This is a genomic window from Nonomuraea basaltis (assembly GCF_005893125.1).
GTDB classification, from domain to species: domain Bacteria; phylum Actinomycetota; class Actinomycetes; order Streptosporangiales; family Streptosporangiaceae; genus Nonomuraea; species Nonomuraea basaltis.
Genome location: NZ_VCJS01000053.1, coordinates 1 through 56904, shown reverse-complemented (window position 1 = coordinate 56904; position 56904 = coordinate 1). Strand labels below are relative to the sequence as shown.

Below are 56904 nucleotides of genomic sequence, written 5' to 3'. Positions count from 1 at the left end.
CGGGTGGCCAGATCCCCGCCGGTCACGGCAGGAGCCTGTTGTGCTGCATGGTGGAGATCAGCGCGAGGGTCGATTCGGCGCCCTGGTTGAGGTTGGGGCCGTGTTCGGTCAGGCCGTCGTAGCCTCCGCCGGTCGCCGGGTCCCACATCGCGGCGCCGGCGTCGTTGGCGCCCTGGAACCACGCCACCGACCGTCGTACCCGCTCCTGCCACGCGTCGTCGCCGGTCACGTGGGCGGCGGTGGCGCAGGCGTCGGCGAGCGCGGCCACCTCGATCGGCTGCTGGTCGTAGCGGGATCGCGGCTCCTCCCGCCGCCAACCTGCGATCGGCACGACCGAGAGCCGGCCGTCTCTCGTCTGGATGTCGCACAGCCAGGTGAGCATGTTCAGGCCGCTGGTGAGCAGCTGCTGGTCGTCACTGAGATCCCCGGCGGCGATGACCACCTCGGCGAGTGCGGCGTTGGCGTAGGTCAGGTACGGCTGCGGCCACGGCCAGGTGGGGTCCTCCGCGGGGGTGCCGACGGCCTCCGCGGCGTCCGTCAGCAGGGCGGCGGCCGTGCTGCTGTCCGGGACGACGCGCAGGACCTCGGCGGCGCCGAGCCCGGCGAAGGCCATGGCGCGCGGATGTGGGGAGCGCTGCTCTGCGCCGAGGGCGAAGGCGCGCAAGGCTTCATTCCGGATCCAGGGGGTGGAGTTGCGGGCCGCGGCGGTGCCCAGGCCCCACATCGCCCGTCCCCACGAGTCGCCGATGCCTGGCCGGTCGCTCCAGCGCCGGTCGAAGGTGAGCCTGTTGTGGAACGCGCCGGAGCGGTCCTGGGCGTGTGTGAGGAAGGCCAGGTAGCACTCGGCGAGCCGGGTCAGCCGGTGGGCCGGGCTCGGTTCGCGGGTGACGATGACGAGGCCGCGGGCGACGTCGTCGGTGCAGTACCCGTGACGGCGCAGGACGACGGCGTGCCGGGCATGCTCGAACAGGCCGGTGTCGTCGCTCAGCCGCAGCAGGTGTTTGAAACCGGGCGTGGCGGCGCTCATGGCAGCATCCCGGCCGCCACAGCCGGCCGCTCGGCGAGGAGCGACCGGGCGAGGCGGTCGTATCGGGCCGCACCTCTGGTGAACTGGGCGGCCAGGGCCGAGTCGAAGGTCGCAAGTCCGCACTGAGTGGGCGGATGCGTGCTGAGAAAGCCGTATGTGCGGGCCAACTGTCATGCCTTCCAGAATTGGCCGCACCAGAATGGACGCCGATGCAGCGCGCGGTGAAGACGGCCAAGAAACCCGAGCCTCTCACCGGGGGCCCGCCCTCATACGGGGGCCCGGCTGTCGCGACCCCTCAGCCAATGGCGGGGTCTGCGCCAGAATGACACTATCAGGCGGTAAATTTTCCTAACATTTCACGATATATGTGCATGTACCTTGACACCATTTGATCTACACCAAAGGCCGAACGATCAGTCCTCCCCCGCCCTCTGTGCCCGGCAGTATCGGCGAAGGCCGGCGGCACCACGACCAGCCGATGATCAAGGTCTCGTACCGGCGCGTCATCGGTGTAGCGGAAGCGCTGGCGCAGTACGTAGATCAGAAGCGCAGCCGACCCCGCCGGTCCTCGACGGGCAGCGCACTCTGCGGACTGCCCGCGTGCCACGTCTCCGGTTCGGCGTCATCCATACGTGGTCACGCCAGTTCCTCCTCCGCGCGCACGGTCATCGACTCCAGCAGCGGCGCGCCGAAGGTCGTGACCATGGCCACGTCGGACGCGTCCCGTCCATGTCCGATGAGGATGCGGCCCTTGCGCCGGCGGTTGTTGCGCGGATCGAAGGTCCACCACCGATCGCCCAGCCAGACCTCCATCCAGGCGGCGAAGTCCATGGGCGCCGGGTCCGGCGGCACGTCCATGGCGGGCAGGTAGCCGAAGACATAGCGAGCCGGGATGTTCAGTGCCCGGCAGAACGAGATCGCCAAGTGAGTGAAGTCGCGGCATACGCCGAACCCGGAGGTGTTGACGTCGACCGCCGTCGACGACGGACCGCTGCTGCCGTAGCTGAACGTCAGGTGGCGGTGGACGTAGTCGCAGATCGCCTGTACCCGGGAGAAGCCGGGAGGGATGGCGCCGAAGCGCGACCAGGCCTCGTCACCGAGCATGTCAGGCAGGCAATAGCGGCTGGGCAGCGTGTAGATGAGGACCTCGTCGGGCAATGCCTCCGGTGACAGTTCCTGCGCCTGTTCATCGGCGTCCTCGGTCGCATCGGGCACGAGCACCACGGCCTCATAGCGCAACGTGGAGCGGCCGGCGGGGAGTACCACCCGCACACACGGGTTGCCGTACAAGTCGGTGTAGCGACGGATGCGCCGCTGCGGCTCCATGGACCACGCGTGGTGCGCGAGACTGACCGGCGCCGCGTCCTGGAGTCCCACCTGAAAGACGGTCGGGGTGTCAACGGCGGCGACGTGCACGAACTCGCACCCCACCCGCACCCGTCTCACGTCCACGGCCCCATCGTGCGGCCGCGATGTTTCCATCACATTTCCCATCGATACCCGATCCCAAGCACTCGAGGAATTCCTTCGGTGCCCGGTAGTGCGGCACGATGGTGGCGATCTCAACCTACTCGTCCGAGGCCCTGACGGCGACAGGGGCCGAGGCTGTCCGCCCCTGAGGACATTGCCGCCCAGTGCGCGATTACTGGATGGACCGGAAGAGGAACGGCGCGACCAGGCCGATCAGGGCCAGGGCCTCAGTGAGCACGAAGCCGAGGAGCATGTTCTGACGGATCAGTCCATAGGCTTCGGGTTGACGCGCGATGGCCTGCACACCCTGACCGAAGATGATGCCGACGCCAATGCCGGGGCCGATGGCAGCGAGGCCGTAGCCAATGGCAGTGATGTTGCCGGAGACCTGAGCGAGAACATCCATTGCGTTGCCTTTCTCGATGTCCGGCGAAGCGGAGAATCGCCGGTTTATAGGCATTTCCACATATGGACGTTCTTGAAGAAATGGTTGATTGCTCCAAGTTGAGCGGAAATTGCTCGTCAATCGATGCACTAGACAAATTGCCCATCCAGAGCGGCACTCACCCGAGAACGATTCTGTAGCCGTCCCTTCGCAGTGCGTCCAGCGCTTCCCCGCAGTGCTCCGGACCTCTCGTTTCGAGCTGCAACTGCACCTCGACCTCGTCCACGTGCAGCCTCGACCCGAACCGTTCGTGCACGATGTCCAGCACGTTCACCCGGAGGGCGGCAAGATCCGCCAGCAACCCCGCCAACGCCCCTGGACGGTCCGGCAGTCGCACCCGCAAGGCCATGTAGCGCCCCGCGGCCGCCAGGCCGTGACGGAGCACCCGGGCCAGCAGCATGGGGTCGATATTGCCGCCGGACAAAACCGCGACCACCGGCGCTTCGAACGCCTGCGGATGGGACGCCAGTGCGGCGACTCCCACGGCACCGGCGGGCTCGACGACCTGCTTGGCACGTTCGAGGCACAGCACGAGCGCCCGGGAGATCTGCTCCTCGCTCACCGTGACCACCCGGTCGAGCAGATAGTGGATCAACTCGAAGGGCAACTCCCCCGGGCGTCCCACCGCGATGCCGTCGGCCATCGTCGCAAACGGCTCGACCATCACCGGATGTCCCGCGGCCAGAGAAGCGGGATAGGCCGCGGCCCGCTCAGCCTGAACCCCCACGATCCTGACCCCAGGTCGCACCGTCTTGGCCGCCAGAGCCAGCCCGGCCGCCAGACCTCCACCGCCCATCGGCACCACGATCGTGCCGGTGGCCGGCAGCTGTTCCAGGATCTCCAGCCCGATCGTGCCCTGCCCCGCGATCACGTCCGGATGGTCAAAGGGATGGATGATCACCGCACCGGTCTGCTGCGCGTGCTCCCTGGCCGCGGCAAGCGCCTCGTCCACGGTGTGCCCGGCGAAGATCACCTCAGCGCCGTAACCACGGGTGGCCTCCACCTTGGGCAGCGCCGCGCCTTCGGGCATGTAGACCGTCGCCTTGGCTCCGACCAACCGCGCGCTCAGCGCCACCCCCTGAGCGTGATTGCCGGCACTGGCCGCGACCACTCCCCTTTCCCGCTCCTCCTCGGCCAGCCGGGCGATCCTGACGTAGGCCCCGCGAACCTTGAACGAGCCGGACCTCTGCAGGTTCTCGCACTTGAGATGGACCGGCCCGCCCACCACGTCGGAAAGCACCCGCGACTCGACCACGGGCGTACGGACCACCACATCGGTGAGGAGTTCTCGCGCGGCGACGACATCGTCGTAGGTCACCTGAGGAGAGCTCATCGCAAGAGTCTCCCACTCCGGCCACCCAGAAGGCCGAAGCAGGTCGCCCAATCGATGTCGGGCGCAACGCGGCTGTGTGACCATCGTCCACCTGGCGTGATGCGATGGCCATCAGAGCTTTCGCCACGAGATGACCCTCGTAGTCCCAAAACAGCGCCAGGAGAGTGTGGCCACCGAACACGTGGGCAGGCGGACTGTTTCCAAAGGAGCGATAAGGACACTACACGTGCGATGGGAGGAAACCGGCATGGCTTCGACGGGTGCCGGTGTCGTCGATCGGGAGCGGGCCGGCGCGGCGCCGATCATCGACGGGCGTAAACCGGTCGCGGCAGTGGTCGCGTTGTGGGTGTTCGTGCTGGTGCCCTTCGCGGCGCTGGCCGCCGCCGTGCCGGTGGCCTGGGGGTGGGGGCTGAGCTGGGCCGACGTGGCGATCGCGGCCGGTGCCTACGTCCTGACCGGGCTCGGCGTCACGGTGGGCTTCCACCGCTATCTCACCCACGGCGCGTTCAAGTCGGGCCGGTGGCTGCGGATCGGCCTGGCCGTGGCCGGGTCCCTGGCCGTGCAGGGCTCGGTCATCCAGTGGGTGGCCGACCACCGGCGTCATCACGCCTTCGCCGACCGCGACGGCGACCCGCACTCGCCCTGGCGCTACGGGCACAGTGTGCGTGGCCTGGCCAAGGGGCTGCTCTTCGCGCATGTCGGCTGGATGTTCAAACGTGACATCACCAACCGGCGGCGCTTCGCCAAGGACCTGCTCGCCGACGCCGACATCGGCCGGGTGGACCGGCTGTTCTTGCCACTCGTCGCGGCCTCCCTGCTGCTGCCACCCGCCATCGGCCTGCTGGCCACCGGCACCTGGTACGGCGCGCTGACCGCGTTCTTCTGGGGCGCCCTGGTACGGATCGCGATGCTGCACCACATCACCTGGTCGATCAACTCCGTCTGCCACGTGTTCGGCGAGCGGCCGCTGAAGACCCGCGCCGGGGACCGGGCCGCGAACTTCTGGCCGCTGGCGATCCTGTCGTTCGGCGAGAGCTGGCACAACGGCCACCACGCCGACCCCACCTGCGCCCGCCACGGCGTGCTGCCCGGCCAGATCGACATCTCCGCCCGGCTGATCCGGCTGCTGGAAGGGCTCGGCTGGGCCCACGACGTACGCTGGCCGACCCCGGCACGCCTGGCAGCACGACGCCGCACCGGGTCCTGAGGGGTCCGGCCAACTCTGGCGGGTAGGCCTGCGAGCCACCTCGAGGTGCTCGAAGCCTTGTCGACGCTGCATTCGCGGAACTGCTCGAAAGCGCTCCAGCGCTGGCGGGAGCGTCACTTTGCGCGACGCTCCCGCCGGTGGTCTCGGCGCGGATCAGCCGTCGGGCGGCCGTACCGAAGAGTGGTGGTTGACGATCAGCCACGTACCGCCGCGCTTCTCGTACAGGTAGGTGTAGCGCGCGTCGAACGACCGCCTCTTGCCGCCCTTCCCCATGAGGGTGAAGCGGTACACGCCGGCGTCGATCGCTGAATTGCAATCCAGAACCTGGACGATGGTTTGGATCTTCTTGCCTGCCGGCTCCTTCCGCAGGAAGTGCTCGAAATAGTCCAGAATCTGCACGTGACTGGTGCGGATCCTGGACGACGTGGTGGGAAGAAGAACGGCATCCGGCGCGTACAGGGCGGCGACCCTTCGGGGGTCGCCGGTGGCGAGAGCGGCGTTCCACTTGTCGAAGATGGCCGCGATCTGGGCCCCGGACGGCGCGAACTCGCCGGCGGGCTGGACCGGCTTGGCCGCGGGCGCTGGGCGGGCATTGGCCACAGCCTGGCCGCCCGTGGCTGTGATGAGGAGCGCGACTCCTGCGGCGAAGGTAGCGCAGGCAGAATCCTGATGCTTCATCATGATCTTCCGTGCTCTGGTGCGGATGGGGGGACGTTGGCCTTCACCATGGCGAGAAGCGGGATGGGGCCGGCCCGGCGCTGATCAAGCGCAGCGGAGGCGGAAGGGTAAATCACTAAGAGTGGCATGGTGCTCACGCTACGCAGGACTCGCCGGATGACAAGTGCCCGCGGCGGGATCGGCCCGGGGGCCGTCGAAGCCGGCCTGACCCTCAGGACGCACCCAGGATCCGCTTGGTCCGCATTGTTCGAGAATGATCAGTTCCTTGGAAAACACATCCGATGTATGCGGGGAACCGCGCCCTGTTTCAGCCATGTGTCGTTCCCATGCGAAAGCGGGTTGACAGCTCTGGCGTTCCATGGGATCACAGTCAAAAGATCCTATCTTTGCTGACGTGAGCGCTCACGGACGTAGTGGAGTGGCGATGGACCGATCACGAGGAGATCCGCTCTTTCGCAGACCACCTCGTCCCTTGTCGCCGGCCCAGCGCCCGAGAGGGACAGGGCCCGGTGAAGGTATCTGGTCACCGCACTACTCGACTCCGAGGAGCACCATGCGTCAGGAGCCTGCCAACCCGAGTCGCCGAACGCTCATTGGCCGCGCGGCGGCGGCCGTCGCCGCGCCCGCGCTCGTGAGCGGAGCCGCCGCGGTGGTCGCCGCACCAGCCCGCGCGATGACCGAGGGGACGCACGGCCGCCCCCTGAGCACCGTCACGACGAGCAGGCCCCCGGACGAGTCGGCCGCCCTGCTGGACCAGTGGGCGCAGACGCCCGGATCCCACCCGCTGATCCCCGACATATCCCGCGCGGGTTACCGCCTCGGCGCCAGGCTGCCGCGACCGCGCGTGGTGGCCCGCGTGACCGACCACGGCGCCCGCGCGGACGGCACGACGGACTGCGCCCCGGCGTTCAACGCGGCCCTGCGCGCCGCCGGGGAACGGGGCGGCGGCGTGGTGCTGGTGCCCCGCGGCACCTACCTGCTGCTGTCGCCGGTCTTCATGCACTGGTCCAACGTCGTCCTGCGCGGCGCCGGGCGCGACGCCACCGTGCTGCACTTCGGCCGGACGCTGGACGACGGTTACCGGCCGGCCCGGCAGTCCAACGGGAACAGCCGCTGGTCGTGGACCGGCGGGCAGATCTGGTTCATGGCGGCCGAGCGCCGGGCCCGGTCGGAGGCCGAGGACTTCGCCGGCACCGAGGGCTGGCTGCTGGGAGACACCCTCGCGCACGTCGGCGCCGCCTCCCGCGGCCAGCGGACGCTCCTGGTCTCCGATACCAGCGGGCTGCGCGCGGGCGACATGGTGATGCTCGAGTGCGACAACCCGCCGGACGCGAGCCTGCTGACGCATCTGGCCGGGGACGTTCCCGGCGCCCGGTCCTACGACTGGCCACGCCGGGCACCGCAGCTCGTCACCGGCTCCGGCGGCCAGTACGTCCAGTACGCCTCCCTTCAGTGGCCCGTCCGAGTCGAGGCGATCCTCGGCGACCGGCTGGTCGCCCTGGCCCAGCCGCTCAAGTACGACCTCCGTCCCGGCTGGCCGGCGCGGCTGCGCGCGATCGGGCCGACCGTCCACGACAGCGGCGTCGAGCAGCTGACCATCCGCAACGAGCCGGTCGCGATGACCGCGCACAACAAACACCCGGGCTCGAACGGGGTGTGCTTCCAGGCCGTGCACGACTGCTGGGCGAGCGAGGTGCGCGTGGAGAACTGCGACCTCGGCTTCGGCTTCACGTACGCCAAGTCGATCACCCTGTCCCGGGTCGCCGTCGGCGGGCGGGCCGCGCACCACAGCTTCGCCTGCCGGATGCAGTCGCACGACAACCTCGTCGACGACTTCGAGATCGAGGCGTTCACCGTCCCGGTGCCCTCCGGCGCGGTCCACCACGGCCTCAACCTGGAGGGCCTGTCGTCGGGCAACGTCTGGCGGCGCGGCCGGATGGCCGAGGGCACCTTCGACACCCACCGGGCGCTGCCGTTCGAGAACGCCCGGACCAACATCACCCTGGTCAACAACGGTCGCGTCGGCGGCTCGGCCGCGTCCGGCCCGCTGTTCGGGGCACGGATCGCGCACTGGAACGTCCGGATCACCGGCGGCAGCGCGTACGCCGTGACGGTCGCGGACGTCGCGCCCCGCAGCGTGACCGTCGCCGTCCAGGGCGCCGCCGGCACCTCCAGCGAGCTCCCCCCGGATTTCACCGGCGACCTGGAGAGCCTCCTCGTCCAGCATGGCTCGCCTCCCCGCGTCACCGACCTGTACGCCGCCCAACGCGACCGCACGGAATGACCGGCGCAGACACGCCGGTACGGGATGCCCTGCAGAGCCACAGGCGAGCCGTGCGGCGGCGGTAGGCGGGGCGGGCGATGTCGTTCGCGAAGAGCGGTGACGCGGGCGGACTTGCGCGGTAAGGGGGTGATCGGCCCGAAGGCGTTCGCCTCGTGGGCGCACTGGTACCGGGGCGGCTTCGAAGAGATCATCGAGGCCGTGGCAGACCCGGAGGCGAGCGAGCAGGTCATGGAGGTGTTCCTGGCGCTGCTGCGGACCGGGGCGATCCGGTTCCAGACCCTCGACGTCCTCGCCCGGCTGGCCGCCGCCGTACCCGGCGAGGCCCTGCGGACGCCGGCGCGGGCACGCGTGGCCGCCATCACCGAGAACCTGGCCGCGCTCCGGGACCGGCCGATCCTCGCGGCCCTGACGGCCGACCGGGCCGTCTCGGAGCTGTTCACCGACTACGGCAGGCGGCCGACGATGCCGCCCGCGGGTGCGCTGCCCGCGGCTCGGCGCCTGGCGGATCGTGGCGACCTGGCCGGGGCCCTGTTCGCACTCTCGCTCACCCAGATGAGCGGAGGCCGCACTGACTGGGCGGACCCGTGGCGGGAGATCCTCCGTGACCTGCGCGGCTCCCCGCACCTGGAGGTGTCCCAGGCAGCCTGGGACACCTCCGTGGACTGAGCCCCTGGAAGTACCCGCCCGCGTGACCGTGCGGTTCGCGGGCGGGCCTGTCGTACGCGAGCTCAGGGCTGTACGCAGGCGCCCACGGCGGGCCGGTTGTAGGCGTAGGCGAGGAAGTCCTTCAAATTGGCCTGCCAGTCGTCCCACTCGTGCCCGCCGGTGCCGTAGCAGTAGCGGTGGACGATGCCCTGCGCGGTCAGCTTCTTGTCGAGTACGTCGACGTAGGCGCCGAGCATCGGCTCGCCCTCGACCTCCTTCTGCGGGTCGCCCGGCTCGGTGGCGTCGATGTCGTAGCCGCACGCGGGGTCGGCGGGCGTGGTGCCGGTCGGCGCCGTCGCGAGCTCCTCGCAACCTCCGGCGTACAGGGCGAGCTGCTGGTTGTAGGGGGCGTACCTGCCCTGTTCGGCCAGGCGCATGGGGTTGGCCTGCGGCCAGTCGTAGATGGTCTCCATGGTTCCGTTGGGCGGGACCACGACGTGCGGGCCGAAGATCTGGTCGAGCCGGTAGAGCAGTTGCTCGTCCTGGTCGAGGACGAGGACGCCGTTCTCGTCATACTTATTGATCTTGAACTTGCCGTTGGCGGCGTCCAGGTAGGTGATCGCGGCGCCCGAGGCCCAGGAGCCGTTGGAGATGATGCCCTGCGCCGCACGCTTGCGCAGCTCCGTGCCCGGCGAGAGCGCGCCGGCCGTGCCGAACACGCCGGGGTGGGCGGCGGCGTACTTCAGCGCGCCCAAGCCGCCCATCGAGATGCCCGCGATCGCCCGGCCGTCCCGTGTCTTGACCGTGTTGTAGTTGGCGTCGACCCATGGGATCAGCTGGTTGATGTGGAAGGTCTCCCACTTGGGCGCGAAGAACCCGTCGGCCCGCCCGGGCCAGTCGGAGTACCAGCCGGTCATCCCACCGGTGGGCATGACCGCGATCACCTGGTAAGGATCCTGACCGTTCTTGAGGATGGAGACGATGTCGCCCTTGACGGTGTAGGAATCGAAGTTGTCGCCGCCGCCGTTCAATAAATACAGCGACTTGTACGGCGCCGCCGTCGCGCTGTACTGATCGGGCAGATAGATCCGGATCGTGAACGACCTGATGACCGGGGAGATCTCCGGTGTACCCCCGGCGGGCTGGTAGATCGCCGTCGATGTCATGGCGACATCCCGCAGGTTCGGCTGGAACGGGGGTGTCGTCACGCTCTGACATGTGATCCCGAACCCGGCCGGAACCGCCAGCGACTCACACCCCGTCGCCGCCTGAGCCTGCGACGGCAGGCCCAGCGCACCCGCGATGAGCACCGCAGCCGCCGCCACTCCAGTTGAGCGCATGAATGACCTCCGATTTGAACAAACGCTTGGTGCAATGATCATGCCTGGTGGCCGCGCCCTTGAACCAGTGGGTTGTTTAAGGAAACCGACCTGGCTATGGTCGGTTGCATCAAACAACCCACTAGGGGGCTGCGGTGGAGTCACGCTGGCTGGTCCTGATCGTCACTTCCGTAGCCGCGTTCATGGCGTTGCTGGACGTCACGATCGTCAACATCGCCTTTCCCGCCATCAGCCGCTCGTTCGCCGGCGGCTCCCTGTCGGACCTGTCGTGGGTGCTGAACGCCTACAACGTGCTGTTCGCCGCGGCCCTGGTGCCCGCCGGGCGGCTGGCGGACCGGATCGGCAGGCGGCGGATGTTCCTGGCCGGGGTGGTGCTGTTCGTGGCGGCGTCGATCGTCTGCGGGCTGGCCGTCTCGCCGGGCATGCTCATCGCCGGGCGCGCGGTGCAGGCGCTCGGCGCCGCTCTGCTGATGCCCTCGTCCCTGGCGCTCATCCTGCCGGAGTTCGCCCAGGGACAACGGGCCATGGCGACGGCCATCTGGACGGCGACGGGAGCGCTGGCCGCCGCGGCCGGCCCGTCGCTCGGCGGGGTGCTCGTCGAATGGCAGGGCTGGCGGTCGGTGTTCCTGATCAACCTCGTCATCGGGGCGGCCATCCTGCTGCCCGCCACCCGCGTGTTACGCGAGCACAAGGACGAGCGGGCCGCGTCCTGGCCGGACGCGGTGGGCGCGCTCCTGCTCGCCGGCGGGGTGGGAGCGCTGGCCCTGGCCATCGTCAAGGGACCCGACTGGGGCTGGCTCTCCGCGGGCACGTTGACGTCCATGGTCACCGCGGTCATCCTGCTCCCGTGGTTCGCGGTCCGCTCCGCCCGTCACCCGTCGCCGATGATCGAGATGAGCCTGTTCCGCATCAGATCGTTCTCGCTGGCGAGCGCGGGGACGCTGGCGTTCGGCATGGGCTTCTTCGCGCTGCTCCTGTGTAACGTGCTCTTCCTCACGAGCGCGTGGCACTACTCGGTCGTACGCGCCGGGCTGTCGCTCACCCCCGGCCCGCTCATGGTCGCGCTCGTCGCGCCGATCGCCGGGCGGCTCGTCTCCCGGTACGGCGCTCGCGCGGTGGCCGTGCCGGGAAACCTGCTGTTCGCCGCCGGTTCCCTGATCTTGTTCCTCAGAACGGGAAGCGAGCCCGACTACCTGCGCGACCTGCTCCCCGGACTGCTGGTCGGCGGGGTCGGGATCGGGCTTTCGCTGCCCTCGCTCGTCACCGCCGCCGTCACCGGGCTGCCCCACGAGCGCTTCGCCACCGGCTCGGCCATCGTCACCTGCTTCCGTCAGCTCGGAGCCGTCCTCGGCATCGCCGTCCTCGTGGCGCTGCTCGGCGACGACCAGGTGTCCGTCGCCGCCTTCCACCGCGTATGGCTCGGCATCGCCATCTCCGGCCTGGCCGCCGCCGCCATCAGCACAGCACTCGGCGGCAGCCGTACCGGCTCATCACTGGAGAGGACCGCCGTATGACCCACGATCCCGAACTCGAAGCGCTCACCGAAGCCGTGCAGTGGCCGGGCGCGGACTCGCGCTCTACCGTCTGATCGAGCGGTACCAGCAGCTGGCCCCGTTCCAGTTCATCGTCTACACGGAACTGGCCGGACTCGAAGTGCCGGCCGCTCAGTAAGTTGGAGATGTGCTCAACCGTCATTACCAAGGCCAGATCTGCTCGGTCGCCCGAACCCTGGAGGTGGTGGGCGACCGGTGGACGCTGCTGGTGATCCGCGACGCGCTGCGCGGCACCCGGCGGTTCGACGACTTCCAGGCCGGCCTGGGAGTCGCCCGCAACGTCCTCACCGACCGGCTGACCAGGCTCTGCGAGCACGGCCTGCTGGAAAAGCAGCTCTACCAGACCAGGCCCGCGCGGCACGAGTACGTGCCCACCCGCAAGGGGCTGGACCTCTGGCCAACGATCATGTCGTTGATCATGTGGGGGGACCGCCATCTCGCGCCCGACGGCCCGCCCCTGCTCACCCGCCACCGGGGCTGCGGCGGCGCTCTGACCCCCGCGCTCACGTGCGACCGGTGCGGGGCCTCGCTGGGCCCGGCCGATGTCGAGCTGCTACCGGGACCAGGTGCGGGCCACGCGCAGGCGGAAGATCCGCCGGCGTGACCGTGCGGGCGGGATCACGGGGCGCCTCCTGACCCGCGGGCGATGTCGGCGAGGGTGATCTGGTCGGCGAGCCGTCGGGTCAGGTGCTCACCTGGTGCAGACCCCAGCGGCGGCGCAGCGCTTGGTCCGCGGCGCCGAAGACGCGGTCCACCACGATGCCGATGACCAGGATGACGGTCATCGTGGCGAGCAGGCCCGCGGAGTCGGCCAGCTCGCGCGCGTAGTGCCGCTGCTCGCCGAGTGAGGCGTGGTTGGCGATGATGACCAGCAGCTCGCCGGCCATCAGCGACCGCCACGCGAAGGCCCAGCCCTGCTTGAGCCCGGCCAGGAAGGACGGCAGCGAGGTGGCAGGATGAGCACTGGTACGGCAGAGGGTCACCGGTTCATATCCCAGTACCGTCGTCAGCCGGCCGCCACGGTTTGCGGCTGCCACGAGAAGACGGCGGGTGACATGGGATCGGCGGTGACACGGAGCCAGTGGGCGGCCGTGTCGCCGTACGTTTCCAGGCGGGTCAGGTTGGACACCCCGGCGTAGCCGGGCTCCACCTCGTAGACGTGCTCGTCGCCGTGCGCGAGCACGACCGGCTTGCCGTACGCCCGCGCCCGCTCCACGATGCGGGCTCTGATCTCGGCGAATCCCGGTGTGGTCAGGGGCTCGGCCTGCATCAGCAGCAGGACGCCTGGCGCCTGCGTCCGCCGGGCGACGGAGAAGGTGTGGTCGATCCAGTCCAGCGCGGCGGCCTTGCGCGCCTCGAACTCGGCCAGGCGCTCCTCAGGCCGGTCGCCGCCGGGCAGCTGGCTCCACGGGGCCAGGTCGTTCTCGCTGCCGACCACGTGGACCGCGGCGAAGACCACGCGGGCCCGGGTGAAGAGCACGTTCTCGCGGTAGTCACGGTGGCGAGGATCGCGAGCCTGGGTACGCACGCCCATCGGGTGCTCGCCGAGGGTACGTCCCGCGACGGGATAGAAGACGCGGCGGACCGCCTCTAGCCGCTCGGTGGGGAGGTAGCCGCCGGCGGCGGTGCGGTGGCAGTCGGTCCACTCGTTGTCGCCGGGAGTCAGCACGAACGGGTCGTCGAACGTGCCGAACAGCCCTGCCAACGTCTCGAAGCGGGCGTCGTCACAGGTGGAGGAGCCGTTCTTGACGTCGCCTGCGTGCAGGACGAAGCGCACGTCGGCATCCGCGTCGATGGACTCGACCAGGCTCGGGAACGCGGCCTGCTGGGCGTCGCCGTACGGGGTGTCGCCGATCAGGGCGAACGTGACGGCGGGCCCGGAGTCGGCGTGCGCCGGGCCGGACGGCACGGCCAGCGACGCGGTGATGAGGGCGGCCAGAAACAGAGATTTGCGCATGGGCGAATCTCTAGCAGCCGCCGGACACCGCCCGATGACGCCGAGCCGACGCCCCGGCGAACGCCGACGGACGAGCGCCTCCGGCAAACCCGTTCAACAAGGGCGCCCGCGGCCTACGCAGGCAACTCCCAGAAAGGCCCGTCAGGCTCGCCAAGCCACACCGATTGCCTCTCGGGCGTTACGGTCAGCCGAAGCCGGATTGGTGCGGCCGTCCGGCTTCCTGCCATGTCTCGATGGCTTTCTCCACCGCATCCCACAGGCGAATCGGCCCGTGCTGGTGCACTGTCCACCCGCCTGCGGGGTCCGGCCGTGTATCGGCTCGCGAGCCGGTGCCGACATCGACCAGGAACGTGGCGTCTTCGCCCCAGGAAACCTGCGCTTGTGGAACGGCGAGCTGGGCGACCCGAGCTGGGCGACCCGAGGTGAGCGAACGCGGTCTCGCCCATCCATCCGGACATGGGGGTGGTGATGGTCCCCCCTGCGCGGACCTGTTGCAGCCATGCCGGGGGGATAGTGCGAACGGAGCATGTCGCGATGAGCCGATCGTACTCGGCGTTCTCCGCGTACCCGTACAGGCCATCTCCCACCGCCAGCGTGGGGGCGTAGCCCGCCCCGGTGATCGCGCCGCTGGACGGCTCCGGCGGCGCCGAACCCGCCGCGCATACCGCGACCGCTCCAGCGATGCCGGTCCCCAGCCGGGCCGCCATCCTGGAGGTGGCTCGGCAGGCGATCGAACGGAACCTCACTCGATCATGACAGCCGCCGGCGGCGGCTCGGCAGCCGCCAGGCGCTGCGGGGCTGTAACCGCGCATGTAGGGGTGTAGAGGGCAAACCAGCGACTGTGCTGACCGGCGAGGTGGTGTCAATGTCCTCGCAGCATCTCTGACGATATCTTGTGTAATAGGATATCCTGGATGGGTGAACATTACTGAGCCCATGTTCCTGGCAATGACCGCGCTGGTGGACGAGCCCCGGCACGGCTATGGGATCGTTCAGGAGGTCGATCGGCTGTCCGTGGGACACGTTCAACTCAAGATCGGCACCCTTTACGGCGTGCTCGACCGGCTCTCGGCCACCGGCCTGGTCGAACTCGACCGGGAGGAGGCCCAGCAAGGGCGGCTGCGGCGCTACTACCGGCTGACCGATGATGGCGCCAAGGCGCTCAGGGAAGAGGCCGCCAGGATGGCCGCCGCCGCCGAGACCGCCACCGCCCGCCTGCGGGCCAGGACGGCCGGAGGCGCCGCATGAGCCTGCTCGAACAGCGCTACCGCTCCGTCCTGCGCCTGTTGCCGGCCTATTACCGCGCCGAGCGCGAGGAGGAGATGGTGGACGCGTTCATGGAGCTGTCGGGCGAGGTGCCCGACGAGGCGAACCCGCAGCCCCGGTGGGGCGAGATCGCCAGCGTGCTGTCTCTATCCTTGCGGGTGCGCCTCGGCGGCGCGGGAGCTTCTCCGCGCTTCGTCGCCTGGGGCGAGGCCGTCCGGCTCGTGGCGCTGCTCGGACTGGGCTATCAGGCCGTGGGCAGCGTCAACCAGCTCCTGCACTGGGGTTACGCGCTGGCGTTCGGCACGGACGTCGCGTTGACGGGCCTGCCAGGCTCCGTCGAACGGCTGGTGTCGATCGTCGTCTCCGCGGCGGGCCTCTGCTCGGTCGTCGCATTCGTGGCGATCATGCGCGGCCATGTCAGGACGGCGAAGGTCACGGCCATGATCGGCGTGTCACCCACACTGATCTACACGCTGATCCCGATGATCCTGGCCGGGCCCCTGACCGACCGGCCGCTGTCGGAACCCGCGACCCTGGTGTTCACGGCGGCGCCGGTGATCGCGCTCCTGATGGGCTTCCACAGCGATATCACGCCGCGACGCCGGTCGTGGGCGGCCACCCTGTCACCGGCGGCCGCCGGCCTGGCGGTGCTGGGCGGCACCTGGCTGGTCGTCGCCCTGCGACCGTACAACCTGGACTGGCTCTACCTGTGGCTGGGCTTCGGCACGACGATCCTCGTGTGGGCCGCGGGCGCCGTGGTTGTACTCGCCCGCCGGAGCTCCCCGTCATGGGCGCTGGCCATGACGGCCACCGGGCTGCTCCTGCTGACGGTGCGGCTGCCGCTGCTCGGCAACCTTCCCGAGGGCGCCTCGTGGACGATGGTCTGCGCCCAGTGCGCGGTGCTCTGGGCGCTGTCCACCGCGCTCGCCTGGACGGGTGCACGGGGCCTGCCGGGCGCGTCCGGGACCGCAGCCCTGACTTCCAAGGTCGGGGAAAGAGCGGAGTAGCCCGCCCACCAGGAGGCCCGCTCGGGCTTCTGACCAGGGGCCGGCGCGGGGGCTGTCCGGGCGGGCCGGCGGCGGGCGGGTTCGCGGCCGGCCTGCCGGCGCTACCGCTCGCCGCCGGACGGCGGGCTACTTGGGGCAGCTCGTCACTGCCCGGCGAGGCCGGTGTGGGCGACGCCGCGGACGATCTGCCGCTGGAACATGACGAAGACCACGAGCAGCGGCAGGCCGGCCAGGACGACGGAGGCCATGATCTGGGCGTACCGCAGGCCGAAGGTGCCCTGGACGACGTTCGCCAGGCCCACCGGCAGCGTCATCGTGTTCGGGTCGGTGGAGACGAGGAACGGCCAGAGGAAGTTGTTCCACGTCGTGATGAACGTGAAGATCGACACCGCGGCCAGCACGGGCCGCGACAGCGGCAGCACGATCGTGAAGAACACCCGCCAGCGCCCCGCCCCGTCCACGAACGCGGCCTGCTCCAGCTCGGGCGGCACGTCCTGGAAGAACTTGTACAGGATGAAGACGATCAGGGGCGCGGCCACCTGCGGCAGGATGATCGCCCACCAGGTGTCGACCGGTCCGAGCGCGACCATCTCCGCGAACAGCGGCGCGATCAGGACGTGCGGCGGCACCATGATGCCGGCCAGGATGACAGCGAGCAGCACCCGCTGGCCGCGGAACTGCGTGCGCGCGAACCCGTACGCCGCCATCGCCGAGAACAGCACGGTCAGGAACGTGACGATCACCGCGGTGACCGTCGAGTTGATCGCCCACTTGACGATGCCGCCGGTCTCCAGGACCAGCGCGTAGGAGTCGAAGGTGATCTCGCTGCCGATCCACTGCAGCGGGATGATCGTGGTCTCGTCCTCGGGTTTGAGCGAGGTGGCCACCGCCCAGGCGATGGGCGCGAGCCAGATCGCCGCCAGCACCAGCGCCACGATCAGCAGGATGAGCTGGCTGAAGCTGAACCGCTTGGTCATGACGAGCCCTCCGCGCGCTTGCGGAACAGCCGGAGCTGTGCCAGGGAGACGATGACGATGATGGCGAACAGGACCCGGCCGTGCCGCAGATGTCGGTGTTGTAGTACTGCACCATCGGGTGGGCGTCGAACGGGATCGCGTACAGGACGCCGTCGAGGTGGGCGCGCTCCCAGATCGGCGGGCTGAAGTCGGCGGCGCGCAGGCCGGTCTCCTCCAGGAGTTTCACGTCGATGGGGTCGAGGATCGCGCCGGCGCCGATCCCGGCGAGCCGGGCCAGGTGGAAGGTGGCCAGGTCGGGCGAGCGGCCGCCGGAGCCGGCCATCGCGATCTTCGTGTAGTACGGCTCGCCCCAGGCGAGCACGTTCTCCTCGACGAAGATGCCGGGGTTGTCCTTGGCGAACGCCTTGACCATCTGGTTCATGATGATGCCGTCGCTCGCACCGAGGAAGTGCCAGTACTGGACGCGGGTCTGGGACGAGCCGAGCCCCACCGGGATGGCGCAGCCCGTGGCGGCGGCGCCGACGAGTGCCAGACTGCCACCGAGGAGATTCCGGCGGGTGATGTGAGGGGGACCTTGCACAGTGGCCTCTTCCTTCACCGAGCTATCGGTTGGCCGTGTTCTCGCGAGTTGTCACGTGTTCTCGTTAACAAAGAGACGGTCCAGGGCAGCCATGAACGGGCCTCCGGGCGACGGGCGCCGGGAGGCGGGGCGAGCCTCCCGGGTAGCGGCGGTCGCCGTACGGGACCCCGTGTTTCGTTGGGGTTACCCGAGTGTTAGCGGTAACACCAAGTGTGTCAAGACCCGTGGTCAAGCGCTCGCTTGTGGCCTGTGGAGCCCGCACGCCCCTTGACCTGATCCGCTGATAACGCTAACAATCTGGAACGACGTAACGCCCGCGAAACAGGAGTCACCTTCGTGCATCAGGCCAAACTCACGATCGATCCCGCGTTCAAGGTCGCTCCGGTACGCCGGCGCACCTTCGGCACGTTCGTCGAACACCTCGGGCGATGCGTTTACACCGGAATCTACGAGCCCGGCCACGACTCGGCCGACGAGGACGGCTTCCGCCGCGACGTGCTGGACCTGACGAGGGAACTGGGCGTGTCCACGGCCCGTTACCCCGGCGGCAACTTCGTCTCCGGCTACCGCTGGGAAGACGGCGTCGGGCCCAAGTCCGAGCGGCCGCGCCGGCTGGACCTGGCCTGGCACAGCACCGAGACGAACGAGGTCGGCGTCGACGAGTTCATGCGCTGGTGCCGCAAGGCCGACGTGGAGCCGATGATGGCGATCAACCTCGGCACCCGCGGCATCGAGGCGGCCCTCGACCTGCTGGAGTACTGCAACCACCCGTCCGGCACCACGCTGTCCGACCTGCGCGTCGCGGGCGGCGCCAAGGAGCCGCACGGGATCAGGATGTGGTGCCTGGGCAACGAGATGGACGGCCCCTGGCAGACCGGCCACAAGACGGCCCACGAGTACGGCCGGCTCGCCGCCGAGACCGCCCGCGCCATGCGCATGGTGGACCCCGGGCTGGAGCTGGTCGCCTGCGGCAGCTCGGGCTCCGGCATGCCGACCTTCGGCGCGTGGGAGGCCACGGTGCTGGAGGAGGCGTACGACGTGGTGGACTACATCTCCTGCCACGCCTACTACGAGGAGAAGGACGGCGACCTCGGCAGCTTTCTGGCCTGCTCGACCGACATGGAGTACTTCATCTCCTCGGTCGTGGCCACCGCCGACCACGTCGGGGCCCGGCTCAAGTCGCGCAAGAAGATCGACATCTCCTTCGACGAGTGGAACATCTGGTACCTGTCACGCTTCCAGAACGCCGAGCCCCGCACGGACTGGCCGGTCGCGCCGCCGCTGCTGGAGGACCACTACCACCTGGCCGACGCGGTCGCCTTCGGCGGCCTGCTGATCACGCTGCTGCGCAACAGCGACCGGGTGACCGCCGCCTCCCTGGCCCAACTGGTGAACGTGATCGCGCCGATCATGACCGAGCCCGGCGGGCGGGCGTGGAAGCAGACCACGTTCCATCCGTTCGCGCAGGCGTCCAGGCACGCGGCGGGCGACGTGCTGCGGATCGAGCCGGTCTCACCGTCGTACGAGACGGCCGAGTACGGCGAGGTGCCGCTGCTGCACGCGGTGGCCACGCACTCCGAGGAGGGCACGACCCTGTTCGCGGTGAACCGCTCGGCCGACCGGCCGCTCTCCCTGGAGATCGACGCCCGGGCGCTCGGCGGCCGAGCTCCGGCCCGCATCGTCGAGGCCACGACGCTGACGGACCCGGACGTCTACGCCCGCAACACGGCCGACGACCCCGACCGGATCGCGCCCCGGCCGAACGCGGACGTCGAGCACGACCCGATGCGGGTCCTGCTGCCGCCGGTGTCGTGGAACGTGATCAGGCTCGCCTGATCCTCATGAGCTGATCTCGGGCACGGCGCCGATGCCGTCCCCGCCAAGGGTTCTCGGGCACGGCGCCGATGCCGTCCCTGCGAAGCGGGTCTCGGGCGCAGCGCCGATGCCGTCCCTACGAAGCGGGCTTGGGGGCGGCGCCGGTGCTCTCCCGGACGACGAGCTCCGGCTCCACCAGGCGCCGCGCGCCCGGCTCGGCGCCCGCCATCCGGTCCAGCAGCATGTGGAACGCGTACCTGCCGACCTCCCCGAAGTCCTGCCGCACCGTCGTCAGCGGCGGCCAGAAGTAGGCGGCCTCGGGGATGTCGTCGAACCCGGCCACGCTCACGTCCTCGGGGACGCGCCGCCCCGCCTCGCGCAGCGCCCGCAGCACGCCGAGCGCCATCTGGTCGTTGGCCGCGAACACGGCGGTGACCTCGGGATCCTCGGCGAGGCTGCGGCCGAGCCGATAGCCGGAGCGCGAGCTCCAGTCGCCGCGCAAGACCTCGGGCACCGGCCGCCCGGCGGACTCCAGCACCTCGCGCCAGCCCTCGATGCGGTCGTTGGCGTCGAGCCAGTCGGCCGGCCCTGCCACGTGCCAGACGGTCTCGTGGCCGAGGCTGAGCAGGTGCCTGGTCGCTCGGACGGCGCCGGCCCGCTGGTGGACCTTGGCCACGGGCACGGGGATGTCGTCGCCCGCGTCCACCGCGACCACCGGCATCTCGGGCGGCAGGTGGCGCAGGCCGTCGGCCGCCGACTCGTGCGGGGCGACGATGATCACGCCGTCGACGGCCTGGGCGCGCAACCGCTGCAGGCCCTCCTCCATCGACCGGCGGTTGAGCGAGCTGAGGCTGGCGATGCTGACGTTGTAGCCGGCGTGCCTGGCGGCCTGCTCGATGCAGTAGAGCGTGGAGGCCGGGCCGTAGAGCGTGGTGTCGATGCTGACCACGCCGAGCACGCCCGAGCGGCCGGTGACGAGCTGGCGGGCGGCCTGGTTGGGCCGGTAGTCGAGCTCCTTTACGGCGGCCAGCACGCGGGCCCTGGTCTCGGCCCGGACCCGTTCGGGCGCGTTGAGCACCCGCGAGACGGTCATCGTGGAGACGCCGGCGAGGACGGCGACGTCCGTCAGCACCGCAGGCCTGCCGTCCCTGGATTTCACCCCGGCTCACCCCCCTTGGCGGTAACGCTAACAGGCCAAGGGGGTGAGCGCGCGATCAGTTTTCCCTGTGGACGCGGGGCCGGCGTTGCTCCACCTCATACCGGCCGCAGTGACCACTGCTGGCAGTTGTTGTTCAGCTTCCTTGCTTCCGTGGGATTCCGCGATTGTTAACGCTCACGTGAAGGGTGTCAATCGACGCTGAAACTTTCACCGCCTGTGTTCACCCGGTCTCGTCGTGGACCAGCAGCATGAACGTGCGGGCGTAGGACACGCCGTTCGCGGGGCGCGGCCAGTCGAGGTCGGCCAGCGCTCGCGACCCCGCCTCGTGGTAGTCGCCGTTGACCCGGATCTCGGCGGTCTCGCTGCCCTCGCCGCCGCCGAAGAACGCCTTGACGCCGTTCAGGCGGGCGCGGCCGAACGTGCCCTTCAGCGCGGGCGCCAGGTGCGGGAGCAGCACGTGCCGCACGGCCCACCGCTGGACGGCGTCGTGGTCGTCGCCGGTGCCCCAGCCGGTGATGCCGCCGTGGACGGCGTGCCATCCGGGGAAGCCGTCCGGGTCGGCGGGGCCGAAGTGCCCGGCGAACGAGCCGTCCTGGGTGAGGAGCTCGAGGACCGCGCTGGCGGTGGTGTCCAGCCATACCTGTACGGCGCGGTCGACGGCCTCCTCGGTGGTGGCGCCGTACCCGACCACGCAGTCGGTGATCGTGGTGTCCTCGGGGCGGTCGACGTCGAGCACGAAGTCGAGGTCGAGATGGGCGGGGCCGCCCGCGTGGTCGTCGCGCAGCACCACGCCGACCGTGCCGGGGCCCTTGGCCAGGCCGTCCCGGATCTGCCAGGGCCTGCCCGTCGCGGCCGACAGCCGACCGGCCACCATGCCGAGGACCGTCTCGCCCGGCAGGCGTGCCTCGTCCACGCCGATCTCCCCTCGCCTCAGCCGCGTACGCGCACCTCCACCGCGCGGCCGTCCGGGTCGCGCAGCACGCGCCGTCCCGGCGGGTGGTCCGGGAGGGCGGCCACCTCGAACCCGAGCCGCAGCGCCCCGGTCTCCCCGCAGCCGGTGGCCGGGTAGAACTCCACGACGAGCCCGTCGCCCAGCGTGGCCGCGTAGTGCGTCGGGCCGTCGCGGTGCTGCTCAGCGCGGAAGTCCAGGCCGAGGGAGGCGTAGAACGCCCGGCACTCCTCGATCCTAGCGGTGTAGATCACCAGAAGATTCGCCCGGGCCATGGGATCAAGACTACCCGTTTGGATCATGGGCCACCCCTATGCCCACCCTCGGGCGCCAGGTCCAATTCGCCGGGCGTGTCCGGCGCGGCGGCAGCCCGATCCGCGGCGTCCGGCCGGCGCACCCGATCCTGGCGCGGAAACACCCCGCCAGCGGCCGCAACCTGAATGCGCGTCTCGTATCGTTGCCAGCGAATTACCAGGAACGGACGGTAGTCTGCCTCGGCATGAACTGGCAGCGTAAGGTGAACAAAGCGCTGGTCAGGTTCACCGGATTCCAGATCGAACGGATAGGGAAAGAGCCGTCTCCCCCGCCCGTTCCCGAGATCAGACCGCCCGCGGATCCGCTAACCGACCGGCTGCTCGAAGCCCCTGTGTTCCTCCTGTCCCCCGTCCGGTCCGGCTCGACGCTTCTGCGCTCGATACTGAACGCCCACTCGGCCCTGCACGCTCCCCATGAGCTGCACGTACGGCGTCTTCGGGTGCAGTTCGACACGAATCTGGCCTCGAAGGCGATGGCAGCGCTCGGGCACAACCAAGCCGATCTGGAGCATCTGCTGTGGGACCGCGTCCTGCATCGGGAGCTGGTTCGCAGCGGGAAGCGGTACATCGTGGACAAGACGCCTGCGAACGCCTTCGCCTACCAGCGCATCGCCACGTGCTGGCCGGACGCGCGCTTCATCTTCCTGCTGCGCCACCCCGCGTCGATCGCCACGTCCTGGCACGAGGCCAGCCCGGACAAGCGCACTCCGGACGACGCCGCGCTGGACGCGCTGCGGTACATGAAGGCCGTCCAGCGGGCCAGGAAGGCGCTGCCCGGCCTGACCGTCAAATACGAGGAGCTCAGCGCCGAGCCGGAGCGGATCACCCGCGAGATCTGCGCGTTCCTGGCCCTGGAGTGGGAGCCCGAGATGCTCTCGTACGGCAAGCAGCCCGTCCTGGAGAAGGGGCTCGGGGACTGGCGCGACAAGATCCGATCCGGCACCGTCCAGCCGGCCCGCGAGCTTCCCAGCGAGGACCAGATCCCGGACACGCTGAAGCCCATCAGCCGGACCTGGGGGTACATCCCGTGAAGATCCGCTATCTCATGCTGCACGCCTACGGCATGGGCGGCACCATCCGCACGGTCGTCAACCAGGCGAACGCGATGGCCGCGGCGGGACACGACGTCGAGCTGGTCAGCCTCGTGCGGCGGCGCGACACCCCCCAGTTCTCGCTGGACCCCAAGATCACGATCACCACGCTGGTGGACCAGCGGGCCGGCAGGCAGCCCGACTCGATCGGGCGCAAGGCCTGGCGCAGGGTACGCGGGAAGCTCGTGCCACGCGGGGAGTTCGCGGCCGACTACTTCACCGAGCGGGTGGAGTGGGCCGCGATGGAGTACGTCTCCAAGCTGCGCGACGGCGTCCTGGTCACCACGCGGCCCGCGCTGAACCTGATCTCCGCCCGCCGTGCCCCCAAGAACGTCATCAGGGTCGCCCAGGAGCACATGAACCTGTCGGCCTACCCCGAGACCATCCGCAGGCAGATCGCCCGCTACTACGGGCGGTTCGCCGCGATCACCGTGCTGACGCGGACGAACCAGCTCGAATACCAGCGGCTGCTGCCCAAGACCCCGATCGTGCAGATCCCGAACGCCGTCCACAAGGTCGAGCAGGAGCGTTCCAAGCAGGTGAACCCCGTCGTGATCGCGGCCGGGCGGCTGGTGCCGCAGAAGGGGTTCGACTTTCTCGTCCCGGCCTTCGCGCAGGTGGTGGCCGAGCATCCGGAATGGCGGCTGCGCATCTTCGGCACCGGGCCGCGCAAGGGGCAGCTCACCGGGCTCGTCGAGCAGTACGGGCTGCGCGACCACGTGGAGCTGCCGGGGCGTACCGACCGGCTGGAGAAGGAGCTGACCGACTCCTCCGTGTACGCGCTGAGCTCGCGGTTCGAGGGCCTGCCGATGGTGATGATCGAGGCCATGACGCACGGACTGCCCGTGGTCGCGTTCGACTGCCCGACCGGGCCGCGCGACGTGCTGACCGACGGCGTGGACGGGGTGCTCGTGCGGCCCAGGGACGTGGACGCGCTGGCCGCCGCGCTGAAGCAGGTCATCGCGGACCGGGAGCTGCGGGTGCGGATGGGCAAGGAGGCGGTGAAGACGTCGCGGGCGTACGCGCCGGAGCTGGTGATGCCGATGTGGGAGGACCTGTTCTCGGAGCTGCTGCAGGGGGAGCGCGTGGTGGACAACTTCTGGAGCCCTCGGTGACGCTGGTAGGGATGTTCCTGCTGGTGACATAGTTTCGGACATTCCTGAAAAGATTTACCTGGCGAAATCTCCGACCATATCGGCGTTATTGGGCCATTTGCCGTGAAGTGTCGCTTATTTCGGCAAAAGCACCCCCAAAGGCGCGGCAGCCTGGGCCCATGTGTATCCAGAAAGCCCGCCTGGCCGTGCTGGCCGGCGCCTTTGCCCTGGTCACGGGGGTCGCCGTGCCCGCGTACGCGGACGCGCCGGCTCCGCTTGCCGCCGCCTCCGCCGCTCTTGACGCGCCCGCGGTGTACGGCCGGGCGGCCTATCTGATGGACGCCTCGTCCGGCGAAGTGCTGTTCGAAAAGGACGGCGCCGAGCGCATGCCGATCGCCAGCCTCACCAAGACGATGACGGCATATGTCGTACTGAAGAACGCCAAGCCGACGGACGTGGTCCAGATCCGGGCCGCCGACGTCGCATACGCCGAGGACGGCGGTGGCACCACCGCAGACCTGCGCGCCGGCGACCGTCTCACGGTGGGCGAGCTCCTCTACGGCCTGATGCTGCCCTCGGGGGCCGACGCCGCCCACGCGCTGGCCCGCACGTACGGGCCCGGCGTCGACGGCTTCGTCGCCAAGATGAACGCGACCGCGCGCGAGCTGGGCATGAAGGACACCGAATACGTCAACGCCGACGGCCTGCCCACGCCGGGCGGCGACGGCTACTCCACGGCGCGGGACCAGGCCGTGCTGGCCGCCAAGGCGCTGCAGGTCCCGCAGATCAAGCAGGCGGCCGGCACCCGGTACCACTCGCTCGACGCCACCGATGAGCACCGCTCGTACAGCTGGCGCAACACCAACCGGCTCCTGAGCACGCCGGGGACGATCGGGCTGAAGACCGGTTTCACGCGGGCGGCCGGGTTCTGCCTGGCGTTCGCGGGCGAGCGGGATGGGCGGCGACTGGTCGGCGTACTGCTCGGCGAGTCGGTCTCCAGCCGCCGCTTCACGACGGCCGGGGCCTTGCTGTCCTGGGGATCGGCCCGCCAGGCCGCCTGACTGGCGCTGTGAACGGGCCGCCCACCCGGCTCGCGCAGTTGGACGGGCCGCCCACCTGACACCTGGGCGGGCCGTCAGCGTGGGGCGTGCCCGAGAAGTCCAGCCATGGACGGCGTTGATCCTTTGGGTTAGTTTGCCCGACATGAAGCTTCGTATCGTGTTGAGCGGGCTGTCAGCGGCCTTCGTGCTCGCAGCCGTGACGGCCCCGACCCCCGCCCACGCCGGCCCGCCGGGACTCGGCTGGGAGCTCAAGGAGACCGGGGTGACGGCGCGTCTGCGCGGCCTGTCGCCCGTCAGCCGCGACGTGGTGTGGGCCTCCGGCTCGGGCGGTACGGTGCTGAGGACCGTGGACGGCGGGCGGAGCTGGCAGAACGTCTCACCGCCCGGCACCACGGAGCTCCAATTCCGCGACATCGAGGCGTTCGACGCGCGCCGGGCCGTGGCGCTGTCCATCGGCGAGGGCGCGGACTCGCGGGTCTACCGCACCGAGGACGGTGGGCGTACCTGGGCGGAGACGTTCAGGAACGACGAGCCACGGGCGTTCTACGACTGCCTGGCGTTCTTCGACCGGCGGCACGGGCTGGCCATGAGCGATCCGGTGGACGGCAGGTTCCGGATCCTGGCCACGGAGGACGGCGGGCGGAGCTGGCGGGTGCTGCCCTCCGACGGCATGCCTGAGGCGCTGCCTGGCGAGGCCGGGTTCGCGGCGAGCGGGCAGTGCCTGGTCACGGCGGGCGGCCGGGACGTGTGGCTGGCCAGCGGCGGGGCGGAGCGGTCGCGGGTGTTCCACTCGGGTGATCGCGGGCGTACGTGGACGGTGACCGACACGCCGATCCCAGCCGGGGATCCGGCACGGGGCGTGTTCGGCCTGGCCTTCCGCGACCGGCACCGGGGCATCGCGGTCGGCGGCGACTTCCGCCCGGACCAGCAGTCGCCCAGCGCGGGCGCGGTGACCGGGGACGGCGGAGCCACCTGGCAGGCCGCCGCCACCTCGCCGCCGGCGTACCGGTCAGGGGTGACGTGGCTGCCGTACCCGCCGTTCGCGGCCGTCGCGGTGGGGCCGACCGGGAGCGATGTGACGTACTCGGGCGGGCGGAGCTGGGAGACCTTCGACGGCGGCTCGTTCGACACGGTGTCGTGTGCGCACGACGGCGGGTGCTGGGCTGCGGGCGAGCAGGGCCGCGTCGCGAGACTCACGCTGAGGTAGCGCGACACCGGCGTGGGCTGCGGCTGCGGCAGGCCTGTGCGGCGGGGCTCAGGGGTCAGCGGACGTCGCGGGGGCGGAATTGGATGCTGATTCGCGGCCCTGTGGGACGGGTCGTTTTCGGGATGGCGTGTTCCCAGGTGCGCTGGCAGCTGCCGCCCATCACGATGAGATCGCCGTGGCCGAGGTCGTGGCGGATCGAGGGGCCGCCGCCTCGTGGGCGGAGCAGGAGGGGGCGGGGGTCGCCGACCGAGATGATCGCGACCATCGTGTCCTCGGTGCTCCCCCGGCCCATCGTGTCCCCGTGCCACGCCACGCTGTCGCGGCCGTCGCGGTAGAAGCAGAGCCCGGCCGTCCGGAACGGCTCGCCCAGCTCCTCGCCGTAGTGGGCGTTCAGCGCACACTTGGCGTCCTCGAGCACCGGGTCCGGCAGGGGCTCGTCCTCGTCGTAGAACTTGAGCAGCCGGGGCACGTCCACGACCCTGTCGTACATCCGCCGCCGCTCGGCCTGCCACGGCACCGCCTCGGCGAGCCGTTCGAACAGCGTGTCGGCGCCCGACAGCCAGCCCAGCCTGAGGTCGATCCAGGCGCCGTGGCCGAGGTGGGCCCTGCGGACCGCGGCGCCGAGCGGGCCGACGCCGAGCTCCTCATCGAGACCCAGCAGAGATGCTTGGAACGCGGCTGTCATGGTGCCGAGTCTACGCCACAGTTCAAACACGCATTCGACTGCGGTGGTGGTCGCTTTTGCCGGCGGGTCGTGCCAGTCTGTCTATCGCCGGATACGAGTGGCGTCGCCCTCAGCCCGCGCCGTGAGGTGAGGAGGCCACCCACCGCTTCGTCACACGAAGGAGCAACGCCATGCTCACCACCCACTACCTATCGGGCACCCCCTGCTGGATCGACGTCAACAGCCCCGACGTCGAGCGGTCCAACGCCTTCTACACCGGGGTCTTCGGCTGGCGGTCGATCACGCTCGGCCCCGAGCACCGGGACTACCGTCTCTGCCAGGTCGACGGCAAGACGGTCGCCGGGATCAGCCAGGCCACCGAGGACAATCCGGACGCGGCGTGGCTGACGTACTTCCAGACACCGGACGCCGACGCCATCGCCAAGACCATCGAGCAGGCGGGCGGCGCGATCCTCTCCCCGCCGCGCGACATCGCGGGGCAGGGCCGGATGGCGGTGTTCGCGGATCCTGCGGGGGCGCGGTTCGCCGTGTGGCAGCCGGGCGCGAACAAAGGGCTCGACCTGGTCACGGACCCAGGCTCGCTCGGCTGGATCGAGCTCTACGTCCCCGATCCCGTCACCGCGCGCCGCTTCTACGAAGCGGTCTTCGGCTGGTCCATCGCCGACATGCCGATGGGCGACACGTCCTATCCCGTGATCACCCCCGCCGGAGGCGGTGAGACGTCGTCGATGGCCGGCATCGTCCAGCTTGAGCCCGGTGACAGCCCGCACTGGCTGCCGTACTTCGAGGTGCCCGACTGCGACGCCACGGTGGCGATCGCGCAGCAGCTCGGCGGCACGGTGCAGGCTCCTGCGCTGAGCGTGGAGGGGGTCGGGCGCATGTCGTTCCTCTCCGACCCGTACGGCGCCCGCTTCGCGGTCATCACCAGCTCCGCATGAGCGGCGAGGCCCGGCCTGTGCGGCACGCAGTCCGTACAGGCCGGGCCTGATCCCCTCGCCTGCCCCGAGCCGAGGGCGGCGCGGGGCGACTTCCCAGCTCAAGAGGACCTTTCCCTCAGTGTGCCGCATCTAACGTCGGCCCGCGTTCTCCTGTAACGTCTTATGGGTGTTATCCCGTTACATGGCAGGTGCCGTCGCCGCCCGCGCCGGTGACGAGATGTCGGGGCCCGCCCTGCTGATCGCCGGGCTGGCCGTCACGGGCTCTCCCCTGGTGGCGTCCTGGCTGCTGGCCGGGCTGACCGTCTCGGCCGCGGCCGGCGGGCCGCTGCTCGGGGTGCTGCTCGATCGGGCCCGGCGGCCAGGGCGCCTGCTGGCGTGGTGCCTGTCCGGGTACGCGGCCGGGCTGCTGCTGGTCCTGTACGGCCTGGGCTGGGCTCCTGACGCGGCCCTGGTCGCGATGGCCATGGCGACCGGCCTGCTGGGGCCCGCGCTCACCGGCGGCTGGACGGCGCAGCTGCCCCTGGTGGCCGGGCCGGAGCGGTTGGGCCGGGCGAACGCGCTCGATTCCATGAGCTACAACGTGGCCGGGCTGGCCGGTCCGGCGGTGGTGGGGGTGGTGGTGGCGGCCGCGGGCGACGGCGGGGCCGCGGTGCTCGTGTCCGCCGGGCTGCTCATCGCCGCGCTACCCATCGCGTGGGCTCTGCCATCACGCAGCAGGCCCGCCGCCCCTGTCGGTGCTGTCTGGGGGGAGCTGGTCGCGGGGTTCGCTGTCATCGTCCGGAACGTCGCGCTGCGGCGGGCGACGGCCGGGTCCATGATCTCGTGTGCGGGGCTGGCCGTGCTCGTCGTGTCCGCGCCCGTGCTCGGCGCCCGGCTCACCGGCGAGAGCGCGTACGGCGCGCTGCTCCTGGCCGTCACCGCAGCGTGCGGGCTCGCGGCGAACGCGGTGATCGCCGCGCGCGGCCGGGTGCGGCGGTGGGACGCGGTGCTGGTGTGGGGGACGGCGGTGCTCGGCGCGGGGATGGCGCTGGCGGCCGTGGCCGGGTCGTTCTGGGTCGCCGTGGTGGCCGCGGCCGTGGCCGGGGCGGGCGAAGGGCCGCAGCTGACCGCGTTGTTCTCGGTACGGCATCGCGAAGCGCCCGCCCGCCTGCGCGCCCAGGTGTTCACCACCGGCGCCAGCTTGAAGATCACCTCGTTCGCGCTCGGGTCGGCGCTGGCCGGCCCGCTGGCGGCGTACTCGCCCACCGCGTCCCTGCTGGCGGGCGCGGCACTGCAGGCGGTGGCCGTGGCCACGCTCGCGCTCCGGCGAAGCGTCGGCTCCCCGACACCGATGCGGTGAACGCGGCCGCGTAGGAGACCCGCACCCAGGATCCACGCCGGACAGCCGCAACCGCCAGCCGGACTATCCCGATTTACGGGATGGCCTTAAAGGTAGGCCTTGGTCGCGCTCACCAGCTCGGCCGCCGCGTCACGCGTGTCGACGTAGAGGGCGGAGTCGGGGGTGCGCTCGCGTATGTCCTGGTCGCGGATCGCGAACACGGCCGGAGCCACGCCCACGTCGCCGTAGCGCCCGGCCACGGCCTCGCCGATCGCCTCCCGCACGTCGCAGACCACCTCCCGCGCCGTGTGACCCGGACCGGAGGCGGCGAGGTAGCCCAGCATCCCGGCGAAGCGCAGCTCCACCTCGGCCGCCGGGTGCTGCTCGGGCAGCACGGGCCGGTCCAGCCAGAAGACCTTGCCCGCGAGGAACGCCTCATAGCCGGCGCCCTCGTGGCCGAGCACGCGCGCCGTCTCGGCGAGCAACTCCCCGAACTCGGCCAGCTCCGCCTCGGGCGGCAGGTCCGTCGTGACGAACAGGGGCACGATCAGCGAGTCGCGCATAGGACCATCCCTCCGTGAGGAGCCTCATCGTAGGGTGCCCGACCGACAATCCTCGTCCCCGCCACACCGCGGCCCGCGGTGTCGGCGTTCCGCCGGGCCGCCCATACGCCGCGAAGACTTGACTGGCACCTCAAAAGGGCCGGGGAATTACTGCGGATCCTTGACAGGGCGCGAGTGGAGGACTTCGGAGTGGACGGCACGCGCGCCGGCGTCGAGCGGGTCGCCGCCATGGTCCTCGAAGGCCGGCGCGCCTAGCGCTCCGTCCACTCGTCCTCGATCGCCGAGTGCACGATCGAGTCGCGCCACCCGTGCGGCGTGTGCACGTGGTGCCGGATGCGGCCCTCCTCCACCATGCCCGCCGTCAGCATCGCGAGCTGGGCGGGCAGGTTGGACGGAGAGCGGGCGCCCCAGATGCGGTGCAGCCCGAGCTGCTTGAACCCGAACGACAGCAGCAGCCGTACGAGGTCCGTGCCGGTCCCGCGCCCCCACTGGTGGGGATGGAGGCCGAAGCCGATCTCCGCGCTGTGCGGATGGTCGGCCTCGACGTGCAGGCGGGCCACCCCGATCAGGTCGCGGCGCTCGGCGTCGACCACCGCCAGCACGTAGAGCAGGCGCGGCTCGGCGCAGGCCGCCTCCATGGCCCGGTCGACGAGCCCGGCGACCTCCCGCAGGCTGCGCGGCGCGAACGGCATGTGCTGCGTCACCGTCGGATCGCCGTAGATGGCGTGCAGGGCGGCCACGTCGGCCTCTGTGACGTCACGGAGGCCGAGTCGCTGACCGTTGCACACCACTCGACGCATGCGCAGAAGGTAACGCGAGTTCCGTGATCTTTACAAGTCTTGTCAAGTCGCGAGTTGACTCCCGTAAGCTCGCGCGACAAGTTCGGCGACAGCACTGTGTGAGCCGAGCGGCTCCGCGTGCCCGGCGTTGATCTCCGCGGCGGCCTGCCCGACGATTCCCGCCGGGGCCTCGTGGCCGATCATGCAGGGGGCGATCGCCAGCCGTTCGGCGCCCGCCGTACGTAACCGCTGGGCCGCGACGGTCACGCCGGGGTCGCTGTCGAGCGAGGCTGCGACGACCGGGAGCGTGAGCCTGGAGGCCAGCAGCACCGCGGTGGCCTGCACGGCGCGCACCGCCCGCTCGCCGCCGACCGTGCCGAGGATGACGGCGTCGACGGGGCTCGAGACGTTCAGCAGGCGTACGCGGTCGACGCGGGCCAGGCCGCGCTCGGCGAGCCGGATGTGCAGCGCCTCGGCCAGCAGCGGGTGCGGCCCGAGCGCGTCGGTCACCACGGCCCCGGAGCCCGTGGCCACGACGGCCTTGCCTATCTCCGCCATGACGACCGGGTCTTCCCAGGTGAGCAGCGGCACGATGACGGCTTCGCGGCCGGCGGGCAGGGAGTCCGCCAGGTCTGCCACGCTCGTCAGCCGCACCTCGATCTGCGGGTTGTCGACGCGTACCACGGCCGCGATCTCTTCCGCCACGCCCGCGGTGTCGCCGGGGGTGGCGAGCACGAGCATGGGGGCTTCCGGCGGCAGGGAGGTGGGCACGGGACGGCGGTGGCGACCACCGCCCGGCCGGGGGGAACGTTCACGTACAGGCAGGCTCACAGGCGCGCAGTTTATGCCCATTTCTTGCCCCTTGTTCCGTGAATAGATGGCGATTCCGTCACAACGCTCATCCAGTGATCGAGATCACATCGTAATCCGGCGAAACGTTGACTTGTCCATACAAAACGGAAAGCTAGGAGCAACTAGAAGCGCGTTCTAGAGCGACCTCCCATAGCCGTCCGTCCCCCGGAGGATGGAATGAAGCCGTTCTATGTCCGCGAGCTGAGTGTCTACCCCGTCGGCCGCCGCCGGATCTTCCTGCTGGCGATCGCCGTGCTGGCGAGCCTGGTGGCCAATTTCGAGACCACGATCGCCACCATCCTGCCCCTCCTCATGGAGGACCTGAGCATGTCGCTCACGGTCTACGGGCAGATCGCCGCGCTGTCGGTGCTGGTCGGCGGGCTTTCCGCCGCGTTCGGCGGCATCCTGTCCGACCGGTGGGGGCGGGTCACGATCCTGGTGCCGACCCTGACCGTCACGGCCGCCTGCAACTTCCTGCTTGCCACCGTGGACTCCGTGGCGGAGCTGTTCTGGATCCGCTGCCTGATGCTGTTCATCGAGGGCGCGGGGATCACGATCACCGCGTCGCTGGTGCGGGACTTCTCACCGCGGCTGGGGCGGGCGCAGGCGTTCGCGTTCTGGACGTGGGGGCCGATCGGGGCGTCGTTCCTGGCCTCGTTCATCGCGGGGTTCACGCTGCCGCTGTTCGGCAACGCGTGGCAGTCGCAGGCGATCATCATGGGCGTCGTGTCGCTGACCATGTGCGGGATCATCATCTGGAAGATCGCCGAACCGTCGGGGGCGCTGCGGGCCGAGGTGCTGCAGGCCGAGGAGGCCGTGCGGGCCGAGGGGCGGATCGAGCACGGCCGGCTGCGGGAGCTGTTCAGGCATCCGCACCTGTGGGCGCACGTCCTCGGCAACACCGGCTGGCAGATGCTCTACTGGACGTTCGCGATCTTCGGGCAGACCATCCTGGCGGGTGCGTTCGGCATGGACCCGGCCGCGGCCAACCGGGTGGTGGCGCTGGGCATCGTGCTCAACGCCGTGGCCGTCGTCATCGTCGGCCGGATCTCGGACCGGATCCAGCTGCGCAAGCCGTTCACGGCCGTCGGGACGGTGCTGACCGCGGGGGCGCTGGCGTACTTCATCGCGCTGATCGGCCCCGGCGTCGCGGCCGCGCACGTCACCGTCGTGTACGCGCTGATCTACCTGTTCATGGGCATCGCGTACGTGCCGTGGATGGCCAACTTCTCCGAGGACGCCGAGGACGTCGATTCCCGGCTGCAGGGCTCCGCGCTCGGCATCTGGGGCATGGTCGTCCGCGTCATGATCGTCGCGCTGCTGGTGGTGTCGCCGATGGTGGTGGAGGCCGGCGGCTGGCAGACGTGGCTGGGCGTGGCGCTGGCCGGGCAGGCCGTCTTCCTGGTCTCGATGGTGGCCTTCAAGGGCAGATGGCGGACGGCCCGCGCGGCCGCGCCGAAGGTCCCTGCCTGACCGCAAGCGCGGGCGGCGTCGGCAGCCGCCGCCCGCGGCTTTCGCGGCAGTCATCGAAGGTCCGGGCCGAGGTCGGCGGAGGTTCAGGCGAACGGCCCGACCTGGCCGGGGTGCCGGGGCTGCTGGGCGGGCTCGGGCGTGGCGATGTCGAGGTCGCGGGTCTCCGGCGCGATGGCCAGGCCCACGGCCGTGACCGCCAGGGCGATGACCACGTAGATCGACACCGCCACCGTGGTCTTGTACGTCTCGAACAGCTGCAGCGCGATGATCGGCGCCAGCGCGCCGCCCACGATGCCGGCCACCTGGTAGCCCATGGAGGCGCCGCTGTAGCGCAGGCGCGTGGTGAACAGCTCGGCGATGAACGCGGCCTGCGGCCCGTACATGGCGGCGTGCGTGATCAGCGCGACGACGGCGGCCAGCGCGATCAGCGGGAAGGACTTCGTGTCCAGCAGCGGGAAGAACGCGAACACCCACACCGCCGCGCCGGCCACGCCCGCGAAGTAGACGGGCCGCCGGCCCACCCGGTCGGACAGCGCGCCGAACAGCGGGATCAGCACCAGCTGCAGCGCCGAGCCGATGAGCACGGCGTTCAGCGCCACCGAGCGGTTCAGGTCCAGCTGCTGGGTGATGTAGACGATGATGTACGCGGTGAAGGTGTAGAACGCCACGTCCACCCCGATCCGCGCGGTGAAGGCGGACAGCAGCGCGCGCGGGTGCGTGCGCAGCACCTCGACCAGCGGCATCTTCGCCTTGGCGCCCTGCTGCTCGACCTCGGCGAACAGCGGCGACTCGGTGATCTTCAGCCGCACCCACAGGCCGACGAACACCAGCGCGCCCGACAGCAGGAACGGCACCCGCCAGCCCCACGACAGGAACGCCTCGTCGGACTGGACGAACGACAGGAGCGTGAGCAGGCCGGTGGCCAGCACGTATCCGGCCGGAACGCCGACCTGCGGCCAGCTGGCGTTGAAGCCGCGCCGCCTGCTGTCGCCGTGCTCCAGCGACATGATCACCGCGCCGCCCCATTCGCCGCCGAGCCCCAGGCCCTGCGCGAACCGCAGCACCGCCAGCAGGATCGGCGCCATCACGCCGACGCTCGCATAGCCGGGCAGCACGCCGATGAGGAACGTCGAGACGCCCATCACCAGGAGCGTCACCACCAGCACGGTCTTGCGGCCCACCCGGTCGCCGAAGTGGCCGAACACCACCCCGCCGAGGGGCCTGGCGACGAACGCGACGGCGTTGGTGGTCAGGGACGCCAGGATCGCGCTGAACGGGTCGAGGGACGGGAAGAACAGCTTGGGGAAGACCAGCGTGGCCGCCGTCGTGTAGAGGAAGAAGTCGTACCACTCCAGCGACGTGCCGATCAGGCTGGCGAGGATGACTCGCCGGGTCTGGTGCGTGGAGCTTGACATCGATCGCCCCTTGGTTGTCGAGGAAGATAGTTTCAACGTAAGGATCGTTGAACAATTCGACAATAGTTTTGCTCCATGATTTCCTGTTAAATGTGGATGACATGGTCGCTGATCTCTTCCAAGACCGGCCCCGGCTGGGACGCAGCAGCACGGCCGAGCGGGTGGCCGACATCCTGCGCGACCGCATCAGCGAGGGGTTCTTCCGTCCTGGCCAGCGGCTGTCGGAGGAGTCCATCTCCGAAGGACTCGGCGTGTCGCGCAACACGCTGCGCGAGGCGTTCCGGCTGCTCGGCCACGAGCGGCTGCTCGACCACAAGCTCAACCGCGGCGTGTTCGTCCGCCTCCCGTCCGTCGTGGACGTCCTCGACCTCTACAAGGTGCGCCGCGTCCTCGAAGGAGCGGCGGTGCGCCGGACGCCGTCCCCGCAGGCGCTGACCGTGATCAGGGAGGCCATGCGCGACGCCGAGCGGGCCGCCGCCGAGGACGACTGGCAGCGGGTCGGCACCGCCAACATCCGCTTCCACCAGGCGCTCGTGTCGCTGAACGAGAGCCCCAGGATCGACGAGCTCATGCGCCAGCTGCTGGCCGAGCTGCGCCTCGTCTTCCATGTGATGGAGAACCCGCGGGCCTTTCACGAGCCGTTCGTCGAGCGCAACCGCACGCTGCTGGAGCTGATCGAGTCCGGCAAGCCGGATCAGGCCGCGGCCTTTCTGGACAACTATCTGGACCATGCGGAGAAACTGCTCGTCCACGCGTACGAGCCGAACCGCTAACGTTTGGGCATGGATCGGATCTTCACCGTCGACGAGGCCCGCTCGCTGCTGCCCGGCGTCATCGAGGACGCCCAGGAGGTGATCGCCGCGCGCGCCGACCTGGCCGAGATCACCTTCGACCGGCAGGCCAAGGGCGGGTCCGAGCTCGGCGGCCTCCCCGAGCTCAAGGCGCTCCAGGCCCGCATCGAGGAGATCCTGAGCGGGTGGACCGATCAGGGGATCGAGGTGAAGGGCATCGCGCCGGTGCTGGTCGACTTCCCCGCGATGCGCGAGGGGGTTTCGGTGCGGCTGTGCTGGATCGAGGGAGAGCGGGAGCTCGCCTGGTACCACCGTACGGACCTGGGCTTCGCCGGCCGCCGCCCGCTCTGACCCTTCGCGTCCCCCTTTACGGTCACCCTCGTCGAGGTCGAGGGCAGGACGAAGTACGTGGCCCAGTCCGTGCACCAGTCAGTGGAGGCCCGCGACGCGATCGTGCGCGCCGACGGCGTGAGGGGCGGCCGGGAGTCCATGGACCGGCTCGCCGAGGTGCTCGCCGCCCGCTGACCTCACTTCTTCTCCTGCTCCGGCGGCTCCCTGGTCTGGCCGGGTGGCTCCCTGGTCTGCCCCGGCGGCTCCCTGGTCTGCCCCGGAGGGGTGGGCCGGGTCTCCGGAGAGGCGGTGGGCTCGTCGACTCCGTTCGTGGCGGGTGCGGTCGTCTTGGCAGGTGCGGTCGTCTTGACGGGCCGCTGGGTCGCCGAGGCGGTCACCTTCACGTCGCGCACGTGCGTCTTGCGAACGGGGACCGGCGTCGTCCGGACCGCGGGCGGTGGCGTGCGGCCGCGGTTCGCGGGCGGCGTCGTACGGGTCCCCGGGGGAGCGGTGCGGGCGGCAGAGGCCGGCAGCGGGCGCGACGTGCGGACGACCGGCCCGGCGGTGGGACTCCGGCTCGGCACGCCCGGAGGGGACGCGGCCTCAGGCCTCTCGCGCGTCGGCAGGGGGCCGAGCGTGGGTGAGCTGCCCGGGATGCCGGCCAGCACGGCCGCCGTGACGAGATGCAGCAGCCCCGCGATGACCGTGGAGATGCGCACCGTGCGTGCCCGCCGCTCCGCGGCCGCGCCCTGGCGCCCGGGTCTCACGACGGGAGAATCCATGCCGATGCCATGCCTAGTCCTCCGGTACGGGACGAGCAAACCTGATTGATCTAGACACGGATGGCCGCGGCGGTCAAGAGGCGTGGCAGCCGTGGCCGACATGTGACCAACCGACCCCCTCGGGCGCGTGTCTAAGGAGGTGAGCGAAAGGATCACAGCCATGAGGCATCCCTCAGCGACCGCCGCGCTCCTGGCGTCGGCACTCATCGGTGGGCTGGGGCTCGTACCCGCCGCCGCCCACGCGCGTACCGGACCGGCGGTCGCGCGCGCCGCCTGGATCAAGTCGTGCTACGACAAGAAGGAAGGCAGCACCTACCCGTGCGGCCAGTGGCGGCTGCTTCTGCCTGATGGCGGGCAGATCGCCGTTCCCGGCGCCGCCGGCACCAAGATCGACAGGACGGGCGCGAAGACCCGCGACATGAGCACGTTCCTGATCAGCGCGGACGGGCGCGTGCTGGCCTACGAACGCGCCGGCGACCACCGACTGGTCGTCCGGCGGGTCGCCGGCGGGCCGGCCACGGCACTGCCCGAGTCGGTGCTCTTCAAGGGCGTCGGCAGCGAGGAGCTCGGCATCGCCCTGTCTCCCACGGGCGACAAGGTGCTGATCGACTACTTCGACGAACCCGCCCGTCTGCCCTCCAAGGTGGTCACGGTCGCCACCGGCAAGGTCACGACGCTGCCCGCCGCGGACACGTTGCACGGCTTCAGCGGCGACGGCGACGAGGTGCTGGCCACGCGTCACCGGAGCGACAGCACCACAGGGATGTACGCCTACCGCCTCGACGGCACAGGCGCGATCAAGCGCACGCCGCCCCAGGTCGTCGTGAACGCCCTCTCCTACGCACTGGCCCCCGACGGCAGGAGGGTGGCGGCGTTCACGGAGGGCGACACCGGCACGAAGCGGCCGCCCAGGGTGCGGATCTACGACCTGGAGACCGGGGACCTCTCGGCGAGCGGGGACCTGCCGAGCAAGCCCGGCACGCTGCCGTACGCCGCCTACTGGAACGCGGACGGGCGGCTCAAGGTGATCGTGCACAGCGGCGACGACGGGCAACCGGCGGTGGTACGGGTGCTCACCGTCGATCCGGAGTCCCGGCACGCCACGCAGACGGACAAGTACACGATCGGCAAGTCCAGGTACGCCTACTTCGCGGCCGGAGAGTGAACGACATGAGAACCAAGATCCTCGCCACCCTCACGGCCGCTCTCGTCGCCCTGGTCGCGGCCCCGGTGGCCCCGGCGGTGGCGCACGCGGACGAGCACCGCGGTCACGACAGCATCCGGTACGCCTCCATCAAGGGCTGCCGGACCGGCGACGGTCAGAAGCCGTGCGGCGACTGGCGGCTGATCATGCACAGCGGCAAGGCGCATGTCCTGCGCGACGCCCAAGTGGTCGCCCTCGACGCGAAGGGCAAGTCCACCGGCTCCAGCCCGGCGCCCATCGCGGTCAGCGGGAACGGCCGCCGGGTCGCGTACTTCACCAAGACCGGCAGGCTCGCCGTACGGACGCTCGGGGGCGCGGTCAAGCTGCTCGCCAAGGACGCGCTGCCACGAGTGGGCCAGTACGACGTGGCACTGCTGCTCTCCGACGACGGCGGCAGGCTGGCCGCCGTCGTCAGCGGAGACAAGTCCCCCGGGACCCGCGTCTTCGACACGGACACCGGCGCCCGGCTCGGCACCGTTCCGGCCGACGTGACGGTGCTGGGCTTCAGCGGCGACGCCGGCGAGGTGCTCGGCACCGCCGAGGCCGAGGAGTCCGTCACCGACCTGGTGGTCTACAGCGACTCGGGTGAGCGACTGCTACGCGCCACGCCGCCGCAGGTCGTCGCGTCGAACGGGCCGCAGGCGCTGTCCGCCGACGGCCGCACCGTGGCGAACGTCGTGGCGGGGGACAAGCCGGAGCTGGTGACGTACGACCTGGAGCCCGACCAGGTCGTGGGCCGCAAGACGGTCAAGCTGCCGGCCGGCGACGTCCACATGATCGACTGGACCGGGGACGACCAGGTGACCCTCCACCTGATCCGCCACCTGTCGAACTCCACCAGGATGACGATCGTCCAGATCGACACCGACACGGGCGCGGTCAAGGTCAGGGACCGGTACACCCTGCTGAAGGACACGTTCGTGTTCGCGGCGTGCGGCGGCTGACCCACGCCCGTGGGGTTCTCCGCGCTCGCGGGCGTACTCGTGCGAGCGGGCATACGCTGCTTGCGTGAAGGTTCACTCGAGCAAGGCGATGGCCGTCAGAGCCGTCGACCTGTGCGTGGCGCTGCTGCACGAGCAGCCGTCGATCGAGTCGGTGTCGCGCGTCCTGCGCGACCACGGTGAGGTCGGAGACCTCGACCTCGGCGAGGCGGACATCACGGCGATGCGCGCGGCGGCGGCCCGGCTCAGCGAGGTGCTGGGTGCGCCGGACCCCGGCACGGCGGCGGCCCTGCTCAACCGGCTGCTCGCCGGTGCGGCCCGGGCGCCCAGATTGACCAGTCACGGGGGCACGACGAGCTGGCACCTGCACGTCGACAGCGGGGACGACGCCTCGTGGGGGGAGTGGTTCCTGGCGTCGTCGGCGATGGCGCTGGCCGTGCTGCTGGCCGATCACCAGCGGGTGCCCGGCGGGCTGTGCGCGTCGGGCGGTTGCGGGCGGCCATACCTCGACTTCGGCGGCGGCAGCCCGCGCCGCTACTGCAGTGCCCGCTGCGCCACCCGCGAACGCGTCGCCGCCCACCGCTCCCGCGCCTCATCCGGCGTAGCAGGCTGACCCGCCCCGCGCCCGCCGCCCAGCCCCGGCTGAGCGGATCGTTGTCAGACAGGCGGGCTAACCTCATGTGATCGTGAACGACGATCCTTCATGCCGGACTCGAAGTGGATGGGCCACTAGGGGTCGCGGGGCCGGTGGCCCGCTCCGAGGTCCTCGTCCATGTCGAACGGCTCGTCGCCGCGGCGCATCCTGGGGTGGCCGATGTCGGCCTCGAGGTCGAAGGCGGCATGCCTGGCCGCCTCGGCCAGCTCTTCTTCCTCGCGCTCGCGCATGACCCGCTCGTGGTGCCGGTGGATGCGGTCGACGATGGCCTTGAAGGGGCCGTGGTGCTCGGGTTCCTTTTCCAGCCCGGCGTCGTTCATGTCCGTATTGTGAGCGAAGTCCCATTCTCGGGACAACCAAGGCAGGGTGAAGGGATGGTGCCGCAGGCGAGATTTCCGATCCGTGGAGATTCGCTTGGGGATCGGGTGCGGCTCTCTAATCGGGGAGGCCGGCCAGCACGTACGGGGCCCACAGGTCGGGCTCGGCGGACCCGTACAGCTCCCGCAGCTCCAGCACCGCCTCGCGCAGCGCCTGGGCCTTGCCCGCGCCGGCACGCACCCTGGTGTGGAAGTCGCGCACGAGCACACGGGTGATCTCGGCGGAGACCGGCCAGAGGGTGAGGAGCACGGACCTGGCTCCGGCGTGCAGGAGCGCGCGGCCGAGCGCCGCCCCGTCGTCTCCGGCGGGCGGGCCGGCGGGGTCGGCGCCGAGCAGGGTGGCGACCTCTCCAGCCAGGTCTTCCGCGGCTCCCGGGGCGTCGGACGCGTGGCCGAGGACCAACGACCGGCCGGGGCGTGCCGGGGGGCGGCGGGTCAGCCGGGTCAGGACGGCGGCGGACGGGGCGTAGACGACGGGGCAGCGTTCGAGCACGAGCCGGCCGCCGGGGGCCAGGGCGTGCAACGGTACGTGGTGCAGGGCGCGGTGCGGGAGGAGGTAGAGCAGGTCCGGGTCGTCGCCCAGGGCTTGGAGCGCGTCGGTCAGGAGCTGGTCGGCCAGGCGGCGCCACAGGTCGCGGCGGTGGCGGCGGGCGGCGATGTCGAGGAGTTCCGGCCGGTCGCCGTCGATGGTCCGGGCGAAGCCGGCCAGCAGGTCGCGGCCGACCGTGGTGGGGAAGGCGCGTGGCTCGGGCCAGCCGGTGCGGTGGGCGAGCACGGTCACCGTGTCGTCGCCGACGTGGAATCCAAGCAGCCCGATCACCTCTCCGACACCGACGCCTTCGCTGGTGCCGGCGGCGGGAGTGACGAGGGCGTCCAGTTCGGGTTTGCCGGGTGGGGTGCCGCGGCGCATGGCGACGTAGTCGGCGGCGAGGGGCTCCATGCGGTCCCACAGCGCCTCCACGTTGGCCTGAGTGGCGCGGGCGCGGCGGATGAGGGCGGCGGCCTGGACGGGGTCGCGCGTCCTCCCCGCCGCCGAAACGAGCGCATGCACGTCGTCGAGCCCGCGTTGCTCGCTCTCCAGAAGTTCGGCGGGTACGCCGGTCGGCGGGGGCCACCGGCCATGGCCGAGCTGGGCGATCAACGTCCGCGCCTTGGCTTGTTCCGCGTGGGTCCAGGCCGTCATGCCGCGTCCGAGGCGTACGGCGAGCCTGATCGCCCGGTCGAGGGCGGGCGCCCGGCCGAGCTCGAAGGCGCGTTCGGCGTCGGCGAGGGCGCTGGGCAGGTCACCAAGTTTCTCCCTGGCCCCGGACCGGTCATGGCAGGCGATCGCCAGCGCAGGTTCGTGGCCCAGTTTCTCCAGCAGGTCGATCGCCCTGGAGAGGCGACGGTGGGCGCGGGCGTGCTCGGCGGTGGCGACGTCGAGTGCTCCGAGGTCGCCCAGCGCGATCGCCTCGCCGGCGCTGAACCCGATCCTCCCGGCCAGAGCGAGCGCCTCTTCCAGGTACGCCGCCGCTTGGGCTCGCCCCTCCCCGTACGCCGGCGCTTGCGCTCGCCCCTCCCCGTACGCCGGCGCTTGGGCTCGCTCCTTGCGGTGTGCCGCTTCCTGGGGAGGGTCCTCCAGGCGCGAGAGCAGGATCAGGTCGAGGACCGCGCCGCGTTCGTTGCCGTGCGCCCGGTCGAGGTCCAGGGCTCGTTCGGCGTACGGCCGGGCCTGATCATTCTCGCCGCGCAGCAGGTGTGCCAGGCCGAGGTCGGCGTAGTCGCTCCCGAGGTCCTCCCGGTGGCCTCCCAGCTCCTCCGAGATCGAGATGGCGGCCCGGTAAGTGGCGACTGCCTCGTCCAGTTCGCCCAGCTTGAGGTGGAGCCCGGCCCGGCCGGCCAGCAGCGGTGCCCGCAGCGCCCGCCAAAGGGGGGCCGCGGCCAGCATGAGGCCCTCGTCGTAGGCGCGGGCGGCCTCCGGCCAGCGGGCCTCGCCGGTCAGGGTCAGGGCGAGGGAGGTGAGCGCGTGGACGAGCTGGACGGGGAGCGCCGAGCCCGTCTCGCGGGCCAGTTCGACCGCCCTGGTGAGATGCCCGATCGCCTCGTCGGCCCGGCCCAGCGCCCTGGCCGCGGTGCCCAGGTTGCGCAGGTGCTCGACGATCCGGTAGTCGCGCAGCTCGTAGCCGTGGGCAGCGTGGTTGTAGGCGGCGGAGGGGTCGCCCAGAGCCAGGCAGAGGGCGGACAGCTTGGCCAGGAGGTGGGAACGCTCTCTGGCAGGGGCGGCCGAGAGGCTCGTACCGTTGGCGGGGGCTTGTTCGGCGAGGGCCTGTTCGGCCGCGGCGCGGGCCAGCCGGAGGTCGCCTGAGGCCTCCGCCTCCTCCAGGCGTAGCCATCCCTGGATCCGCTCCATCGCCTCCGGCTGCTCGCCCCCTGTCCGGAGCGCAGTGACGGCTTCTGCCAGCGTGGCGCGGCCGCGGGTGAGATCGCCGAGGGTGAGCTGGATGGCGGCCACCCGCACCAGGACGTCCGCGTCCAGCCCGCCCGGCGCCGCCGCCATCGCCACGATGACCTCGAACGGCGCCTCCGCCGGGCGGATCCTGGGGTGCGTCTCGGCTTCAACGCCCGCGGCTCTTTCTCCTCGGCCCGCGCGGGCCACAAGGCTTGCTGGTCCTTCCGCAGCCGTCTTCTGCCGCGTCGCAGACTGTGTCCCGGCTCCTGTGGCCTGCGTGTCTTGCGTGCCCGGCTCCGTGGCGACGCCCGTCAGCCCTTCTTCCAGCGCCACCCTGGCGCGGCGGTACTCGCCGCGTTCCTCCAGCGCGAAGCCGAGCTTGATCGAGGCGATGGCGGCCAGCCGGTCCTGGGCGGCGGCGCGGAAGTTCACCACCGCCGGTTCCAGCGCCTCCACCTGGGCCCTCAGATCGCCGGTACGGGCGGCGAGACCCGCCAGCCGGTCCCGTACGACGCCTTCCTTGAGCGGGTCGGCGGCGGCCAGCCCGAGCGCCGCGTACAGTCGATCCTCCGCCTCCTGCAGCTCCCCCAGCCGCACGTCCAGCACGGCCCGGTGCAGGGTGGCGGTGAAGAGGGCGTCGAGGTCCCCCTCGGCGGCGGCCAGCTCCCGCGCCCGCTCCAGCTCGGACAGGGCGTCCTCCAGCCGGTCCAGGCGGGCCAGGCAGGAGGCGCGCATGGTCAGGGCGGCCGCCTCCTGGGCCGGCGCCCGGAGCCTGGCGAACCTCTCCCCCGCCGCCCCGAACTCCTCCAGCGCCCGCTCTGCGTCGCCCTCGGTGTACGCGAGCACGCCCAGGTTGTAGCGGGCCGAGGCGGAGCCGTCGTGGTAGCCGAGGGACTCGTACTCGCGTTCGGCCAGCTCGAAGCCGGCCCTGCCACCCGCGGCGTCGCCGTCGGCGCGGCGACGTTGCGCGATGCGGTACCACTCGTCGGCGGGCTCCCGCCGCTGCCCCCTGCGCCGTACGATCTCCACCATGCGGGCCTCACAGGCGGCGGCCTGCCGGCGGTGGCCGCGCCCGGCCAGCAGGACCGCGTGCGCGTCGAGCGCCCGGCAGGCGTCCTCCCAAGCCCCGGCGGCCTCCAGCTCGATGGCGCAGGCGGCGATGCGCTCGACGGCAGCGGTGAGGTCGCCCTCGTCGACGGCGGCGCGGGCGGCGGGGATCAGTACGGTGGCCGCCGCCTCCCTCTGGCCGAGCGTCAGGTACAGCTCGCGGGCCCGCGCCACGCAGGCCACGGCCGCGCCGGGGTCGCCGGCGGCCAGGTACGCGTCCGCCGCCTGCACCTGGTGGGCGGCCTCCTCCGCGGTCAGCCCGGCGGCCGCGCACCGGGCGGCGGCCTGGAGGTGCTGCTCGACGGCTCTGGCGGGGTCGCCGGCCCGCAGGAGGACGTCGCCCATGCTGCCGAGCTGGTGCGCCTCCGATCGGTTGTCGCCGAGTGAGCGGTAGATGGCCGCCGAGCGCTCGAACGCCTCCAGGGCCTGGTCCGGCTCCCCCAGCTCGTCATGGTTGACGCCCTGTCTGGAGAGCGCGTAGGCAGCCTGCGAACGCCGGCCTGCCTCGTCGAACGCGACCGACGCCCCGGCCAGCACGGTGCCGGCGATGTGGAGACGGCCCAGCTCGGCCAGCCGCAGTGCCGTGCCGAGCAGGAAGTCGCCACGTTCGCCCGCTGCCCTACCGCGTTCGCCCGCCGTCTCGCTCTGCTCACCCGCCGCCTCGAACTGTCGCTCGGCGAATCGCAGCAGCTTGATTGCCACGTCCTCGTCCGAAGACAGCAGCGCCAGTTCGGTCGCGGCGTACGCCAGCTGGTCGTCCATCGGCAGCGGACCGGGGCCGTCGAGCACGGTGCTGAGCCGGGCCAGCTGGTCGGCGTCGCCGTCCCTGGCCAGGGCCAGCGCCTCGCCCAGGTCGCGGGCGTCGCCCAGTGCGGAGAAGCGGGCCAGCAGGGCTTCGGACAGCAGCCGCTGGGCGGGCGCCTGGTCGTGGGAGCTCTTCACGGCCGGCTCGAGGCCGTGGCGGGCGGCCAGCACGGCGTCGTTCAGGTCCTCGACCCGCCGCTCGCCGCCGGACCCTGTGACCCCGCGCCAGCGGAGTAGTTGCGAGAGGAGGCCGTATGCCTCCTCCTGGAGCGTCAGGCGGTCGCCGGCCGCCACGGCCTCGCGGAGGGCGGTGATGGCCTCGTCGGCGGTTTCCGGGGTCAGGTGCAGGTTGAGGGCCTGGGCGAGCAGGAGAAGGGTTTGGGGGCGGTCCGGCTCCTGGGCGGCGTGGGCGGCCAGGGCCGCGCGGGCCGTGGTGATCGGTTCGGCCGGGTCTGCGCCCGTGACGACGGCCCGTCTGAGCAGTGCGTTCGCCAAGGTGACGAGGAGCCGGGCGCGTTCGGGGTGGCCGTGGGGGGCCAGGCCGGCGGCGTCGCGCATGGTGTCGATGGCGGCCTCCAGGTCGGACTCGTCGCCGGTCACGCCGTAGCGGCGCCATCGGCGGTCGGCCAGGAGGGCGAGGCGGGCCAGCGGATCCGAGCCGAGCCGGCGGGCCGTCTCGTCGGGGGCCACGCCCAGGGCCTCAAGCATCTCCTGGCCGGCCTCCAGCGAGCGCTCGTCACCCGTGACCACGTACCACTCGACGAGCCCGGCCGCGTACGGCGCCAGCACGCCGGGGTGCGCCCACCGCTCGTGCCAGAAGTCCAGCGCGCACTGCCCCACCCTGATGAACGCCAGCAGGTCGTCGTCCAGGCATGAGCCGGCCGCCCGCGCCTTGGCGAGGCCGACGAGCGCGAGCAGCGCCTGCGACCTGTCCCGCGTGCCCGGCGCCGATTCGGCGGCCGCCAGATAGGCCCTGACCAGGCCCTCGTCCCCGGGAGCGGCGAGGGTCAGGGCCGCGGCCAGTTCCCCCAGGTAGGCGGCTTCACCGGGCGCCCCCAGCGCCGCTCTGAACAGCACGTGCACGGCGTCGTCAAGGAGCTCCCGCTCTCCCGTCTGCGCGTGCAGCCGTGCCAGTCCGCCGCCGAGCAGGGCGAGCGCGCCGGGCGCCCAGGACGGGTCGGCCGAGCGCATGGCCTGCTGTAACAGCAACTGCCCGAGCCGGTCGGCCGCGTCCACGGTGGGGTGGGCGACGGCACGGCGGACCAGGGCGTGGATGAGCAGCCCGACGTGCCGGTACGCGGCCGGGTCCACGTGCCTGAACACCTCTTCCACCAGACCGGCCCACGTGCCGGCCGAGTCGCCCGGCGGCACGTTCGAGCCGCGCAGCTTCTCCGGCAGCCGTCCGGGGTCGACCACGGCGACGGCGGCGAAGAAGGCACCCGCCACGGCGGCGTCCTGCGTGGTCCGCTGGTCGAGCCGGTAGCGGGCCAGGTGGAGGATGCCGATCAGCCGCCAGGCGGCGGCGTCGGAGCGGTCGCCGGCACATGCCCGCATCGCCTGCTCGGCCTCGACCAGCGCCGCGGGGTCCCAGATCAGCTCGGGATCCGCGGCCTGCTCGAACCGCTCGATGCGGGCGGCCAGCGCCCCGGCCGGATCGGTCATGGCCACAGGCTCTCATCGGCGCGCGCTCCCCGTACAGAACCGCCACTCAGGGCGTCAGTTCGATGAACGAGACGCCGGGCATGGGGAGAGCGAACCGGAGCGTGAGCGTGTCGCCGGTGACCGCGGTGGCGGGCTCGAGCTCGTCCAGTGTGTTGGCGGCGCGCAGTTTGTCCCACTGTTCGCCCGCCGGCCAGTCGCCGCCGCCCATCGACTGCCAGGCCGCCTCGACGTTGGAGTGGGCGTGGTCGATGCGGTGGTGGGTGAGCGTGCGGGGGCGGCCGTCGAGGCCGTCGATCGTCAGGGTGATCGTGCGGGTCAGCTCGGGGGCGCCCGCCGCCTGGGCCTGGTTGAGTGTGCCGTTCCAGAGCAGGACGCCGATCCGGCCGTCGTCGTGCCTGGCCGCCCACACCTCCACGCCCGCCACGTCCCCGTCCAGCGTGGCCGCCAGCTCGGCGTCTCCCAGGCGGGCGGCGAGGGCGAGCGCGTGGAAGCGGGGCTTGCGCAGGTTGCCGACGGTGAGGAGGCCGAAGCCGCCGTGGAACAGCCGCGGCGGGCGGCCCAGCTCCTCGAAGTGGTCGGAGGCCACCCAGTGTGACAGCGCGCCGATCCGGCCCGCGGCCGACTTCATGCCGTGCAGCAGGAACGCCGCTCCGTACGGGCCGTCGCCGATGCCGTGAAAGTGGGTGGGCGTGGGGCCCCATTCGGTCCACCAGATGGGGATGTCCCGCCGATGGCGGTCCAGGGTGGGGCGCCAGTCGAGCGGGGCGTTGCCGTACGTGTGCGTGGAGAGGAAGTCCAGGGCCGCGCCCGACTCGGCGACGTGGGCGAGCAGCTCCTCGACCCAGCCGTTCGCGGCCGAGGCGGGGCCGCCGACGCGCAGGCCCGGGTGCACGTTCTTCACGGCGGCGGCGGTGACGTCGTAGAGCAGGAAGTACTCCTCGGGCGTGCCGGACCAGAAGACGGCCAGGTTCGGCTCGTTCCACACCTCGAAGGCCCAGTGATCGACGAGCTCGTGGATGCCGTACCGGCCGGCCAGGTGCTCGACCAGTGCCCTGACCAGGTCGCCCCATGCCTCGTAGTCCTTCGGCGGCGAGACGATCGCCTCGTAGCCGAAGACGGTCTTGGCGGGGTCGGCGGCCAGGTCGCGCGGCATGAAGCCCAGCTCCACGATCGGGCGCAGGCCCAGGCCGACGACCGTGTCGTAGACGCGGTCCACGCCGCTGAAGTCGTAGACCGCCCGGCCGTCGACCTCCTTGTACACGCCCAGGTCGTCGCAGAGGATGGCGTGCGCCCTGACCGTCTCGACGCCGAGCTCGCCGCGCATGATCCGCAGCGCCTCGGTCAGCTCCTCGCCGATGGGCCTGCCGCCGGTCTCACCGGTGTTCAGCAGGTACGAAAGGTGCTCCGACCCCACCATGTACGCCCACGGCCGCGGCAGCTCCCGCGTCACCCGCCGCGCGTCGACGCGGACGCAGGCCCCCTCGGAAACCCCGGCGGGCCCCGCGTGGACCGCCGGGGACAGGGGGCCGGCGGCGTCCATGGCCGAGACGGCGGCCACCGCGTAGGCCGCCGCCCCGTGGCCCGTGTCGACGTACCGGCAGGACGGTACGGCCGGCACGTCCACGTCCGGCTGCCCGACCGGCACGCCGTCCCGGTGCACCAGATAGCCGATGGCGCCGGGCACGGGGTCCCAGGTCAGCGTCACCTGGCCGGCGCCCGGGACCGCCCGGAGGCCGGACGGGGCCTCCAGGGCGGGTCGCGAGGCCGCGGCGAGCTCACCGGAGGCCTGGCCGATGCGGTCCTGCCAGTCGCGATGGGCGGCCGTGTTCATCAAGATCTTCCCCGTTTCATCGGTTGACCACATCCCATTCCTCGAGCCGCATCACCGGCCGGAGCCTGGCCTCCACGCCGGAGCCCGCGAAGTAGCCGTGCAGGTTGCCGCCGGCGAGCACGTTGCCGAGGGCGGCCATCACCATGCCCTGGTCGAGCGCCAGGTACCACTTCGACACGACGCCGGAGCGGACGGCGATCGCGTCGTAGAAGCCGCCGGGCCCGTAGGCGTCGAAGTCGCGGCGCAGCTTGGCCAGGTTGTCCATGGCCGCGGCCCGTGCGTACGGCAGCGCCAGGAAGCTCGCGTGCGGCGTCACCACGCCGTCGCCGTAGGCGGCCGGCTCCGGCCGGGCGGGGCGGCAGCCCTCGTAGCCGGGGTCGACGCTGGTCCGCTCGCGGTCGGAGGTGTAGCCGGGCTCGTCCATGCCGAGCGGGTCCACGCCGTACTCGCGGTAGCCGCCGTGCGGGTCGTTGGACGGGGAGAAGCCCCAATAGCCGTATTTGGCCTCGTACAGGCCGTGCTCGATCTGGGCCCGGACGAACACCGGGTGGTTGCGGCCCCAGCTGCGCGGCGCCCACTCGGCCTCGGGGACGACGAGGTCGGGCATGAGGGCCTCGAACATCGAGCCGCCCCAGTTGGGGACATAGCGCATGCCGCGGTAGCCGTACGTGCCCTCCCAGACGTTCACGCCCAGGTACCGCTTCCAGGAGCCGACCGGCTTCTGCTCCTGCCAGCCGAAGTCGCAGCCGTTGTCGGGGAACGTCCGGTACGGGCCGAAGTAGTGCTCGCGCGGGAGCTGGCCGAGCGCGATGCCCACGTACGTGCCGATCCGGGTCTCGGCGGGCGCGCCGTAGTGGTGGCAGGTCGAGTAGACGGTCGTGCCGGTGCCGGCGTAGTCGCTCGCCACGAAGCAGCCGTCGGGCGGCTCCGGCCAGAAGCCGCCGCGCAGCAGGCCCGTGCCCGCGTCGGGGCGCGCCGCCGGGTCGTAGTACGACGCGAAGTTCATCGAGGTCACGAGCCGGTCGGCGCGGGCGGCGTGGGCGGGGGCGGCATTGCGGACCATCATGAGGGCCGCGGCCAGCCAGCCGTTGTCCACGCTGGAGGCGAACGGGCGGACCGGGTCGCCGGTCTCCGGCCAGGTGCGGATGAGCTGGAGGGTGGAGGGGTCGTACCAGTTGTAGTACTGGCCGGTCGGGGCGTTGCGCTCCAGCCGCTCCAGGGCGGTGAGCACCTTGGCGATCCTGGCCGACGCGTCCTGGCCGGTGATCAGGCGCAGGTCGCGGGCGGTGAGCGTGCTCCACAGGTACGTGCCGATGTTGGTCGGGGAGGTGACCTCGGCCCTGGTCTTGAGGTCGCCGGTCACCTTGTCCGCGGGCAGGCCGGTGGCCGGCTCGACCATGGCGGCCATCGACCGCCAGGTGTCCTTCGCGTAGCGAAGAAGCGTGCTGTCTCCCGAAATTTCGGCGTTCGCGGCGGTTGCGGGCGCGGCTAAGGCCAGCACGAGCAGACCGGACACGACAGTCTTGCGCATGGGTGCTCCTCTACTTGAGGCCGGTGGTGGCGATGCCCTGGATGAAGAAGCGCTGCAGGAAGACGAACAGGAACAGGATCGGCGCGATCACCACGACCGACCCCGCGACCAGCAGGTTGTAGTGGGTGGCCTCGTGGCCGTTGAGGATGTTCAGCGCGACAGGAAGGGTGTACATGCGCTCGCTCTGCGCGACCACGGCCGGCCACAGGAAGTTGTTCCACGATTGGAGGAACGTGATCAGCCCGAGCGTGGCCAGCGGCGGCCCGCACAGCGGCAGGATGATCGTGAAGAAGATCCGGACCTCCCTGGCGCCGTCCACCCGGGCCGCGTCGATGAGCTCGTCGGGCAGATCCGAGATGAACTGCCGCATCATGAACACGCCGAGCGGCGTCACCACGGTCGGCAGGATGATCCCGATGAACGTGTTGACCATGCCGAGCTTCGCGATCAGCACGAACTGCGGCACCATGAGCACGATCGCCGGGATCGCGAGCTGGACCAGGACCAGGCCGAACGCGACGTTCTTGCCGCGGAAGTCGAGCTTGGCGAAGGCGTACCCGACCATGGAGCAGAACAGCAGGTTCGTGGCCACCAGCACCAGCGCGATGATCATGCTGTTGGCGAACGCGGTGCCGATGTCAACCCGTGTGAACAGCTCGGCGAAGTTGTCCAGCGTCCACGTCTCTGGCCAGAACGTCGGCGGGTCGCGCCTGATCTCCCGCTCGGGCTTGACCGAGCTGAGCGCCGTCCACAGGAACGGCCCGGCGACCAGGGCCAGGCCAAAGGTCAGCCCGGCGTAGACGACCGCGCGCTGGCGGCGGGTCCTCGTCACCTTCTCCTCCCCAGCCTCAGCTGCAGCACGGCCAGCGCCACGATCACCGTGAAGAGCACCGTCGAGGCGGCCCCGGCGTAGCCGTAGTTGCCGACCCCGAACTGGTTGAAGATGGCCAGCGACGCCGACAGCGTGGAGTTCAGCGGCCCGCCCCGGGTCATGACCAGCGGCTCCTCCATGAACTGCATGAAGCCGACCGAGCTGTAGACGGTGCAGAACAGCAGCACGGGGCGGAGCGAGGGCACGGTCACCGAGCGGAAGCGGGCCCACCGCCCGGCGCCGTCCACCTCCGCGGCCTCGTACAGCTCCCTCGGGATGGTCTGGAGGGCGGCCAGGAGCACGACCATGTTGAAGCCGAAGCTGCGCCAGGCCGTCATGACGATGATCGACGGCAGGGCGGTGCTCTGGCTCTGCAGCCAGTTCGGGCCCCGGATCCCGGCCAGTTCCAGCAGCCGGTTGACCAGTCCGGCCTCCGGCTCCAGCAGGAACTTCCAGGCCACGGCGATGCCGATGATGCTGGTGATGTTCGGCAGGTAGTAGCCGAGCCGGAAGAACGCGGCCGGCAGGCGGGCGATCCCCGAGTTGAGCATGACCGCGGCGGCCAGCCCGAGCCCGATCGTCAGCGGCAGCGCGGTGAGCACGAACACGACGGTGTTGACCGCCGCAGCGCGCATGGCGGCGTCGTTCATGAGCCGCAGGTAGTTGTCGACGCCGACCAGGTCAACGGCGAGCGGGTCGGTCACGTCGGTGCTGCGCATGTCGGTGAAGCTGAGGCCGATGCCGACGAGCAGCGGCCCCAGGTAGAACACGGCGAACAGCACCACGAACGGCAGGATGAACATCCAGCCGATCCAGCCCCGGCGTAACGAGTCCCGGACGACGGGAACCGCCATGCTCACAGGCCCTCCTTCGTCGGTCCTGTGAGCAAACCGCTGTGTCTGATCGTTCGCTCGCTCACAGGCCGGTCCCGATGGTGTCGGCCTGCGACTGGATCGATTCGGCCGTCTGCTCGGGGGTCTGCGCGCCGCGGGCCAGCTTCTCCAGCTCGGCCTCCAGGACCCGGGCCACCTGCTCCCACGTCGGGAACGGCGGCGGCGTCTTGGCGTCCTTGAGCTGCTCGCCGAAGACCGCGAGCTGCCTGTCAGCGGTCAGCTCGGGCTCCTGCCAGGCCGCCTGCACGGCGGGCAGCGACTTGACCGTCGTGTACCACTTGGCCTGCACCTTCGCCTCGCTCAGCCACTGCACGAACTTCCAGGCCGCGTCGCGGTTCTTCGCCTTCTTGAACACCGCCATGTCGGCCCCGCCGACGAAGCTGGTGGCGGAGACCGGGCCCTTGGGGTACGGCGCGACGTCGAACTTGTCCTTGAACTCGGGCCCGCCGTCGTTGTTGAGCACGCCGATCATCCACGGGCCGGAGAAGAAACCACCGACCTCGCCCTTGATGAAGCTCTGCGGGAAGGCGCCCTCGGGGGTGTTGTTCGGCGCGAGCTTCTGCTTGAACAAGGACTCGTACTGCGTGAGCGCGGTCACGGCCTCGGGGGTGTCGAAGGTGTACTTGCCGTCCTTGACGATCTCGCCGCCGGCCTGCCAGATCAGCGGCAGCGCCTCCTGCCACGAGGCGCCCAGAGTGTAGCTCTGGTTGAAGCCGTTCTTCGCGCCGCCCTTGTCCTTGAGCGCCTTGACGAAGTCCGTGAACTCCCGCCACGTCTCCGGCGGCTGCACGCCGGCCTTCTTCGCCAGGTCGGTGCGGTAGTAGAGGACGCGGGTCTCGACGTACCACGGGACGCCGTACGCCGTGCCGTTGAGCTCGACCGTCTGCCACGCCCCCGGGAAGAACGCCGCCTTGTCGACCAGGTTGCCCGGCGTCGGGTCGAGCGCGCCGGTCTTGGCCAGCTCGCCCGACCAGGTCGAGCCGATCATGCTCACGTCGGGCGTGGCGCCGCCCGCGATGGCCGCGGTGATCTTGTCGTGCGCCACGTCCCACCCGATCGCCGTGACGTTGACCTTCACTCCGGGGTTGGCGCTCTCGAAGTCCTTGACGAACGCGCCGAGCGCCTTGCCCTCCTCCCCCATCGCCCAGACCGTGACCTCCCCCGTGACGTTGCCGGTCGTGACGTCCTGCGCCTGCTCGGGCGCCCGTTCGGTGGCGCGGCCGCAGCCGGCGGCCAGCATCGCGAGAGCCAGCAGGCCGCTGGTGGCGGCGCGCCGGGTGATGGTGTTCACGTTCGTACCTCCTGGGGGTGGTGACCGCAGCTGGAGCGGACGACCAGCTCGGTGGTCAGGATCTGGTGGCGCGGCGTGTCGCGGACGCCGGTGATCAGCTCGTCGAGCGCGCGGGCGGCGCGGGCGCCGAGCTCGCGCATCGGCTGGCGTACGGTGGTCAGCGCCGGCCTGGCGTGGCGGGCGGCCATGATGTCGTCCCAGCCGGTGACGGCCACGTCGCCGGGCACGTCGAGGCCGAGCTCCTCGGCGGCGAGCAGCGCCCCCAGCGCCACCTCGTCGTCGGAGCAGACGATCGCCTCGGGCCTTCTGCGATCTTCGAGCAGCCTCCTGGCCGCGTCGAAGCCGCACTCCACGGTGTATTCACGCGTGGCCACGGCCTCGATCGCGCCGCCGAGCACCCCCCGCACGCCGCGCCAGCGCTCGTCCACGTCGTCGCCGGCGGCCAGGGGCGCGCCGAGGAACGCGAAGCGCTCGTAGCCGTGGCCGGCCAGATGATCGGCCAGCGCCCGCGCCGAGGCGGTGTTCTCGCTGCGCAGCGTGTCGGCGCCGGGCAGCGGGTCGCGCGAGATGACCACCAGCCGCACGCCCAGCCGCACCAGCTCGGCGATCAGCGGCTCGGGGGCGACGTGGCCGAAGATCAGCATGCCGTCGACCCGCCCGGCCAGGTCCTTGATCAGGTCGTTGACCCTGGTGCGGCCCTTGGCCGACAGGATGACCACCGAGCGGCCCAGCTCGGAGGCGACCTCCTCGTAGCCGAGCAGCACCTGGGTGTAGTACGGGCCCGCGAGGTCGGGGAAGACGATGCCGTTGGCGGCGTGCCGGCCCTCGGCGAGGCTGACGCCGAGGCGGCTGGGCGTGAAGTTGAGCTCCTCGACGGCCTTGAGCACCCTCTCCCGCGTCTTGGCCGCGACGGGGCCGGTGCCGCGCAGGGCCCTGGACACGGTCGCGATCGACACGCCGGCCCGCTTGGCCACCTCGTAGATGGTCACGTCCATGGAGCTGCTCCCTGTTCATGTAAGCGCTTTCATCATTTTGTGGTGTAAGCGCTTACATGATTGCAGTGTGCCAGCCGTGTTAACTTCTCGTACAGACCTCTCCGAGTAACGGTGAGGTCACGCCATCCGTGGGTAGCTTGTGAGCATGCTCTTCGGTAAGGAACATGTCCGGCGTTATCAGGAGACCGACGGGGCGGAGGGGCACGACTGGAACAACACCACCGTCCTCCTCCTGACCACCAGAGGCCGTAACTCAGGCAAGCCGTACACGACACCGCTCATCTACCAGCGCTACGGCGACGCCTACCTGGTCGTCGCCTCGTACGGCGGTGCTCCCGAGCATCCGGACTGGTACAAGAACCTCATGGCCCACCCCGATGTCGAGGTGCAGGTGAAGGGCGAGAGGTTCAAGGTCCAGGCCCGCACGGCTCGCGAGGACGAGAAGCCGGAGATGTGGCAGGTGATGGCCAGGGCGTGGCCCGACTACGACAACTACCAGCAGAAGACCGACCGTCAGATCCCGGTCGTCGTCCTCGAACGCGTCCAATGACGGAAGACCCCGCCGCGTGGGCGCGGCGGGGTCGTCCTGCGCTCACTTGATCTCGTAGGCCCTGATGACGGTCTCGGTGAAGGCGTTGCCGCCGGTGTCGGCGGCTTTGACGCGCAGCGAGGCGAACGTGCCGCGGGCGCTGATCGGGTGCCAGGTCTCGGCGGCCCAGCCGCGGTCGAGTGTCGGGTGCACCAGCGTGGGCAGCCAGGTGCGGCCGTCGTCGTAGGAGATCTCCACGGTGAGCGTGCGCAGCTTCAGGCCGGGTGAGCCGTCCTGGCGCTGGACGCGCACCGGGATGCGCATGAGGCCGGCGGCGGCGCGGTTCCGGTCGTCCAGCTCCGGGCTGATCTTGACGGTCAGCAGCGGCAGCACCTGCCGTTCGCCCGGCTCGGTCGTCTTCGACCTGAACCGCCACTCGGCGCTGACCCGCGTGGACAGCTTGGTCAGCTCCGGTACGCGGTCGGCGGTCATGGTGAGCCGGTAGTCGCTCTCGCGCTGCTCGGCGGGCACTTCGATCCAGCCGGGCAGCAGGTCCTCGGCGAAGATCTCCTTTCCGTCGCGGTAGAGCCTGGACTGCGGGGCGACGTGCTCGCCGTAGGAGACGCGCCCGGGCACGCCGTCATCGAACAGTCCGGCCGAGAACTGCATCAGGTTGTCCTCGCGCCAGGTGTAGTCGCCGCCGGGGTTGAGCGCGGCCGCGAAGACGCCGGTGTTCCAGCGGTCGGAGGTCTTCTGCCCGGCGCGGTAGACGGTGGTCTCGCCGAAGAAGAACTGGTCGACGTCGTTCCAGCCGTCCGGCGGCGTGCGGTACTGGATGAAGGACGGGTACCAGCCGGTGTCGCCGGGCGTGTAGTACTCGGTCCTGCGGAACGGGAGCGGGAAGCGGGACACGTTCGCGTACGGCATCCACGCCAGCTCGGTCCCGTACAGCACGGGCAGGGCGAAGTGCTCGCCGTACTTGACGTCGTGCTGGGTGGCGTACGTCGAGGTGACCTGGGCGAGGTCGCGGCGGCTCGGCCGGTAGCCGGGGTCGGCGGGGATGCGCGGCTCGGCCTTCATCAGGTGGTAGAAGTACGGGCTGTCGTCGTAGGTGCCGTCGCCCTTCGGCCTGGCCCACTGCGTCCAGCGGTAGAAGGCGAACTTCTTGCTGGCCGTGCGGGTGGTCGGGATGGCCTTGATGCCCTCGACGCGGGCCGCGCCCCACATGCCGGCCAGGTCGACGTCCACGCCGAAGGGTTGCATGCCGTCGACGAGCTGGAGCATGCCGAGCATGCCGATGGCCAGCCGCGCGGTGGGCTCCTCAGTGCCCACGTCCACCGGCCTGGCCTTGCGGGCGTCGGCGGCGACGGTGCGGTCGGCATCGAGGGTGAACTCCGGCTCGGCGGCCATCACCAGCGTTCCGTCCCGGTCGGCCATGAGGGTGACGACCGTGTAGCGGTGGCCCTTCAGCAGCCTGAGGTCCAGGGCGCCGCCGGAGATGTCGAAGTTGGTCTGCTCCTTCGCGTCGAGGTCGATCACCCCGGCGAAGGCGTCCTGGGCGGGCTTCCCGTCGGTGCCGGTGAAGGCCAGCTTGAGCGCGCGCTTCTCCGGCTCGACCCGCAGGCCGATGCCGGTGCGTACCGACACGTCGGCGTTCTTGGCGATGACCGTGCCGCTGTACCTGCCGATCGGGCCCGGCTCGGCGGTCACCGTGACCTGCGCGGTGCCGTGCGCGGGCACCTCCACCGCGCCGGCGCTGAGCTTGAACGGCGTCACCGCGCCGCCCTGGCCGTCCTTGGCCGTCACGCCGAGGTCCAGCCGGACGGCGGCGTCGCCGTCGTTGCGGTAGGTGAGCGTCCGCTCCATGGGCCCGGAGCCGGGCAGCTCCACGTCTCCCATGCTCAGCGCGGCGGGCTCGGCGGTGACCTGCTGGGTCACGGCGCGGGCCAGATCCACCCGGCCGGCGCCCTGCACGTATGCGCCCAGCTCGTCGCCGGGTGCGGTGGAGGCCATCAGCGCCGCCTTGATCTGGCCGGCCGTCCAGCCCGGGTGCTGACCGGCGAGGACCGCCGCCGCTCCCGCAACGTGCGGGGTGGCCATGGACGTGCCGCTCAGCGCCGTGTGGAGATCGTCGACCGGGTAGCCGGCGGAGGTGCCCGCGGCCCTGGCGGCGACGATGTTCACGCCGGGCGCGATCAGGTCGGGCTTGACCGCGGCGTCGCCCTGGCGCGGGCCGGTGCCGCTGAACTGCGCGACCGTGTCGCCGTCGCGGTAGGAGGCGCCGACCGACAGCGCGCCGTCCGCGGTGCTCGGCGAGCTGACCATCTGGGGCCCGTCGTTGCCGGACGCGACCACGAACAGCGTGCCGTACCTCTCCGTCAGGGTGTTGACGGCCTGCTCCATCGGGTCGTCGCCGGGGGCGTCAGGGTTACCGAGGCTGAGGTTGGCCACGCGGGCGCCGTTCTCGGCCGCCCAGGTCATGGCCTCGATGATGGCCGAGTCCGGGCATTGCCCGCTGCTCTCGCAGACCTTGCCGATCAGCAGCTTGGCGCCGGGGGCGACGCCCTTGTAGCGGTCGCCGGAGCCGGCGATCGTGGCGGCGACGTGGGTGCCGTGGCCGTTGAGGTCGCGCGTGTCGGGCTCGGAGGTGAAGTTCTCGGCCTTGGCGACCACGCCCTGCAGGTCGGGGTGGCCGGGGTCGTAGCCGGTGTCGAGCACCGCGACGGTGACGTCCTTGCCGGTGTGGCCGGACTCCCAGGCCGCGGGGGCGCCGATGTGCGGGACGCTGACGTCGAGAGACAGCTTGGCCTTGCCGTCCAGCCAGATCTTCGCCGGACCGGCCGCCGCTCTGGCCTGGCCGGTCAGGGACTTCCAGAGCGTTCCCGCCTGGTCGCGGGGCTCGCTCCGGGCTACGGCGTTGATCGCGGGCAGCGGGCGCCCGCCCGCGGCCCGCAGCTCCGCGGCGCCGCTCTGGCCGGGGTAGGCCACGATCAGCGGGAGCGCCGGGCTGGCGGCGTCGTCGTAGCCGAGCGCGGCGAGCTGGGTGACGTTGAACAGCCGGGGGTCGAGCTTGCCCGCGGCCAGCAGCGGCATCGCGTCCACGGGGACGATGCTGAGCCCCTCCTTGGCGCGGCGGTGCACGAAGGTGATCTTCTCGCGGCCCGGCCCCGGCTTGACGTCGAGCTGGGTCTGCTTGGCCGGGAGCGAGCGGAGGGTGACCTTGTCGCCGGTGATGAGGGTGATCGTCTTGGGCGGTTCGGCCGGTCCCGGCTGGGTGGCTGTCTCTTATACAAATCTCTGAGCCCACGAGACCCTAAGACAGCTCGTATGCCGTCTTCTGCTTGAAAAAAAAAAAATAGCAATTTTCGCTGCCAGTGTCGGAGCATCTCTTGTTGGATGA

50 protein-coding genes and 1 pseudogene are annotated in these 56904 nt (G+C 70.9%); 22 read left to right on the top strand and 29 right to left on the bottom strand.

Annotation, left to right across the window (positions count from 1 at the left end; translation table 11 throughout):
• Positions 1-22 precede the first annotated feature (22 nt).
• From EJK15_RS24940 to ilvA, 4 genes are all read right to left on the bottom strand, one after another.
• Complete coding sequence (locus tag EJK15_RS24940) at positions 23-1027, bottom strand: glycosyltransferase (RefSeq protein WP_138712876.1); 1005 nt, start codon at positions 1025-1027, stop codon at positions 23-25.
• 636 nt (positions 1028-1663) lie between these two features.
• The gene (locus EJK15_RS24935; protein WP_206061099.1) at positions 1664-2479 is read right to left on the bottom strand and encodes a transglutaminase domain-containing protein; all 816 of its coding nucleotides are present in this window, start codon (positions 2477-2479) and stop codon (positions 1664-1666) included.
• A gap of 190 nt (positions 2480-2669) precedes the next feature.
• The gene (atpE, locus tag EJK15_RS24930) at positions 2670-2903 is read right to left on the bottom strand and encodes an ATP synthase F0 subunit C (RefSeq protein ID WP_138712893.1); all 234 of its coding nucleotides are present in this window, start codon (positions 2901-2903) and stop codon (positions 2670-2672) included.
• Between the two features lie 157 nt (positions 2904-3060).
• On the bottom strand, positions 3061-4275 hold the full coding sequence (gene ilvA, locus EJK15_RS24925; protein WP_138712874.1) for a threonine ammonia-lyase: 1215 nt from the start codon (positions 4273-4275) through the stop codon (positions 3061-3063).
• Positions 4276-4522: 247 nt separating this feature from the next.
• Here ilvA and EJK15_RS24920 point away from each other — a divergent pair, with 247 nt between their 5' ends.
• A complete protein-coding gene (locus tag EJK15_RS24920; RefSeq protein WP_138712873.1) occupies positions 4523-5482 on the top strand; it encodes an acyl-CoA desaturase in 960 nt (319 codons plus the stop codon).
• Between the two features lie 153 nt (positions 5483-5635).
• On the opposite strand, the gene EJK15_RS24915 is transcribed toward EJK15_RS24920, so the two are convergent.
• The gene (locus EJK15_RS24915) at positions 5636-6163 is read right to left on the bottom strand and encodes an SgcJ/EcaC family oxidoreductase (RefSeq protein ID WP_206061098.1); all 528 of its coding nucleotides are present in this window, start codon (positions 6161-6163) and stop codon (positions 5636-5638) included.
• A gap of 550 nt (positions 6164-6713) precedes the next feature.
• Between EJK15_RS24915 and EJK15_RS24910 the strand changes: the two genes are divergently transcribed.
• Together EJK15_RS24910 and EJK15_RS24905 are read left to right on the top strand one after the other, a co-directional pair.
• Entirely contained in the window at positions 6714-8444 is a 1731-nt protein-coding gene (locus EJK15_RS24910) for a glycosyl hydrolase family 28-related protein (protein WP_171074516.1), read from the top strand.
• A 96-nt stretch (positions 8445-8540) separates the two neighbouring features.
• Positions 8541-9110 carry a hypothetical protein gene (locus EJK15_RS24905; protein ID WP_138712871.1) on the top strand — a complete coding sequence of 190 codons (570 nt, stop codon included), beginning with the start codon at positions 8541-8543 and terminating at the stop codon, positions 9108-9110.
• Between the two features lie 62 nt (positions 9111-9172).
• On the opposite strand, the gene EJK15_RS24900 is transcribed toward EJK15_RS24905, so the two are convergent.
• Positions 9173-10429 (bottom strand): alpha/beta hydrolase, encoded by a 1257-nt coding sequence (locus tag EJK15_RS24900; protein ID WP_171074515.1) that lies wholly within the window; start codon positions 10427-10429, stop codon positions 9173-9175.
• Positions 10430-10563: 134 nt separating this feature from the next.
• On the opposite strand from EJK15_RS24900, the gene EJK15_RS24895 reads away from it, so the two are divergent.
• Positions 10564-11943: a DHA2 family efflux MFS transporter permease subunit gene (locus EJK15_RS24895; protein ID WP_138712870.1), complete on the top strand. Its 1380-nt coding sequence runs from the start codon at positions 10564-10566 to the stop codon at positions 11941-11943.
• Positions 11944-12109: 166 nt separating this feature from the next.
• The gene (locus EJK15_RS24890) at positions 12110-12586 is read left to right on the top strand and encodes a winged helix-turn-helix transcriptional regulator (RefSeq protein WP_138712869.1); all 477 of its coding nucleotides are present in this window, start codon (positions 12110-12112) and stop codon (positions 12584-12586) included.
• 79 nt (positions 12587-12665) lie between these two features.
• Here the strand turns inward: EJK15_RS24890 and EJK15_RS24885 are convergent, their stop codons facing one another.
• The 3 genes from EJK15_RS24885 to EJK15_RS77685 form a co-directional block, all read right to left on the bottom strand.
• A complete protein-coding gene (locus EJK15_RS24885) occupies positions 12666-12965 on the bottom strand; it encodes a hypothetical protein (RefSeq protein WP_240777188.1) in 300 nt (99 codons plus the stop codon).
• A 23-nt stretch (positions 12966-12988) separates the two neighbouring features.
• Positions 12989-13939 carry a metallophosphoesterase gene (locus tag EJK15_RS24880; RefSeq protein WP_138712868.1) on the bottom strand — a complete coding sequence of 317 codons (951 nt, stop codon included), beginning with the start codon at positions 13937-13939 and terminating at the stop codon, positions 12989-12991.
• Positions 13940-14052: 113 nt separating this feature from the next.
• On the bottom strand, positions 14053-14526 hold the full coding sequence (locus tag EJK15_RS77685; RefSeq protein WP_420847085.1) for a methyltransferase domain-containing protein: 474 nt from the start codon (positions 14524-14526) through the stop codon (positions 14053-14055).
• Positions 14527-14554: 28 nt separating this feature from the next.
• Here EJK15_RS77685 and EJK15_RS74795 point away from each other — a divergent pair, with 28 nt between their 5' ends.
• From EJK15_RS74795 to EJK15_RS24865, 3 genes are all read left to right on the top strand, one after another.
• Complete coding sequence (locus EJK15_RS74795) at positions 14555-14695, top strand: hypothetical protein (protein ID WP_240777187.1); 141 nt, start codon at positions 14555-14557, stop codon at positions 14693-14695.
• A 162-nt stretch (positions 14696-14857) separates the two neighbouring features.
• Positions 14858-15187 (top strand): PadR family transcriptional regulator, encoded by a 330-nt coding sequence (locus EJK15_RS24870; protein WP_240777186.1) that lies wholly within the window; start codon positions 14858-14860, stop codon positions 15185-15187.
• A complete protein-coding gene (locus tag EJK15_RS24865) occupies positions 15184-16212 on the top strand; it encodes a hypothetical protein (protein WP_138712867.1) in 1029 nt (342 codons plus the stop codon). Before EJK15_RS24870 ends, EJK15_RS24865 begins: the two co-directional genes overlap by 4 nt.
• Positions 16213-16355: 143 nt before the next feature.
• Here EJK15_RS24865 and EJK15_RS24860 read toward each other — a convergent pair whose 3' ends face one another.
• Positions 16356-17189 carry a carbohydrate ABC transporter permease gene (locus tag EJK15_RS24860; RefSeq protein WP_138712866.1) on the bottom strand — a complete coding sequence of 278 codons (834 nt, stop codon included), beginning with the start codon at positions 17187-17189 and terminating at the stop codon, positions 16356-16358.
• Positions 17190-17334: 145 nt separating this feature from the next.
• A pseudogene (locus EJK15_RS74790) lies at positions 17335-17601 on the bottom strand (extracellular solute-binding protein); the annotation flags it as partial.
• Between the two features lie 504 nt (positions 17602-18105).
• Here EJK15_RS74790 and arfA point away from each other — a divergent pair.
• Positions 18106-19605 carry an arabinosylfuranosidase ArfA gene (gene arfA, locus EJK15_RS24850; protein ID WP_138712865.1) on the top strand — a complete coding sequence of 500 codons (1500 nt, stop codon included), beginning with the start codon at positions 18106-18108 and terminating at the stop codon, positions 19603-19605.
• A gap of 115 nt (positions 19606-19720) precedes the next feature.
• Here the strand turns inward: arfA and EJK15_RS24845 are convergent, their stop codons facing one another.
• The 3 genes from EJK15_RS24845 to EJK15_RS24835 form a co-directional block, all read right to left on the bottom strand.
• Positions 19721-20743, bottom strand: coding sequence for a LacI family DNA-binding transcriptional regulator (locus EJK15_RS24845; RefSeq protein WP_138712864.1), 1023 nt, complete (start codon positions 20741-20743; stop codon positions 19721-19723).
• Positions 20744-20963: 220 nt separating this feature from the next.
• The gene (locus EJK15_RS24840; protein ID WP_138712863.1) at positions 20964-21656 is read right to left on the bottom strand and encodes a DUF6348 family protein; all 693 of its coding nucleotides are present in this window, start codon (positions 21654-21656) and stop codon (positions 20964-20966) included.
• A gap of 17 nt (positions 21657-21673) precedes the next feature.
• Positions 21674-21967, bottom strand: a complete 294-nt coding sequence (locus EJK15_RS24835) for a VOC family protein (protein WP_138712862.1) — start codon at positions 21965-21967, stop codon at positions 21674-21676.
• Between the two features lie 224 nt (positions 21968-22191).
• On the opposite strand from EJK15_RS24835, the gene EJK15_RS24830 reads away from it, so the two are divergent.
• The 4 genes from EJK15_RS24830 (at position 22192) to EJK15_RS24815 (ending at position 26459) form a co-directional block, all read left to right on the top strand.
• The gene (locus EJK15_RS24830) at positions 22192-23037 is read left to right on the top strand and encodes a sulfotransferase family protein (protein WP_138712861.1); all 846 of its coding nucleotides are present in this window, start codon (positions 22192-22194) and stop codon (positions 23035-23037) included.
• Positions 23034-24212, top strand: a complete 1179-nt coding sequence (locus EJK15_RS24825) for a glycosyltransferase family 4 protein (RefSeq protein ID WP_138712860.1) — start codon at positions 23034-23036, stop codon at positions 24210-24212. The genes EJK15_RS24830 and EJK15_RS24825 overlap by 4 nt, the downstream gene beginning before the upstream one ends.
• 158 nt (positions 24213-24370) lie before the next feature.
• Positions 24371-25252 (top strand): D-alanyl-D-alanine carboxypeptidase family protein, encoded by an 882-nt coding sequence (locus EJK15_RS24820; protein ID WP_138712859.1) that lies wholly within the window; start codon positions 24371-24373, stop codon positions 25250-25252.
• A gap of 142 nt (positions 25253-25394) precedes the next feature.
• Positions 25395-26459 (top strand): WD40/YVTN/BNR-like repeat-containing protein, encoded by a 1065-nt coding sequence (locus tag EJK15_RS24815; protein ID WP_171074513.1) that lies wholly within the window; start codon positions 25395-25397, stop codon positions 26457-26459.
• A gap of 55 nt (positions 26460-26514) precedes the next feature.
• On the opposite strand, the gene EJK15_RS24810 is transcribed toward EJK15_RS24815, so the two are convergent.
• Positions 26515-27144, bottom strand: coding sequence for an alpha-ketoglutarate-dependent dioxygenase AlkB (locus tag EJK15_RS24810; protein ID WP_138712858.1), 630 nt, complete (start codon positions 27142-27144; stop codon positions 26515-26517).
• A gap of 170 nt (positions 27145-27314) precedes the next feature.
• Between EJK15_RS24810 and EJK15_RS24805 the strand changes: the two genes are divergently transcribed.
• Positions 27315-28082 carry a VOC family protein gene (locus EJK15_RS24805; RefSeq protein WP_138712857.1) on the top strand — a complete coding sequence of 256 codons (768 nt, stop codon included), beginning with the start codon at positions 27315-27317 and terminating at the stop codon, positions 28080-28082.
• 181 nt (positions 28083-28263) lie between these two features.
• Positions 28264-29421 carry an MFS transporter gene (locus tag EJK15_RS24800; RefSeq protein WP_138712856.1) on the top strand — a complete coding sequence of 386 codons (1158 nt, stop codon included), beginning with the start codon at positions 28264-28266 and terminating at the stop codon, positions 29419-29421.
• Between the two features lie 86 nt (positions 29422-29507).
• Here EJK15_RS24800 and EJK15_RS24795 read toward each other — a convergent pair whose 3' ends face one another.
• The 3 genes from EJK15_RS24795 to EJK15_RS24785 all read right to left on the bottom strand — a co-directional run bounded on the left by EJK15_RS24795 (position 29508) and on the right by EJK15_RS24785 (position 31513).
• On the bottom strand, positions 29508-29963 hold the full coding sequence (locus tag EJK15_RS24795) for a hypothetical protein (RefSeq protein ID WP_138712855.1): 456 nt from the start codon (positions 29961-29963) through the stop codon (positions 29508-29510).
• 251 nt (positions 29964-30214) lie between these two features.
• Positions 30215-30763, bottom strand: a complete 549-nt coding sequence (locus EJK15_RS24790; protein WP_138712854.1) for a GNAT family N-acetyltransferase — start codon at positions 30761-30763, stop codon at positions 30215-30217.
• 42 nt (positions 30764-30805) lie between these two features.
• Positions 30806-31513, bottom strand: coding sequence for a sirohydrochlorin chelatase (locus EJK15_RS24785; RefSeq protein ID WP_240777185.1), 708 nt, complete (start codon positions 31511-31513; stop codon positions 30806-30808).
• Positions 31514-31771: 258 nt separating this feature from the next.
• On the opposite strand from EJK15_RS24785, the gene EJK15_RS24780 reads away from it, so the two are divergent.
• Positions 31772-33067 (top strand): MFS transporter, encoded by a 1296-nt coding sequence (locus EJK15_RS24780; protein ID WP_138712853.1) that lies wholly within the window; start codon positions 31772-31774, stop codon positions 33065-33067.
• A gap of 83 nt (positions 33068-33150) precedes the next feature.
• Here EJK15_RS24780 and EJK15_RS24775 read toward each other — a convergent pair whose 3' ends face one another.
• Positions 33151-34482: an MFS transporter gene (locus EJK15_RS24775; RefSeq protein ID WP_138712852.1), complete on the bottom strand. Its 1332-nt coding sequence runs from the start codon at positions 34480-34482 to the stop codon at positions 33151-33153.
• A 101-nt stretch (positions 34483-34583) separates the two neighbouring features.
• Between EJK15_RS24775 and EJK15_RS24770 the strand changes: the two genes are divergently transcribed.
• On the top strand, positions 34584-35255 hold the full coding sequence (locus EJK15_RS24770) for a GntR family transcriptional regulator (RefSeq protein ID WP_138712851.1): 672 nt from the start codon (positions 34584-34586) through the stop codon (positions 35253-35255).
• A gap of 9 nt (positions 35256-35264) precedes the next feature.
• Positions 35265-35624, top strand: a complete 360-nt coding sequence (locus tag EJK15_RS24765; protein ID WP_138712850.1) for a DUF2203 domain-containing protein — start codon at positions 35265-35267, stop codon at positions 35622-35624.
• A 176-nt stretch (positions 35625-35800) separates the two neighbouring features.
• On the opposite strand, the gene EJK15_RS24755 is transcribed toward EJK15_RS24765, so the two are convergent.
• On the bottom strand, positions 35801-36370 hold the full coding sequence (locus tag EJK15_RS24755; RefSeq protein ID WP_138712849.1) for a hypothetical protein: 570 nt from the start codon (positions 36368-36370) through the stop codon (positions 35801-35803).
• Positions 36371-36545: 175 nt separating this feature from the next.
• On the opposite strand from EJK15_RS24755, the gene EJK15_RS24750 reads away from it, so the two are divergent.
• The 3 genes from EJK15_RS24750 to EJK15_RS24740 all read left to right on the top strand — a co-directional run bounded on the left by EJK15_RS24750 (position 36546) and on the right by EJK15_RS24740 (position 39143).
• Positions 36546-37550, top strand: coding sequence for a hypothetical protein (locus tag EJK15_RS24750; RefSeq protein WP_138712848.1), 1005 nt, complete (start codon positions 36546-36548; stop codon positions 37548-37550).
• Positions 37551-37555: 5 nt separating this feature from the next.
• Complete coding sequence (locus EJK15_RS24745; RefSeq protein ID WP_138712847.1) at positions 37556-38533, top strand: hypothetical protein; 978 nt, start codon at positions 37556-37558, stop codon at positions 38531-38533.
• A gap of 64 nt (positions 38534-38597) precedes the next feature.
• Entirely contained in the window at positions 38598-39143 is a 546-nt protein-coding gene (locus EJK15_RS24740; protein ID WP_240777184.1) for a CGNR zinc finger domain-containing protein, read from the top strand.
• Positions 39144-39259: 116 nt separating this feature from the next.
• Here the strand turns inward: EJK15_RS24740 and EJK15_RS24735 are convergent, their stop codons facing one another.
• The 8 genes from EJK15_RS24735 to EJK15_RS24700 all read right to left on the bottom strand — a co-directional run bounded on the left by EJK15_RS24735 (position 39260) and on the right by EJK15_RS24700 (position 52975).
• Complete coding sequence (locus EJK15_RS24735; protein ID WP_138712846.1) at positions 39260-39505, bottom strand: hypothetical protein; 246 nt, start codon at positions 39503-39505, stop codon at positions 39260-39262.
• 115 nt (positions 39506-39620) lie between these two features.
• Positions 39621-45563 carry a CHAT domain-containing protein gene (locus EJK15_RS24730; RefSeq protein WP_138712845.1) on the bottom strand — a complete coding sequence of 1981 codons (5943 nt, stop codon included), beginning with the start codon at positions 45561-45563 and terminating at the stop codon, positions 39621-39623.
• Positions 45564-45609: 46 nt separating this feature from the next.
• Complete coding sequence (locus EJK15_RS24725) at positions 45610-47394, bottom strand: GH39 family glycosyl hydrolase (protein WP_138712844.1); 1785 nt, start codon at positions 47392-47394, stop codon at positions 45610-45612.
• A gap of 16 nt (positions 47395-47410) precedes the next feature.
• A complete protein-coding gene (locus EJK15_RS24720) occupies positions 47411-48925 on the bottom strand; it encodes a glucoamylase family protein (RefSeq protein WP_138712843.1) in 1515 nt (504 codons plus the stop codon).
• 10 nt (positions 48926-48935) lie between these two features.
• Positions 48936-49757 (bottom strand): carbohydrate ABC transporter permease, encoded by an 822-nt coding sequence (locus tag EJK15_RS24715; protein WP_138712842.1) that lies wholly within the window; start codon positions 49755-49757, stop codon positions 48936-48938.
• On the bottom strand, positions 49754-50650 hold the full coding sequence (locus tag EJK15_RS24710; RefSeq protein ID WP_138712886.1) for a carbohydrate ABC transporter permease: 897 nt from the start codon (positions 50648-50650) through the stop codon (positions 49754-49756). Before EJK15_RS24710 ends, EJK15_RS24715 begins: the two co-directional genes overlap by 4 nt.
• A gap of 61 nt (positions 50651-50711) precedes the next feature.
• The gene (locus EJK15_RS24705; protein WP_206061095.1) at positions 50712-51980 is read right to left on the bottom strand and encodes a sugar ABC transporter substrate-binding protein; all 1269 of its coding nucleotides are present in this window, start codon (positions 51978-51980) and stop codon (positions 50712-50714) included.
• Entirely contained in the window at positions 51977-52975 is a 999-nt protein-coding gene (locus tag EJK15_RS24700) for a LacI family DNA-binding transcriptional regulator (RefSeq protein ID WP_138712841.1), read from the bottom strand. Before EJK15_RS24700 ends, EJK15_RS24705 begins: the two co-directional genes overlap by 4 nt.
• A gap of 145 nt (positions 52976-53120) precedes the next feature.
• Here EJK15_RS24700 and EJK15_RS24695 point away from each other — a divergent pair, with 145 nt between their 5' ends.
• Positions 53121-53525 (top strand): nitroreductase family deazaflavin-dependent oxidoreductase, encoded by a 405-nt coding sequence (locus EJK15_RS24695; RefSeq protein ID WP_138712840.1) that lies wholly within the window; start codon positions 53121-53123, stop codon positions 53523-53525.
• A gap of 42 nt (positions 53526-53567) precedes the next feature.
• On the opposite strand, the gene EJK15_RS24690 is transcribed toward EJK15_RS24695, so the two are convergent.
• Complete coding sequence (locus EJK15_RS24690; protein ID WP_138712839.1) at positions 53568-56645, bottom strand: S8 family serine peptidase; 3078 nt, start codon at positions 56643-56645, stop codon at positions 53568-53570.
• Positions 56646-56904: the final 259 nt, after the last annotated feature.

Excerpts from the sequence above, each read along its gene's own strand:
- EJK15_RS24830 (WP_138712861.1), top strand. The coding sequence starts at position 22,192 with ATGAACTGGCAGCGTAAGGTGAACAAAGCGCTGGTCAGGTTCACCGGA.
- EJK15_RS24765 (WP_138712850.1), top strand. The coding sequence starts at position 35,265 with ATGGATCGGATCTTCACCGTCGACGAGGCCCGCTCGCTGCTGCCCGGC.
- EJK15_RS24770 (WP_138712851.1), top strand. The coding sequence starts at position 34,584 with ATGGTCGCTGATCTCTTCCAAGACCGGCCCCGGCTGGGACGCAGCAGC.
- EJK15_RS24805 (WP_138712857.1), top strand. The coding sequence starts at position 27,315 with ATGCTCACCACCCACTACCTATCGGGCACCCCCTGCTGGATCGACGTC.
- EJK15_RS24730 (WP_138712845.1), bottom strand. The coding sequence starts at position 45,563 with ATGACCGATCCGGCCGGGGCGCTGGCCGCCCGCATCGAGCGGTTCGAG.
- EJK15_RS24695 (WP_138712840.1), top strand. The coding sequence starts at position 53,121 with ATGCTCTTCGGTAAGGAACATGTCCGGCGTTATCAGGAGACCGACGGG.
- EJK15_RS24710 (WP_138712886.1), bottom strand. The coding sequence starts at position 50,650 with ATGGCGGTTCCCGTCGTCCGGGACTCGTTACGCCGGGGCTGGATCGGC.
- EJK15_RS24910 (WP_171074516.1), top strand. The coding sequence starts at position 6,714 with ATGCGTCAGGAGCCTGCCAACCCGAGTCGCCGAACGCTCATTGGCCGC.
- ilvA (WP_138712874.1), bottom strand. The coding sequence starts at position 4,275 with ATGAGCTCTCCTCAGGTGACCTACGACGATGTCGTCGCCGCGCGAGAA.
- EJK15_RS24750 (WP_138712848.1), top strand. The coding sequence starts at position 36,546 with ATGAGGCATCCCTCAGCGACCGCCGCGCTCCTGGCGTCGGCACTCATC.
- EJK15_RS24800 (WP_138712856.1), top strand. The coding sequence starts at position 28,264 with ATGGCAGGTGCCGTCGCCGCCCGCGCCGGTGACGAGATGTCGGGGCCC.
- EJK15_RS24880 (WP_138712868.1), bottom strand. The coding sequence starts at position 13,939 with ATGCGCAAATCTCTGTTTCTGGCCGCCCTCATCACCGCGTCGCTGGCC.
- EJK15_RS24700 (WP_138712841.1), bottom strand. The coding sequence starts at position 52,975 with ATGGACGTGACCATCTACGAGGTGGCCAAGCGGGCCGGCGTGTCGATC.
- EJK15_RS24900 (WP_171074515.1), bottom strand. The coding sequence starts at position 10,429 with ATGCGCTCAACTGGAGTGGCGGCGGCTGCGGTGCTCATCGCGGGTGCG.
- EJK15_RS24720 (WP_138712843.1), bottom strand. The coding sequence starts at position 48,925 with ATGCGCAAGACTGTCGTGTCCGGTCTGCTCGTGCTGGCCTTAGCCGCG.
- EJK15_RS24780 (WP_138712853.1), top strand. The coding sequence starts at position 31,772 with ATGAAGCCGTTCTATGTCCGCGAGCTGAGTGTCTACCCCGTCGGCCGC.
- EJK15_RS24725 (WP_138712844.1), bottom strand. The coding sequence starts at position 47,394 with ATGAACACGGCCGCCCATCGCGACTGGCAGGACCGCATCGGCCAGGCC.
- EJK15_RS24810 (WP_138712858.1), bottom strand. The coding sequence starts at position 27,144 with ATGACAGCCGCGTTCCAAGCATCTCTGCTGGGTCTCGATGAGGAGCTC.
- EJK15_RS24775 (WP_138712852.1), bottom strand. The coding sequence starts at position 34,482 with ATGTCAAGCTCCACGCACCAGACCCGGCGAGTCATCCTCGCCAGCCTG.
- EJK15_RS24735 (WP_138712846.1), bottom strand. The coding sequence starts at position 39,505 with ATGAACGACGCCGGGCTGGAAAAGGAACCCGAGCACCACGGCCCCTTC.
- EJK15_RS24835 (WP_138712862.1), bottom strand. The coding sequence starts at position 21,967 with ATGGCCCGGGCGAATCTTCTGGTGATCTACACCGCTAGGATCGAGGAG.
- EJK15_RS24860 (WP_138712866.1), bottom strand. The coding sequence starts at position 17,189 with ATGACCAAGCGGTTCAGCTTCAGCCAGCTCATCCTGCTGATCGTGGCG.
- EJK15_RS24940 (WP_138712876.1), bottom strand. The coding sequence starts at position 1,027 with ATGAGCGCCGCCACGCCCGGTTTCAAACACCTGCTGCGGCTGAGCGAC.
- atpE (WP_138712893.1), bottom strand. The coding sequence starts at position 2,903 with ATGGATGTTCTCGCTCAGGTCTCCGGCAACATCACTGCCATTGGCTAC.
- EJK15_RS24745 (WP_138712847.1), top strand. The coding sequence starts at position 37,556 with ATGAGAACCAAGATCCTCGCCACCCTCACGGCCGCTCTCGTCGCCCTG.
- EJK15_RS24920 (WP_138712873.1), top strand. The coding sequence starts at position 4,523 with ATGGCTTCGACGGGTGCCGGTGTCGTCGATCGGGAGCGGGCCGGCGCG.
- EJK15_RS24865 (WP_138712867.1), top strand. The coding sequence starts at position 15,184 with ATGAGCCTGCTCGAACAGCGCTACCGCTCCGTCCTGCGCCTGTTGCCG.
- EJK15_RS24795 (WP_138712855.1), bottom strand. The coding sequence starts at position 29,963 with ATGCGCGACTCGCTGATCGTGCCCCTGTTCGTCACGACGGACCTGCCG.
- EJK15_RS24820 (WP_138712859.1), top strand. The coding sequence starts at position 24,371 with ATGTGTATCCAGAAAGCCCGCCTGGCCGTGCTGGCCGGCGCCTTTGCC.
- EJK15_RS24915 (WP_206061098.1), bottom strand. The coding sequence starts at position 6,163 with ATGATGAAGCATCAGGATTCTGCCTGCGCTACCTTCGCCGCAGGAGTC.
- EJK15_RS24790 (WP_138712854.1), bottom strand. The coding sequence starts at position 30,763 with ATGCGTCGAGTGGTGTGCAACGGTCAGCGACTCGGCCTCCGTGACGTC.
- EJK15_RS24815 (WP_171074513.1), top strand. The coding sequence starts at position 25,395 with ATGAAGCTTCGTATCGTGTTGAGCGGGCTGTCAGCGGCCTTCGTGCTC.